Source organism: Rhizobium moroccans, assembly GCF_057559155.1.
The window spans coordinates 80,302-136,871 of the sequence record NZ_JBHFJG010000015.1 but is presented as its reverse complement, the minus strand read 5'-3'; the positions used below and the strand labels follow the sequence as shown (position 1 = coordinate 136,871).

At 61.7% G+C, this 56,570-nt stretch carries 55 protein-coding genes (2 of these 55 only partly in view); 9 read left to right on the top strand and 46 right to left on the bottom strand.

Annotation, left to right across the window (positions count from 1 at the left end; translation table 11 throughout):
• From ACE04I_RS11580 to ACE04I_RS11565, 4 genes are all read right to left on the bottom strand, one after another.
• Positions 1–858, bottom strand: partial view of an ABC transporter permease subunit gene (locus tag ACE04I_RS11580; RefSeq protein ID WP_046794278.1) — the 5' portion only. The gene continues 54 nt to the left of window position 1, outside the view; 858 of the gene's 912 nt are visible here — the first part of the coding sequence; the start codon lies at positions 856–858; its stop codon lies beyond the left edge, outside the window.
• Positions 859–868: 10 nt separating this feature from the next.
• On the bottom strand, positions 869–2,017 hold the full coding sequence (locus ACE04I_RS11575) for an ABC transporter ATP-binding protein (RefSeq protein WP_046794277.1): 1,149 nt from the start codon (positions 2,015–2,017) through the stop codon (positions 869–871).
• 76 nt (positions 2,018–2,093) lie between these two features.
• Positions 2,094–3,191, bottom strand: a complete 1,098-nt coding sequence (locus ACE04I_RS11570) for a polyamine ABC transporter substrate-binding protein (RefSeq protein ID WP_046794276.1) — start codon at positions 3,189–3,191, stop codon at positions 2,094–2,096.
• A 128-nt stretch (positions 3,192–3,319) separates the two neighbouring features.
• On the bottom strand, positions 3,320–4,735 hold the full coding sequence (locus ACE04I_RS11565) for a helix-turn-helix domain-containing protein (protein WP_046794275.1): 1,416 nt from the start codon (positions 4,733–4,735) through the stop codon (positions 3,320–3,322).
• Between the two features lie 207 nt (positions 4,736–4,942).
• On the opposite strand from ACE04I_RS11565, the gene aceA reads away from it, so the two are divergent.
• The 3 genes from aceA to ACE04I_RS11550 all read left to right on the top strand — a co-directional run bounded on the left by aceA (position 4,943) and on the right by ACE04I_RS11550 (position 6,771).
• Complete coding sequence (gene aceA, locus ACE04I_RS11560) at positions 4,943–6,232, top strand: isocitrate lyase (RefSeq protein WP_137326648.1); 1,290 nt, start codon at positions 4,943–4,945, stop codon at positions 6,230–6,232.
• A 183-nt stretch (positions 6,233–6,415) separates the two neighbouring features.
• On the top strand, positions 6,416–6,652 hold the full coding sequence (locus tag ACE04I_RS11555) for an SMc00767 family acetate metabolism repressor (RefSeq protein ID WP_046794273.1): 237 nt from the start codon (positions 6,416–6,418) through the stop codon (positions 6,650–6,652).
• Positions 6,649–6,771: a hypothetical protein gene (locus ACE04I_RS11550; RefSeq protein ID WP_280950052.1), complete on the top strand. Its 123-nt coding sequence runs from the start codon at positions 6,649–6,651 to the stop codon at positions 6,769–6,771. The genes ACE04I_RS11555 and ACE04I_RS11550 overlap by 4 nt, the downstream gene beginning before the upstream one ends.
• Positions 6,772–6,820: 49 nt before the next feature.
• Here ACE04I_RS11550 and ACE04I_RS11545 read toward each other — a convergent pair whose 3' ends face one another.
• The 4 genes from ACE04I_RS11545 to ACE04I_RS11530 all read right to left on the bottom strand — a co-directional run bounded on the left by ACE04I_RS11545 (position 6,821) and on the right by ACE04I_RS11530 (position 11,440).
• The gene (locus ACE04I_RS11545; protein ID WP_046794272.1) at positions 6,821–7,684 is read right to left on the bottom strand and encodes a LysR family transcriptional regulator; all 864 of its coding nucleotides are present in this window, start codon (positions 7,682–7,684) and stop codon (positions 6,821–6,823) included.
• 287 nt (positions 7,685–7,971) lie between these two features.
• The gene (locus ACE04I_RS11540; protein WP_046794271.1) at positions 7,972–9,816 is read right to left on the bottom strand and encodes a methyl-accepting chemotaxis protein; all 1,845 of its coding nucleotides are present in this window, start codon (positions 9,814–9,816) and stop codon (positions 7,972–7,974) included.
• 168 nt (positions 9,817–9,984) lie between these two features.
• Positions 9,985–10,116, bottom strand: coding sequence for a hypothetical protein (locus ACE04I_RS11535; protein WP_280950050.1), 132 nt, complete (start codon positions 10,114–10,116; stop codon positions 9,985–9,987).
• A 142-nt stretch (positions 10,117–10,258) separates the two neighbouring features.
• The gene (locus ACE04I_RS11530) at positions 10,259–11,440 is read right to left on the bottom strand and encodes a BaiN/RdsA family NAD(P)/FAD-dependent oxidoreductase (RefSeq protein ID WP_046794270.1); all 1,182 of its coding nucleotides are present in this window, start codon (positions 11,438–11,440) and stop codon (positions 10,259–10,261) included.
• A gap of 126 nt (positions 11,441–11,566) precedes the next feature.
• On the opposite strand from ACE04I_RS11530, the gene ACE04I_RS11525 reads away from it, so the two are divergent.
• The 6 genes from ACE04I_RS11525 (at position 11,567) to ACE04I_RS11500 (ending at position 19,167) form a co-directional block, all read left to right on the top strand.
• Complete coding sequence (locus ACE04I_RS11525; protein ID WP_046794269.1) at positions 11,567–13,006, top strand: glutamine synthetase family protein; 1,440 nt, start codon at positions 11,567–11,569, stop codon at positions 13,004–13,006.
• Between the two features lie 19 nt (positions 13,007–13,025).
• Complete coding sequence (locus ACE04I_RS11520; protein ID WP_082118319.1) at positions 13,026–14,315, top strand: NAD(P)/FAD-dependent oxidoreductase; 1,290 nt, start codon at positions 13,026–13,028, stop codon at positions 14,313–14,315.
• A 108-nt stretch (positions 14,316–14,423) separates the two neighbouring features.
• Positions 14,424–15,896 (top strand): glucose-6-phosphate dehydrogenase, encoded by a 1,473-nt coding sequence (zwf, locus tag ACE04I_RS11515; RefSeq protein ID WP_046794267.1) that lies wholly within the window; start codon positions 14,424–14,426, stop codon positions 15,894–15,896.
• A gap of 5 nt (positions 15,897–15,901) precedes the next feature.
• Complete coding sequence (gene pgl, locus ACE04I_RS11510) at positions 15,902–16,600, top strand: 6-phosphogluconolactonase (protein ID WP_046794266.1); 699 nt, start codon at positions 15,902–15,904, stop codon at positions 16,598–16,600.
• A gap of 99 nt (positions 16,601–16,699) precedes the next feature.
• Positions 16,700–18,517 carry a phosphogluconate dehydratase gene (edd, locus tag ACE04I_RS11505; RefSeq protein WP_046794265.1) on the top strand — a complete coding sequence of 606 codons (1,818 nt, stop codon included), beginning with the start codon at positions 16,700–16,702 and terminating at the stop codon, positions 18,515–18,517.
• 227 nt (positions 18,518–18,744) lie between these two features.
• Entirely contained in the window at positions 18,745–19,167 is a 423-nt protein-coding gene (locus ACE04I_RS11500; protein WP_046794264.1) for a type II toxin-antitoxin system VapC family toxin, read from the top strand.
• A gap of 33 nt (positions 19,168–19,200) precedes the next feature.
• On the opposite strand, the gene ACE04I_RS11495 is transcribed toward ACE04I_RS11500, so the two are convergent.
• The 38 genes from ACE04I_RS11495 to flgA form a co-directional block, all read right to left on the bottom strand.
• Positions 19,201–19,557: a hypothetical protein gene (locus tag ACE04I_RS11495; RefSeq protein WP_046794263.1), complete on the bottom strand. Its 357-nt coding sequence runs from the start codon at positions 19,555–19,557 to the stop codon at positions 19,201–19,203.
• Between the two features lie 211 nt (positions 19,558–19,768).
• Positions 19,769–20,857, bottom strand: a complete 1,089-nt coding sequence (locus ACE04I_RS11490) for an ABC transporter ATP-binding protein (protein WP_046794262.1) — start codon at positions 20,855–20,857, stop codon at positions 19,769–19,771.
• 18 nt (positions 20,858–20,875) lie between these two features.
• Positions 20,876–22,528 carry a beta-galactosidase BglA gene (gene bglA / locus ACE04I_RS11485; RefSeq protein WP_487207051.1) on the bottom strand — a complete coding sequence of 551 codons (1,653 nt, stop codon included), beginning with the start codon at positions 22,526–22,528 and terminating at the stop codon, positions 20,876–20,878.
• A gap of 35 nt (positions 22,529–22,563) precedes the next feature.
• A complete protein-coding gene (locus ACE04I_RS11480; RefSeq protein WP_487207050.1) occupies positions 22,564–23,724 on the bottom strand; it encodes a carbohydrate ABC transporter permease in 1,161 nt (386 codons plus the stop codon).
• A 1-nt stretch (position 23,725) separates the two neighbouring features.
• On the bottom strand, positions 23,726–24,739 hold the full coding sequence (locus tag ACE04I_RS11475; RefSeq protein WP_046794259.1) for a carbohydrate ABC transporter permease: 1,014 nt from the start codon (positions 24,737–24,739) through the stop codon (positions 23,726–23,728).
• A gap of 187 nt (positions 24,740–24,926) precedes the next feature.
• Positions 24,927–26,288: an ABC transporter substrate-binding protein gene (locus ACE04I_RS11470; RefSeq protein ID WP_487207049.1), complete on the bottom strand. Its 1,362-nt coding sequence runs from the start codon at positions 26,286–26,288 to the stop codon at positions 24,927–24,929.
• 145 nt (positions 26,289–26,433) lie between these two features.
• Positions 26,434–27,333, bottom strand: coding sequence for a bifunctional methylenetetrahydrofolate dehydrogenase/methenyltetrahydrofolate cyclohydrolase FolD (folD, locus tag ACE04I_RS11465; RefSeq protein WP_046794257.1), 900 nt, complete (start codon positions 27,331–27,333; stop codon positions 26,434–26,436).
• Positions 27,334–27,463: 130 nt separating this feature from the next.
• Complete coding sequence (locus tag ACE04I_RS11460; protein WP_487207048.1) at positions 27,464–29,164, bottom strand: GumC domain-containing protein; 1,701 nt, start codon at positions 29,162–29,164, stop codon at positions 27,464–27,466.
• Between the two features lie 89 nt (positions 29,165–29,253).
• Positions 29,254–29,904 carry a hypothetical protein gene (locus ACE04I_RS11455; protein WP_046794255.1) on the bottom strand — a complete coding sequence of 217 codons (651 nt, stop codon included), beginning with the start codon at positions 29,902–29,904 and terminating at the stop codon, positions 29,254–29,256.
• Between the two features lie 122 nt (positions 29,905–30,026).
• Positions 30,027–30,569 carry a hypothetical protein gene (locus ACE04I_RS11450; RefSeq protein ID WP_487207047.1) on the bottom strand — a complete coding sequence of 181 codons (543 nt, stop codon included), beginning with the start codon at positions 30,567–30,569 and terminating at the stop codon, positions 30,027–30,029.
• Complete coding sequence (locus tag ACE04I_RS11445) at positions 30,569–30,934, bottom strand: hypothetical protein (RefSeq protein WP_046794363.1); 366 nt, start codon at positions 30,932–30,934, stop codon at positions 30,569–30,571. Before ACE04I_RS11445 ends, ACE04I_RS11450 begins: the two co-directional genes overlap by 1 nt.
• A 25-nt stretch (positions 30,935–30,959) precedes the next feature.
• Complete coding sequence (locus tag ACE04I_RS11440) at positions 30,960–31,517, bottom strand: rod-binding protein (protein WP_046794362.1); 558 nt, start codon at positions 31,515–31,517, stop codon at positions 30,960–30,962.
• A gap of 123 nt (positions 31,518–31,640) precedes the next feature.
• Positions 31,641–32,060 (bottom strand): hypothetical protein, encoded by a 420-nt coding sequence (locus ACE04I_RS11435; protein WP_046794253.1) that lies wholly within the window; start codon positions 32,058–32,060, stop codon positions 31,641–31,643.
• A gap of 11 nt (positions 32,061–32,071) precedes the next feature.
• Positions 32,072–32,824, bottom strand: coding sequence for a flagellar biosynthetic protein FliR (gene fliR, locus ACE04I_RS11430; protein WP_046794252.1), 753 nt, complete (start codon positions 32,822–32,824; stop codon positions 32,072–32,074).
• Positions 32,821–34,908, bottom strand: a complete 2,088-nt coding sequence (gene flhA / locus ACE04I_RS11425; RefSeq protein ID WP_046794251.1) for a flagellar biosynthesis protein FlhA — start codon at positions 34,906–34,908, stop codon at positions 32,821–32,823. The genes fliR and flhA overlap by 4 nt, the downstream gene beginning before the upstream one ends.
• Positions 34,909–35,021: 113 nt before the next feature.
• On the bottom strand, positions 35,022–35,288 hold the full coding sequence (gene fliQ, locus ACE04I_RS11420; protein WP_046794250.1) for a flagellar biosynthesis protein FliQ: 267 nt from the start codon (positions 35,286–35,288) through the stop codon (positions 35,022–35,024).
• Positions 35,289–35,320: 32 nt separating this feature from the next.
• The gene (flgD, locus tag ACE04I_RS11415) at positions 35,321–35,809 is read right to left on the bottom strand and encodes a flagellar hook assembly protein FlgD (RefSeq protein ID WP_046794249.1); all 489 of its coding nucleotides are present in this window, start codon (positions 35,807–35,809) and stop codon (positions 35,321–35,323) included.
• Positions 35,800–36,249, bottom strand: coding sequence for a flagellar biosynthesis repressor FlbT (flbT, locus tag ACE04I_RS11410; RefSeq protein ID WP_046794248.1), 450 nt, complete (start codon positions 36,247–36,249; stop codon positions 35,800–35,802). Before flbT ends, flgD begins: the two co-directional genes overlap by 10 nt.
• Positions 36,246–36,593 (bottom strand): flagellar biosynthesis regulator FlaF, encoded by a 348-nt coding sequence (flaF, locus tag ACE04I_RS11405; protein WP_046794247.1) that lies wholly within the window; start codon positions 36,591–36,593, stop codon positions 36,246–36,248. Before flaF ends, flbT begins: the two co-directional genes overlap by 4 nt.
• A 38-nt stretch (positions 36,594–36,631) precedes the next feature.
• A complete protein-coding gene (locus ACE04I_RS11400; RefSeq protein WP_046794246.1) occupies positions 36,632–37,717 on the bottom strand; it encodes a flagellar hook-associated family protein in 1,086 nt (361 codons plus the stop codon).
• A gap of 3 nt (positions 37,718–37,720) precedes the next feature.
• The gene (gene flgK / locus ACE04I_RS11395; protein WP_046794245.1) at positions 37,721–39,214 is read right to left on the bottom strand and encodes a flagellar hook-associated protein FlgK; all 1,494 of its coding nucleotides are present in this window, start codon (positions 39,212–39,214) and stop codon (positions 37,721–37,723) included.
• A 31-nt stretch (positions 39,215–39,245) separates the two neighbouring features.
• Positions 39,246–40,457, bottom strand: coding sequence for a flagellar hook protein FlgE (locus tag ACE04I_RS11390; protein WP_137326649.1), 1,212 nt, complete (start codon positions 40,455–40,457; stop codon positions 39,246–39,248).
• A 112-nt stretch (positions 40,458–40,569) separates the two neighbouring features.
• Positions 40,570–41,241, bottom strand: coding sequence for a response regulator transcription factor (locus ACE04I_RS11385; protein WP_046797767.1), 672 nt, complete (start codon positions 41,239–41,241; stop codon positions 40,570–40,572).
• 281 nt (positions 41,242–41,522) lie between these two features.
• Complete coding sequence (locus ACE04I_RS11380; RefSeq protein ID WP_046797766.1) at positions 41,523–42,080, bottom strand: lytic transglycosylase domain-containing protein; 558 nt, start codon at positions 42,078–42,080, stop codon at positions 41,523–41,525.
• Entirely contained in the window at positions 42,028–43,464 is a 1,437-nt protein-coding gene (gene fliK / locus ACE04I_RS11375; protein WP_487207046.1) for a flagellar hook-length control protein FliK, read from the bottom strand. The genes ACE04I_RS11380 and fliK overlap by 53 nt, the downstream gene beginning before the upstream one ends.
• Positions 43,461–44,738 carry a chemotaxis protein MotC gene (gene motC / locus ACE04I_RS11370; protein WP_245282249.1) on the bottom strand — a complete coding sequence of 426 codons (1,278 nt, stop codon included), beginning with the start codon at positions 44,736–44,738 and terminating at the stop codon, positions 43,461–43,463. The genes fliK and motC overlap by 4 nt, the downstream gene beginning before the upstream one ends.
• The gene (locus ACE04I_RS11365) at positions 44,738–45,994 is read right to left on the bottom strand and encodes a MotB family protein (RefSeq protein WP_046797765.1); all 1,257 of its coding nucleotides are present in this window, start codon (positions 45,992–45,994) and stop codon (positions 44,738–44,740) included. Before ACE04I_RS11365 ends, motC begins: the two co-directional genes overlap by 1 nt.
• Complete coding sequence (locus ACE04I_RS11360; RefSeq protein WP_046797764.1) at positions 45,991–46,635, bottom strand: OmpH family outer membrane protein; 645 nt, start codon at positions 46,633–46,635, stop codon at positions 45,991–45,993. Before ACE04I_RS11360 ends, ACE04I_RS11365 begins: the two co-directional genes overlap by 4 nt.
• Positions 46,636–46,844: 209 nt before the next feature.
• Positions 46,845–47,852 carry a flagellin N-terminal helical domain-containing protein gene (locus ACE04I_RS11355; RefSeq protein WP_046797763.1) on the bottom strand — a complete coding sequence of 336 codons (1,008 nt, stop codon included), beginning with the start codon at positions 47,850–47,852 and terminating at the stop codon, positions 46,845–46,847.
• A 327-nt stretch (positions 47,853–48,179) separates the two neighbouring features.
• On the bottom strand, positions 48,180–49,499 hold the full coding sequence (locus tag ACE04I_RS11350; RefSeq protein WP_046797762.1) for a flagellin N-terminal helical domain-containing protein: 1,320 nt from the start codon (positions 49,497–49,499) through the stop codon (positions 48,180–48,182).
• Positions 49,500–49,774: 275 nt separating this feature from the next.
• Positions 49,775–50,959: a flagellin N-terminal helical domain-containing protein gene (locus ACE04I_RS11345; RefSeq protein WP_487207045.1), complete on the bottom strand. Its 1,185-nt coding sequence runs from the start codon at positions 50,957–50,959 to the stop codon at positions 49,775–49,777.
• A 323-nt stretch (positions 50,960–51,282) separates the two neighbouring features.
• Positions 51,283–52,302 (bottom strand): flagellin N-terminal helical domain-containing protein, encoded by a 1,020-nt coding sequence (locus ACE04I_RS11340; RefSeq protein WP_046797760.1) that lies wholly within the window; start codon positions 52,300–52,302, stop codon positions 51,283–51,285.
• A gap of 232 nt (positions 52,303–52,534) precedes the next feature.
• Positions 52,535–53,272, bottom strand: a complete 738-nt coding sequence (fliP, locus tag ACE04I_RS11335; protein WP_046797759.1) for a flagellar type III secretion system pore protein FliP — start codon at positions 53,270–53,272, stop codon at positions 52,535–52,537.
• A 133-nt stretch (positions 53,273–53,405) separates the two neighbouring features.
• Positions 53,406–53,918, bottom strand: a complete 513-nt coding sequence (locus tag ACE04I_RS11330; protein ID WP_046797758.1) for a flagellar basal body-associated FliL family protein — start codon at positions 53,916–53,918, stop codon at positions 53,406–53,408.
• 38 nt (positions 53,919–53,956) lie between these two features.
• Positions 53,957–54,676, bottom strand: coding sequence for a flagellar basal body L-ring protein FlgH (gene flgH / locus ACE04I_RS11325; RefSeq protein ID WP_046797757.1), 720 nt, complete (start codon positions 54,674–54,676; stop codon positions 53,957–53,959).
• On the bottom strand, positions 54,673–55,140 hold the full coding sequence (locus tag ACE04I_RS11320; protein ID WP_245282250.1) for a MotE family protein: 468 nt from the start codon (positions 55,138–55,140) through the stop codon (positions 54,673–54,675). The genes flgH and ACE04I_RS11320 overlap by 4 nt, the downstream gene beginning before the upstream one ends.
• Before the next feature lie 68 nt (positions 55,141–55,208).
• Positions 55,209–56,330 (bottom strand): flagellar basal body P-ring protein FlgI, encoded by a 1,122-nt coding sequence (locus ACE04I_RS11315; protein WP_046797756.1) that lies wholly within the window; start codon positions 56,328–56,330, stop codon positions 55,209–55,211.
• Positions 56,327–56,570 carry the 3' portion of a flagellar basal body P-ring formation chaperone FlgA gene (flgA, locus tag ACE04I_RS11310; protein ID WP_046797755.1) on the bottom strand. Its footprint extends 239 nt past the window's final position, so only the last 244 of its 483 coding nucleotides appear in the window; its start codon lies off the right edge, out of view; the stop codon is at positions 56,327–56,329. The genes ACE04I_RS11315 and flgA overlap by 4 nt, the downstream gene beginning before the upstream one ends.

The following is a 56,570-nucleotide window of genomic DNA, read 5'->3' as shown; positions in this document are numbered from 1 at the left end:
GAGGAGCAGGAGGACGGCGACCGCCGAGGCAAGCGGCCAGTCGCGGTTGCCGAAGAACTCCGTCCAGAGCGTCTTGCCGATCATCAGCGTATCGGCGCCTCCGAGCAGATCGGGGATGACGAATTCCCCCGTGATCGGGATGAAGCAGATCATCGAGCCCGCGATGACGCCTGGCAGCGAAAGAGGAAAGGTGATCTTCCAGAAGGCCTTGAGAGGCGGGCAGCCGAGGTCGTTCGCGGCCTCCAGGAGCGTATTGTCCATCTTCTCCAGCGCCGAATAGAGCGGCAGCACCATGAAGGGAAGATAGGAATAGACGATACCGATGAAGACGGCGATGTCGGTGCGGAAAATCTGCACCTGATCGTTCGGCCCGAGGAAGCCTACTGTCTGGAGCAGGAGCGTTAGGAGCCCGTCCGGCTTCAGGATGCCGATCCAGGCATACACGCGGATGAGGAACGAGGTCCAGAAGGGCAGGATCACCAGCATGACCAGCAGCGGCCGGATGGTCGTCGGCGCACGCGCCATGGCAAGCGCGATCGGATAGCCGATCAGGAGAAGCAGCAGCGTCGAGATCAGCGCGATTCTGAGGGACGAGAGATAGGACTGCACATAGAGCGGATCTTCCGTGAGGAAGAGATAGTTCTCCATGTCGAGATTGGAGAAGAAATCGCGGATCGCACCGAAGCCCTGAAAGACCGGCGTGTAGGGCGGCATCGCGATCGCGGTATCTGAGAGCGATATCTTGAGGATGATGAAGAAGGGCGCGGCGAAGAAGAGCAGCAGCCAGAGATAGGGAACCGCGACCACCAGCCAGCGGGCGGGTGACGCGTGGGTGGTGGTGGCGCTGGTCTCGGCCATGCGGGTTCCCCTATCGTGTCAGAACGATGCCGGCATCGCGCGGCCAGGTGAGCCAGACCATGTCGCCGAAGGTAACCGGCCGGTCGACCAGGCGCGAGACATTGGCCTGGGCGGCGCGAACAATGCGGTCATCGGCGAGCTTGACGAGGAAGACGGAGAAATCTCCGAGGTAACCGATGTCCCAGACCTCGCCGTATACCGCGTTCACAGAGGTCTCGGCCGGCGCATCGAGGGACATGCGCACCTTTTCCGGGCGGATCGCGAAGGCGACCTGATCGCCCTTCACCACCTGGCATTCCTGCTCGACGGCCACCGCGACGCCGCTGCTATCCAGCCGCACGACGCCGGGCGTATTTTCGGTCGCGACGACCGTTCCCTCAAGGATGTTGATGTCGCCGATGAAATCCGCGACATAGCGGCTGTTCGGCGCCTCATAGATTTCCGCGGGCGTCGCCACCTGCACGATGACGCCCTTGTCCATCACCGCGATGCGGTCCGAGACCGTCATCGCCTCCTCCTGGTCGTGGGTCACGATGAAGAAGGTGAGGCCGAGATTGGTCTGGATGTCCATCAGCTCGAATTGGGTTTCCTCGCGCAGCTTCTTGTCGAGCGCGCCGAGCGGTTCGTCGAGCAGCAGCACCTTCGGACGCTTGGCGAGCGAGCGGGCGAGCGCGACGCGCTGGCGCTGGCCGCCGGAAAGCTGGTTGGGCTTGCGCTTGGCGAAGGACTCGAGCTTGACGAGCTTGAGCATCTCCTCGACGCGGGCAGCGATCTCCCCTTTCGGGAGATTGTCCTGCTGGAGGCCGAAGGCGATGTTCTTCTCCACCGTCATATGCGGGAAGAGCGCATAGCTCTGGAACATCATGTTGGTGGGGCGGCGATAGGGCGGTACGCCGGAAATATCCTTGCCCTGCAGCAGGATGCGGCCCTCGGTCGGCTCCTCGAAGCCCGCCAGCATGCGCATCAGCGTGGTCTTGCCGCAGCCCGAAGGGCCGAGAAGCGAGAAAAACTCCCGCTCGTAGATGTCGAGGGTCAGATTGTCGACGGCGGTGAAGTCGCCGAAACGCTTGGTGATGTTCTCGAAACGGATGAAGGGAACCGCGGCAGGGTCCGTCCAAGGTGAGAATTTACGCTTTACCGGTCCGAGAGATTTCGCCATGCCCCACCCCAATTCGCCCCGTTAACACTCACGCCAAGCCGAAAAGGGCAGGCGCATCGCCTGCCCTTTTCTCAACTCAGCTACCGGTCTTGATCTTCGTCCAGACTCGGTTCAACACGCGCTGCTCTTTGGGCCCATAGGACGAAATGACGAAGAGTTTGGAAAGCACTTCGGCGGGAGGATAGACGGAGGGATTTTCCAGCACTTCCTTGTCGATGAACTGCTGGGAAGCGAGGTTTCCGTTCGCATACTGCACATAGTTCGACGACTTGGCGATGACTTCCGGCTTCATCATGTAGTTGATGAAGGCATGCGCCTCTTCGACATTCTTCGCATCCGCCGGGATCGCGAGATTGTCGAACCACATATAGGTGCCTTCCTTGGGGATCACATAGTTGACCTGCACGCCTTTGCCGGCTTCCTCAGCACGGTCTTTCGCCTGCAGCACGTCGCCCGACCAGCCGATGGTGATGCAGGTATCGCCATTGGCAAGTTCGTCGATATAGGCGGATGAGTTGAAAGAGCGGACGAAGGGGCGGATCTTCTGGTAAACCTCGCCGCCGGCCTCGAGATCGGCGGTCTCCTTGCTGTCGGGGTCCTTGCCAAGGTAATTCATGGCAATGGCGAAGGTCTCGTCGGAAGCATCCAGGATATTGATGCCGCATGCCTTCAGCTTTTCGGCGTTCTCCGGCTTGAAGATGATGTCCCAACTGTCGATCGGCACATCGCCGAGCGCGGCCTTCACCTTCTCGACATTGTAGCCGATGCCGGTCGTGCCCCACATGTAGTTCACGGCATATTCGTTGCCGGGATCGTACTTGGCGAGCCGCTCCGAAATTTCCGGCCAGAGATTGGAAAGGTTCGGCAGCTTCGACTTGTCGAGCTTCTGGAAAACGCCGGCCTGGATCTGGCGGGCAAGGAAAGGACCGGTCGGGACCACAACATCGTAACCCGAACCGCCGGCGAGCAGCTTGGTCTCGACGATTTCGTTGTTGTCGAACACGTCGTAGACGACCTTGATGCCGGTTTCCTTGGTGAAATCCGCTAGGACCGATTCATCGATATAGTCGGACCAGTTGAAGACATGCACCACCCGTTCCTGCGCCATGGCAGCGGTGGCGGCAATCGCCGACGCGGCAACGGCGGCGGCAAGACGGAGCAAATGGGTTTTCATGATCTCTCCTGTTCCAGTTTTTCCCGCGCAGGCGGGGGCGCCGCGCATGAATTCCCGCATGTTTTTCAACCAGAGTAAGAAGGAAATTTCCTCCCCACAAGAGGGGAAATGTGCGCCGCCACAAGGGACTACTGGAAATCGAACGCGCTAAGCCCCGTCACCATCTCGTCGAGCCCGAGCGGGCGGGTCAGCGGCGGTTCGGCGCGGGAGAGACAGCCCCGCCGTTCGCAGAGGCGGCAGGCCGTGCCGGCGAGCACTTTCGCCGATGCCGCCACCACATCCCCATAGACTGTTTCGCCGGCGCGGGGGAGGTCGCAGCCGATGAGGAGCGCCGTGCGCCGCACCCGCTCCCCGAAACCGGCCTGCGGCCCTTCCAGCGTGCGGGAAAGCGTCAGGAAGGCGTTGCCGTCCATCATCTCCACCGCATCGACCAGCACCTGCCCCGGCTGGGCGAAGGCCGTGTGGATGCCGAGCTTCGGACAGAGGCCGCCGAAGCGCGCCTGCGGAAAGCCTTGCGCGCCGGCACGGCGGATCGCGTTGCCGGCATGATCGAGTTCCAGCAGGAAGAAGGGGATGCCCGCGGCGCTGGCGCGACAGAGCGTGGTAAGGCGCGTCGCCGCCTGCTCGAACGAGACGTCGAAGCGTCCGCGAAGGACATCGATATCGTAGCGGGCCCGCTGCGCGGCGGCGAGGAACGGCGCATAGGGCATCATCAGCGCATGAGCCGCATAGCGGGCGAGTTCGAAACGGGCGATGCGCCGGGCCTCGCCGGTGGAAAGGACAAGCGCATCCAGCTCCGCCATGATCTCCGGCCCGAGCGCCAGAAGTGCTGCTTCCATGGCAAGCTCGCGAGTGCGGTCGAAGGGCGAAAGCCTTTCCGACAGGAAAAGCCGCATCGAATGGCGGTCATAGCGGCGGCGCAGATCCGGCATGACGTGATCCGGCAGCGTGCGAACCACGATGCCATGTTCCGCCTTCAGCCAGCCCTTGAGGGCGCCCGGCAGATCGTCGCCGCCGGCAAGTCTTTCGGCAAACGCTTCCGCGGCGTCTTCTATCCGGGAGAAGGAATTCGGCCGGCGCTCCAGTGTCTCCCGCACTTCGTCGATCGGCAGCCGCGCACCGGCGATCGACGTCTCATGACCTTCGCGCGCCAGAAGATCGGAAAGATCGGAAAGCCGCGCGGCCTGCTCCCGATAGGCGCGATAGAGCTTCATCATGCCGAGCGCGGCATTGGGGGCGGCTTCGGCCACTTCGATGATTTCCTGGTCGCCCGGAATTTCGCCGACCAGCAGCGGATCGGAAAAGACCTCGCGCAATTGGCTCGCCAAGCCTCCGCCCTCCCCCTGCAAGGCATCGAGATCGACCTTGTAGACGGTGGCAAGCTTCAGGAGGAGCTGAACCGTGAGCGGCCGCTGATTGCGCTCGATCAGATTGAGATAAGACGGCGAAATGCCGAGCGCCTCGGCCATTGCCGTCTGGGTCAATCCAAGGCCGATCCGGACGCGCCGGACGCGCGGCCCTGCGAAAATCTTCCGCTCCGCCATCTGTTACACCTTTTACAATTCGAAGGCCCCAACTAAGTTTTACTAGATTTACATCTTCACAGAACAGTTTGTGAAACGCAAGACAACATAACCTCTTTCATAGCGCTGTTTTCGCAACTTTTCTGGCGGTAATGCCTTCTCTTCTGTAAATTCGGTCACACGACCTCGCCATGGGATGCGTGGCAATTTTCAACGGGAGAGAGGATAATGACAGAATTTTACAAACTGGTTCCGAATGCAGCCGAGGGCCGCTTCGACGGCATCGAGCGCCCCTATGGCGCCGAGGACGTCCAGCGCCTGCGCGGCTCGATCGAAATCCGCTACTCGCTGGCGGAGATGGGTGCGAACCGGTTGTGGAAGCTCCTGCACGAGGAGGATTTCGTCAATGCGCTGGGCGCGCTCTCCGGCAACCAGGCCATGCAGATGGTCCGCGCCGGTCTGAAGGCGATCTATCTCTCCGGCTGGCAGGTCGCCGCCGACGCCAACACTGCTTCGGCCATGTATCCGGACCAGTCGCTCTATCCGGCCAATGCCGCGCCCGAGCTTGCCAAGCGCATCAACCGCACGCTGCAGCGCGCCGACCAGATCGAAACCGCCGAAGGCAAAGGGCTTTCGGTCGATACGTGGTTCGCGCCGATCGTGGCCGATGCGGAGGCCGGCTTTGGCGGGCCTCTCAACGCCTTCGAGATCATGAAGGCCTTCATCGAAGCAGGTGCCGCGGGCGTTCACTTCGAAGACCAGCTCGCCTCGGAGAAGAAGTGCGGCCATCTGGGCGGCAAGGTGCTGATCCCGACGGCGGCGCATATCCGCAATCTCACCGCCGCGCGGCTTGCCGCCGACGTCATGGGCGTGCCGACGCTGGTGATCGCCCGAACCGATGCGGAGGCGGCCAAGCTGCTGACCTCGGATATCGACGAGCGCGACCGGCCCTTCGTGGATTACGATGCCGGCCGCACGGTCGAGGGCTTCTATCATGTGCGGAACGGGCTTGAACCCTGCATCGCGCGGGCGATCGCCTACGCACCCTATTGCGACCTGATCTGGTGCGAGACCTCCAAGCCGGATCTGGAGCAGGCGAGGAGGTTCGCGGAAAGCGTGCACAAGGCGCATCCGGGCAAGCTCCTCGCCTATAACTGCTCGCCTTCGTTCAATTGGAAGAAGAACCTGGACGACGCGACGATCGCCAGGTTCCAGCGCGAGCTGGGCGCGATGGGCTACAAGTTCCAGTTCATCACGCTCGCGGGCTTCCACCAGTTGAACCACGGCATGTTCGAGCTCGCTCGCGGCTACAAGAGCCGGCAGATGGCCGCTTACTCGGAGCTGCAGGAAGCCGAATTCGCGGCAGAAGCGAACGGCTACACGGCGACCAAACACCAGCGCGAGGTGGGCACCGGCTATTTCGACGCCGTCTCCATGACGATCACCGGCGGGCTTTCGTCCACCACCGCCATGAAGGAGTCGACCGAGCACGACCAGTTCCGCCCGGCGGCGGAGTAACGAGCTACCCCTCCCCAACCCCTCCCCACAAGGGGGAGGGGCTACCAGCAGCGACCCTCCTACCCTTACTCACCCCATGAGTTTGAGGTGGAATACGAGACGCGCGGCATAGTCCCCCTCCCCCTTGTGGGGAGGGGCTGGGGAGGGGTCATTTTTCAAGAACCCCGAGAGAGGAGAAATGCCATGAACGTCCAGACCCGCGTCAAGGAACGCGCAGAAGAGCAATCCACCAGCATGACGGCCGATCAGCAGGCGGCGATCCGTTCGCTGGCCAACGACCTGCACCGGCTCAACCATTCCGTCATAAAGGCGGTCGAGGCGGGCGTTTCCGTGGAACTCGTCCGCTCCGCGCGCCATCATGGCGGAGACGGCCACTGGGGCGATCTCATGATCCCCGTTGTGATCGCAAGCAACAGATGATGGTGCTTACGACACTCGCCCTCGCGGCGATGCTGCTCAGCCTTGCAGGCCTGAGCCAGCGGGCAGGCAATCGCCAGGGCTACGTTCCGAGCCCTGTCATCGCGCGCCTCAAGCGCTGAACGAAGGCGCCCTTAACCGGGCGCCTTCCGCATGCGGGGAAACTCAAGGTTATGGCCGACGTCCGGCAAAGAGTTCCGCGTGCCCCCGGACCAGGCTTACCATGCGATCCACGACCGTGCGGATTTCGCGCCGGTGGCGATCGTCATTGTTCATCACGATCCACTGGCTGTGGCGCAGCTCGGCAATCTCCTCCCCTACCCGGACAAGCCGGATATCCTGATCGCCGACGAAACAGGGCAGCACGGCGGTGCCCGCGCCGGCAAGCGCCAGATCGCGCAGCGAACGCGGCCTGTTGACCGTCACGACGATCTGCCCGGCGCGCACCTCGTGCGGAAAGCGCAGATAGGCGGAGATGGCATCCTCTTCCGATACGGCGAGCCACTTTTCCGCCGTCGAGGGATGGGCCGAGCGGGCCCTGTAGGCCGCATAGGCCACCTCTCCCAGCCTGGTCGTCGCAAGGTTAGGCTCCTCCGGTTCGAAGGCACGGATGCCGATATCGCTTTCGCGATGGGTGAGCGCCGCGCGCCGCTCCGCGATGAAGAAATCCAGCCGGAAATCATCGCTTTCCGTGCGGATCGCCGAAAAATTGCGGTTGAACATCCAGGCAAGCCAGGTGCCGCAGGCAACCCGGACGAGGGCCGAACCGGAGCCCTGCCGCTTCCAGGCATCGATGCGTCGGGCGGCACCTTCCATTTCCAGTATCTGATCGAGGAGAAGCGAGCCCTCGCCGCTCAGCCTATAGCCCGTGCGGCTGCGGATGAAGAGCGGACGCCCGACCGCCTCTTCCAGTTCCAGCATGCGTCTTCCGATGGTGGCGGGGCTGAGCCCCGTCACCCCGGCAGCACCGGAAAGCCCGCCATGGCGCGCGACCTCGAGGAAAAGTTCGTAAGCGTCCCAGCCGATGTTTTTCATGGGTGAAAAACATAGCCCGATCCCGGCTGTTCAAGAAGCAGTTTTTTGCGCTTAATAGAGGAGATGGCTTTTCAAGCGAAGGAGTCATCAAATGTACGAGACAGTCGCAGCTATCGTCATGAAGCGGCAAATGAATTTGCCCGAGCATAACCGCCATGCGGAGGAACGCTTCTATCGTGACTTCGGTCAGCCGCTGCCGCGCTGGATCAGCCGGCTCGCAAAATGGCTGAGCCGCGAACGAGCGATGAAAATGGGCGGCCCGCAGACCGCCCATTGTGACGATGCCCTTATGCCGCCCGGGGACGCCGCTCCCGCTGGACCGCATCGTCGCCCCCAATGCGGAACTGCTCGACAAGCTGCCTGAGCACATCCGCCTCTTCGGCGAGGCGCCGGTTTGCCTCGCTGGTTTCGCTGACCATGGCGCCGTTCTGCTGGGTCATCTGGTCCATGCGATTGACGGAGGTGTTGATCTCCTGCAGCGCCGCGGATTGATCCTGGCTTGCGGTGGCGATCATTTCCACATGCTGGCTGACGCCCGCGATCTGCCGGCTGATCGCCGCCAGCACCTCGCCCGCCTGCTGCACGAGGCCAGCGCCTGCGCCGACTTCCCGGGTGGATTGGTTGATGAGCGCCTTGATCTCGTGGGCGGCGCCCGCCGAGCGCTGCGCGAGTTCCCGCACTTCCTGCGCCACCACCGCGAAGCCCTTGCCGGCTTCGCCCGCGCGCGCCGCCTCGATGCCCGCATTCAGCGCCAGGAGATTGGTCTGGAAGGCGATATCGTCGATCACCTCGATGATGAGTTCGATCTTCTTCGACGCCTCTTCGATGCGGCCCATGGCCTCGACGGCGTTCTTCACCACCGTTCCGGAACTGTCGGCGCTCTTGCGCGTCGTCGTCACCGCCTCGTTGGCTTCCCTCGCCCGCTCGGCGGTGGAGCGGACCGTCACGGTGATCTCGTCGACGGCGGCAGCGGTTTCCTCCAGCGAGGCGGCCTGGGCTTCGGTGCGCTTGGAAAGCTCCGCCGAGGAATGGCTGAGGCCGGCGCTGCTTTGCTGAATCGTGAACGTGCTTTCGCGGATGTGAGAGAGCGTGTCGCGCAGGCGGATGATCGAGCCGTTGAAATCGAGGCGGAGCTGTTCGAGCCGGCCGGAGAAACCGGTATCGATCACGGAGGAAAGATCGCCCTGGGCAAGCCGGGCAAGCGCCTTGCCGAGTTCGGTGACGGCCAGATCGATCTGAGCATCGACGCGCTGCTTTTCCACATCGTTGCGCTGCCGCTCGGCCTCCGCCCCGGCGCGCTCCTCGGCGCCGCGAGCCTCTATGACCTGCTTCTCGCGGGCATTGTCGCGGAATACTTCCAGTGCGCGGGCGATGTTGCCGAATTCCGTGCGGCTATCGAGGTAGGGAACCTCCGCATGATGATCGCCTTCGGCGATCTTGCGCACGGTGCCGGTCAGGATGCCGAGCGGACGTATCAGGGCACGCAGGGCAAGGAAGCTCAAAAGGCTGACCACCGCGAGCGCCACGAGCGAGGTGGCGAGCACGACATGGAAAAGCGACGTCATCTGCGCGAAATAGACCTCCATCGGAATGCCGATGAAGAGCAGCCCGGTGACGGCTTTGGAAGCATCCGTGATCGGGAAATAGCCGGTCATGAAATCCCGGCCGAAAAGAACGGCGGGCCCGAAATAGGCCTCGCCACGGGCAAGAAAGGGCTGCGCCGGATGATTGGCGGCAAGCTTGGTGCCGATCGCACGCTCGCCCTTTTCGGTTTTCACGTTCGTGGAGATGCGGACATATTCGCTGCCCTGCTTCTCGAAGACGGTCGCAACGCCGTCGATCGACTTGGCCGTGCGGTCCACGAGATCATGATCGGCCACCGAGCCCTGGCCCTGGATGGCGCGGACGAGTTCGGCGTCGCGGATTTCGACCCGCGCCCCCTCCACGTCGGTCTCATAGAGAAGCCCCATGGCGCGGGCGGCTTCCTTGGCGTCGCGCAGCGCCGTATTCATGATATCCGCGCGCAGATAAGCATAGGTAAGCCCGCCCACGGCAGAGACCGCGGCAAAGATCAGGAAAAGACAGAGAAAGACGATACGGGTGGCAATCGAAGACGGAAGAATTCCGCGCATGGGCCCAGCTTTCCAAAATAGATTGGCGTGGGACCTTTTTATTAGAACTATGTAAAAATTTACTGAATTGGCTTGTCGTCAGGTCTAGTGCTGCGGCCTGTTGCGTTAATCGCCGCTGTTTACTCCTCCTTTAAGGAGCAGTTTACACTCGCAATCCGTTCCGAGCTGTCAGAACAGAACCGGCAGGGCAAGCAATGCCGCTACTGCGCTAATAGTGATCGCAAGAAGGCGCAGGCGAGCGAAACGTTCGGCGTCGCGGGTTGTTGCGATGGCAATGGCACGAGCGCGTTTTTTCTGCATGGAAATAGCCTCGAAACACTTGTTGTTATTTTCTGCCGCAGGGCAGCAGACCGGCACTCACCCAAACAAATATGAGCAGGACTTTGCTTGGATTAAGGCAGGATCGCGCCGGCACATTAAAAAGTGCTGAATCAGCCGGCTCCTACAATGCTTCCCCGCATACATGGCCGGAGGCCCAGGCCCATTGGAAATTATAGCCGCCGAGCCAGCCGGTCACGTCCACGCATTCGCCGATGAAATAGAGGCCGGGTATGGCCTTGGCTTCCATCGTTCGTGAATCCAGCCCGGACGTATCGATGCCGCCGGAGGTGACCTCCGCGGTGCGGTATCCCTCGGACCCCGCCGGGCGGATCGTCCAGCTCTGGATGGAAGCGGCCAGCGCGTGGATCGCCTTGTCCGAAAGGTCGGCGAGATGGCTTGCTATGCCGCGCGTTTCGACGAAGAACTGGGCGAGCCGCTTCGGCAATGTCTCGGCAAGCACCGTCTGCGGCGCCTGCCTGCCGTTCTGTCCGCGCGCGGCCTTGAGCATGGCCGCCAAATCCATATCCGGCTCGACCACGAGGGTGATCTCGTCGCCCTCCCGCCAATAGGAGGATATCTGCAGGATCGACGGACCGCTCAAGCCGCGATGCGTGAAGAGCAGTGCTTCCCGGAAGGTGGTCTTGCCATGGCGAACCTCCGCCGGCACGGCAATACCCGAAAGGGGCGCCAGCTTTTCCAGGAGCCCCGGATCAAGGGTCAGCGGCACGAGGGCGGGGCGCGTTTCCGTCACCTTCAGCCCGAATTGCTCTGCGATGCGGTAGGCAAAGCCGGTGGCCCCCATCTTGGGGATCGACTTGCCACCCGTGGCGATGACCAGGGCCTGTGCTTCTATCGGACCGGAAGAGGTCGCAAGGCGAAACCCGTCGATTGCCTTTTCGACCGAGGTGATCTCGGTCTGCAATTCGAGTTCGGCCTTCACCCTGCGCATTTCCGCGAGCAGCATGCGGATGATGTCCTTGGCACTCTCGTCGCAGAAAAGTTGGCCGAGCGTCTTTTCATGCCATGCGATGCCATGCGCCTCGACCATGTCGAGGAAATCGCGGGGCGTGTAGCGGGCGAGCGCGGATTTTGCGAAATGCGGATTGCCGGAAAGGTAGTTCTTCGCCGTCGCATGGATGTTGGTGAAATTGCAGCGGCCGCCGCCGGAGATGCGGATCTTCTCGCCGGGCGCCTTCGCGTGGTCGAGAACCAGCACCGAACGGCCGCGCCCGCCCGCCCGGATCGCGCACATCATGCCGGCCGCGCCGGCACCCAGAACCACAACGTCGAATTTCCGCGCCACGCGCTGCCCCTTTCAATCGCCGCCAGCGGTGTTCGCGATCCTTACTTCAAAGTCAATGCCGCCCCCTCGCCAATCGCCAATGAGTGGTTATGATGGGATTCCCGATCAACCCCACTCCGGTGCGCCATGCCGCGAAAGAAACCCACCCCGACGTCCACCACAGGCAGCGTCCTCAAAGCTGCCACAACCCAGCCCACCCTCACCTCCCTGCGCGGCGTCTCCGACTGGCGCGAAGCGGCGGCATGGCTGAGGGCTCGCGGCATAGAGGACGTGGAGTGCATCACGCCGGACCTTGCAGGCGTGCCGCGCGGCAAGATGATGCCTTCGTCGAAGTTCACTTCGAACACCTCACTGGCGCTGCCTTCGGCGCTCTATCGCCATACGATATCGGGCGAATATCCGGAGGAAACCGCCAACTTCCGCTATGAGCCGCGCGACAGCGACCTCAAACTGATGCCGGATCTTTCGACGCTTTCAGTCGTGCCCTGGGAAACCGATCCGACGGCCCAGGTGATCTGCGACATCGTGGATACGACCGGCCAGGCCGTCGCCTATACGCCGCGCAATGTCCTGAAGAACATCGTCAACCTCTACAAGCAGCGCGGCTGGAAACCCGTCGTGGCGCCGGAAATCGAATTCTATCTCGTCGCCAAGAACGACGATCCGGATTATCCGCTGCGTCCGCCGAAAGGCCGCTCCGGCCGCTCCATCCTCGGCGGCCAGGGCTATTCGATCGCCGGCATCAACGAGTTCGACGAGCTGATCGACGACATCTATCATTTCTCCGAAAAGCAGGGATTAGAGATCGATACGCTGATCCACGAGGAAGGGCCTGCCCAGCTCGAGATCAACCTGCGCCACGGCGATCCGATCGAGCTTGCCGACCAGGTTTTCCTGTTCAAGCGCACCATCCGCGAGGCGGCGCTCAAACACGGCATCTACGCCACCTTCATGGCCAAGCCGATGCAGGGCCAGGCAGGCTCGGCGATGCATATCCACCAATCGGTGGTCGATATCGCGACCGGCAAGAACGTCTTCTCCAATCCCGACGGATCGCCCTCCAAGGAATTCTTCCACTTCATCGGCGGCATGCAGACCTATGTGCCGAAGGCGCTGGTGATGATGGCGCCCTATGTGAACTCCTATCGCCGCCTGACCCCCGACATGGCGGCGCCGGTCAACAATGCCTGGGGTTACGACAACCGCACCACCGCCTTCCGCGTGCCGGTTTCGGATGCCGCGGCGCGCCGGGTGGAGAACCGCTTGCCGAGCTCGGACGCCAATCCCTATCTGGCGCTTGCCGCCTCGCTCGGCTGCGGGCTGCTCGGCATCCTGCGCGCAATCGAGCCCGACCCGCCGACGGAGGATTCGGCGAACGAAGGCTCGATCGACCTGCCGCGCGGCCTGCTCGAGGCGGTGTCGCTGATGGAATCCGAACCCGCGCTGACGGACGTGTTCAGCCCCGAGTTCATCGGGCTCTATGCGGGCGTCAAGCGCGGTGAGTTCGAGACCTTCATGCAGGTGATCAGCCCATGGGAGCGGGAATTCCTGCTTCTGAACGTCTGAGTAACATGAGTACCGCATCGTGAATTCATGGCAGAGCCCCATAGCGCCCGGCATTTCCTGGTATCAGGCGACAATCGGTGAACGCCCCGTCTATCCCGCGCTCGACGGTTCCAGGACCGTCGACGTGGCGATCGTCGGCGGCGGCTTCACCGGCCTGCAGGCGGCCTACAACCTCGCCAAGGCTGGCGTTTCGGTCGCGCTGATCGAAGCCTGCCGGCTCGGCGACGGCGCTTCGGGGCGCAATGGCGGCCAGTTCGGCACGGGTCAGCGCTCGTGGCCGGAGGAGCTGGAGCGGAAGATCGGCTACGAACGCTCCAAGGCCTTGTTCGACATGGCCGAGGACGCCAAGCGCCATCTTCTCGACTTCGCGGCCGCTCACGGCATCGATATCGACTACATGCCGGGACAGATGAACGTCGCCCACAAGCCCGGCTACGAGAAGGAATATCAGGCCAATGCCGAGATCGCCGCGGAGCGTTACGACTATCCGCATCTTTCCTTCATGGACGCACGCGAGACGGCCGAACGGGTCGGCAGCAAAAGCTATTATTGCGGCGTGCGCGACACCGGCACCGGCCATATCCACCCGCTGAAACTCCTGGTCGGCCTCGCCCGCGTGGCGAAGGAGGCCGGCGCGCAGATCCACGAGATGACGCAGGCGACGGCGATCAGGCGTGCCTCGGGCAAGATCATGATCGATACGCCGAAAGGCACGCTCACGGCCGACCGGGCGCTGATCGCGACCAATGCCTATATCGGCAATCTGGAACCGGTGACGGCCGCGCATGTGATGCCGATCGGCTCCTTCATCGCCGCGACCGCGCCGCTCGACGATTTTCCGGAGGTGCTTTCAGGCGGCGAGGCGGTTGCCGATTCGCGCTTCGTGGTGCGCTATTTCCGCAAGTCGCGTGACAATCGCCTCCTCTTCGGAGGCCGCGAGGTCTACTCGTCACGCAATCCGCAGGACACCGCCGATGCCATCCGCCGCCAGATCGTCGAAACCTATCCGGCACTGAAAGACGTCGAAGTCACCCATGCTTGGGGCGGCAATGTGGGCATTACCATGCCGCGCCAGCCTTTCGTGCGGGAGGTCATGCCGGGCGTCACCTCGATCGGCGGCTATTCCGGGCATGGCGTCATGCTGTCAAACTATTGTGGCAAACTCTATGCTGATATGGTCGGCGGCAAGGCGACGGACCTCGATCTTCTCGAGGCGCTCGACGTTCCCGCCTTCCCCGGCGGGCGGCACCTGCGCACGCCGCTGCTATTCCTTGCCTTGACGTGGTTTGCCCTGCGCGACAGGCTGTGACAAGGCGCCGCGCCAACAAGTTATCCGCCATGCCCCAAATCGGGCTAGCCTTTTTAAATCGATTAGATTAAACAAGCCTCCAACCATACGAAGACGAAAGACCAGCGTATGAGCAGCCAGATCATTCCTGTTGAACCCTTTGATTGTGTCGTATTCGGCGGCACGGGCGACCTTGCCGAGCGCAAGCTCCTGCCGGCCCTCTATCACCGCCAGATCGAAGGCCAGTTCAGCGAGCCGACGCGCATCATCGGCGCCTCACGCAGCACGCTTTCCGACGACGAATATCGAAAGTTCGCGGACGATGCCCTGAAGGAGCATCTGAAGAAAGGCGAATACGACGAGGCGGAAGTCAAGAAATTCTGCCAGCGGCTTTTCTACGTTTCCGTCGATGCCAAGTCGGACCAGGGCTGGGATGCGCTGAAGAAGCTGCTGGACGACGGCAAGGATCGCATCCGCGCCTTCTATCTGGCCGTGGCTCCCGGCATTTTCGGGCCGATCTCGGAAAAGATCCGCGATCATAAACTGATCACCAAATCCACGCGGATCGTCGTGGAGAAGCCCATTGGCCGCGATCTCGCCTCGGCGCTGACACTCAACGACACAATCGGCAGCGTCTTCCGTGAAGAGCAGATCTTCCGCATCGACCACTATCTCGGCAAGGAGACGGTGCAGAACCTGATGGCGCTGCGCTTCGCCAATGCGCTCTACGAACCGCTTTGGAACGCCAATCATATCGACCACGTGCAGATCACGGTGGCAGAATCCGTCGGCCTGGAAGGCCGCGCGGGCTATTACGACACCGCCGGGGCGCTGCGCGACATGGTGCAGAACCATATCCTGCAGCTTCTCTGCCTGGTCGCCATGGAAGTGCCGGCCTCGATGGATTCCGAATCCGTCCGCGACGAGAAGCTGAAGGTGCTGCGCGCATTGAAGCCCATCACCGAAGCCAATGCCGAGCAGGTTACCGTTCGCGGCCAGTATCGTGCCGGCGCATCGGCCGGAGGTCCGGTCAAGGGCTATCTCGAAGAGCTTGAGGGCGGCGTCTCCAACACCGAGACCTTCGTCGCCATCAAAGCGGAGATCGGCAACTGGCGCTGGGCGGGCGTGCCCTTCTATATCCGCACCGGCAAGCGGCTTGCCAACCGCGTTTCGGAAATCGTCATCACCTTCAAGCCGATCCCGCACAACATCTTCGACCAGTCGGCTGGGCGCATCTCAGCCAACCAGCTCATCATCCGGCTGCAGCCGGACGAGGGCGTCAAGCAGTCGCTGATGATCAAGGACCCCGGTCCCGGCGGCATGCGCCTGCGCGAGGTTTCGCTCGATATGAGCTTTGCCGAATCCTTCTCGGTCCGCAATCCGGATGCCTATGAGCGGCTGCTGATGGACACGATCCGCTCGAACCAGACGCTTTTCATGCGCCGCGACGAGGTGGAAGCCGCATGGCGCTGGGTGGACCCGATCCTCAAGGGCTGGGAAGTGACCGGCCAGCAGGCGCAGGGCTATACCGCCGGCACCTGGGGACCGAGCCAGGCCATCGCACTGATCGAGCGCGACGGCCGCACCTGGCATGAGGGGTGACGGCGATGACGGCGAAGCTGCATTCTTTTTCCGACGCCGCGACGCTGGCCGAAGCGCTGGCGGAAGCGGTCTCCTCGCGGCTCGCCGCGGCCATCGCAGAGCGGGGCGGCGCATCGATCGCCGTCTCCGGCGGGTCGACGCCGAAGAAATTTTTCGAGGCGCTTTCGGCCCGCGATATGGACTGGTCCAAGGTCGCGGTCACGCTGGTGGACGAGCGCTTCGTGCCCGCCGACAATCCGCGCTCGAACCATCTTCTGGTCGCCACGCACCTCCTGATGGGCAAGGCGGCGGCCGCCCAATTCTTCCCGCTCTACTATGACCGCGCCTCGATCGGCGAGGCAGCGGCTGTCGCCACGGAAAAGGCTGCCGGCATCGGCAATCCCTTCGATGTCGCGATCCTCGGCATGGGAACGGACGGCCATACGGCCTCGTTCTTCCCGCATGGCAACAACCTGAAGAGAGCGCTCGATCCTTCCGGTCCGCGCGGCGTGCTGACCATGACGGCTGACGGCGCCGGCGAAGAGCGCCTGACATTCTCCTTCGCCAGCCTTTCGGATGCCCGCTTCCTGGTTCTGCATATCGAGGGCGAAGGGAAGAAAGAGGTCTTGGAGAAGGCGAAATCCGGCTCCGACGAGATGGAGATGCCGATCCGCGCCGTGCTCAATCGCGCAAGCTCGCCGGTCGATATCTATTGGGCGCCGTAAGGCGCCCCATGCCGGCTACCCGCCGGAAACATTGAGAGAACCCGATCCCGGCCGGCTTCGCGCCCCTCCCAAGCCGGGATGGACGAAGAGGACTAGACCATGGCCGCCCATTCCAGCATAGAGGCGATCACCGCCCGTATCGTCGAACGATCGAAGCCGCATCGCGAAGCCTATCTCGACCGCGTACGGCGCGCTTCCAGCAAAGGGCCGCACCGGGCGGTCCTCTCATGCGGCAACCTCGCGCATGGCTTCGCGGTCTGTTCCCCCGCCGAGAAGGAGGCGCTCGCGGGAGACGTCATTCCCAATCTCGGCATCATCACCGCCTATAACGACATGCTCTCGGCCCACCAGCCTTATGAAACCTATCCCGCGATCATCCGGGATGCGGCGCGGGAGGCCGGCGGCATCGCCCAGGTCGCCGGCGGCGTTCCGGCCATGTGCGACGGCGTGACCCAGGGCCAGCCGGGCATGGAGCTTTCGCTCTTCTCGCGCGATGCGATCGCCATGGCGGCGGGCATCGGGCTCTCGCACAACATGTTCGATGCCGCCCTCTTCCTCGGCATCTGCGACAAGATCGTGCCCGGCCTCGTGATCGCCGCGCTCAGCTTCGGCCATCTGCCGGCCGTCTTCATTCCGGCCGGTCCGATGACCACCGGCCTGCCCAACGACGAGAAATCGCGAATCCGCCAGCTTTACGCGGAAGGCAAGGTCGGCCGCGCCGAGCTTCTGGAGGCGGAATCGAAATCCTATCACGGTCCCGGCACCTGCACCTTCTACGGCACCGCCAATTCCAACCAGATGCTGATGGAGATCATGGGCTTCCATATGCCGGGCGCCTCCTTCGTCAATCCCGGCACGCCGCTGCGCGACGCGCTGACCCGCGAAGCGACCAAGCGGGCGCTCGCCATTACCGCACTCGGCAACGAATTCACGCCGGCCGGCGAGATGATCGACGAGCGCTCGATCGTCAACGGCGTGGTCGGCCTGCATGCCACCGGTGGCTCGACCAATCACACCATGCACCTGGTCGCCATGGCGCGAGCGGCCGGCATCCAGCTCACCTGGCAGGATATTTCCGAGCTTTCGGACATCATACCGCTGCTGGCCCGCGTCTATCCGAACGGGCTTTCCGACGTGAACCACTTCCATGCCGCAGGCGGCATCGGCTTCCTCATCAAGCAGCTCCTCAAGAAGGGTCTGCTCCACGATGACGTCCGCACCGTCTTCGGCCATGGACTGGAAGCCTATACCGTCGAAGCCAAGCTCGATGCGAACGGCTCCGTCATGCGTGAGCCGATCCCGGACGAGAGCGGCGATCCGAAGGTGCTCGCCCGTATCGAGGCCCCCTTCCAGCCGACCGGCGGTCTCAAGATGCTGACCGGCAATATCGGCCGGTCGGTCATCAAGATCTCCGCCGTCAAGCCGGAGCGCCACGTCATCCAGGCACCGGCCATCGTCTTTCATGACCAGCAGGAAATGCAGGACGCCTTCAAGCGCGGCGAGCTCAACCGCGATTTCATCGCCGTCGTGCGTTTCCAGGGACCGAAGGCGAACGGCATGCCGGAACTTCACCGCCTCACGCCGCCGCTCGGCGTGCTGCAGGACCGCGGCTTCAAGGTGGCGCTCGTCACCGACGGGCGCATGTCCGGCGCTTCGGGCAAGGTGCCGGCCGCGATCCACATCACGCCCGAGGCTGCGGACGGGGGCCCGATCGCCAGGATCAGGGACGGAGACATGATCCGCCTCGACGCGGTCGCCGGTACGCTGGAAGTGCTTGTCGACGCCGCCGAACTTGCCGCCCGCCCGCTTGCCGAAACCGATCTTTCGGAAAACGAGTTCGGCATGGGCCGCGAACTCTTCGCCAGCTTCCGGCGCAATGCGGGACCGGCCGACCAGGGCGCCAGCGTGTTTGCGTGAATGAGAACCACTCGCATTCACGCATAGAACAGGCTATAAGACCCTATGGCAAAGAGTTCAGCACAATCCGTGATAACCGTCCGTGACACGAAAACGGGGAAGCTGGTCACCGTACGTGGCGCTGGCTCGCTAAAGGGTATCGATCTGCCGATAAACAAAGGCGTCGACCTGACCAAACCGATTGCGCCCCAGGTTCTCAAAGAAGAACGGAAATAGGCTAACGGACCTTGGCGGGAGTTCTGCTCGATACCCACGCTCTCTATTGGCTGGTGAAAGGGGCAGACCTCTCAAACGAGGCCCTTGTCGCCATTGGTCAGGGCCAAGCTGCCGGAAACCTCTATGTTTCTCCCATCACCGCCTGGGAATTACCGCTGGCGGTGCGCAAACCCAACAATGCTCCGCAGCTCGGCGATGCGACGGTGTCAAAATGGTTCCGCGCCGCAATTCGGGAAACTACCGCGAAGGTTGCTCCGATAACCCACCGAATTGCGCTGGAAGCTGCGGAAGTTGTTGCTGTGACCGGCCACAAAGATCCCGGTGATTGCTATCTCATAGCAACGGCAAGAATTAAGAAAATCCCGCTTGTTACACGGGATAAGGCGATAGCCGAGTTGTGTGTCCCAGGATACCTCGAAATCATAGCCTGCTAGGTGGAGATTTCGAGCCGCCCTTTCAGGAGCCGCTCACCAGCTGCGAATATCCAGCGTCCGGTCGCGATGGCTGGGGTGCGTGCTGAACACGAAGATACGGTCCAGGTCCTTCTGGCTGAGAAGGCTTAGGAAACGCACATCGATCGTGTTGTTCATGTTGGCGCGCATCAGCAGACAGCCGATCTTGGAGATGCGGGCGTCCGGAATATCGAGATAGAACTGTTCCGGCAGCTTATACTGCGTCAGCAGGCCAAGAACGGCGCCGCTGCGGGAGATGCGCAGCACGTCGCATCGGCGTTGCGCCATGTTCAGCACGCCCTTTTCGGTATACTCGATGCGCGCCGCATTCATTGTGTCTTCCATCTTGAACCGGCTCTCCCGGTCGTACATGAAAGACTCTTCTCTATTTAGAAAATGATTTCCGCTACTTGCTGCCGCACCCACGACCTGTCTCCCTTTCCGTTGGGAGGACGCATCCACGTCGAGCCGCAACGGGTTATTTCCGCGCGGGGTCATTCCCTGATGTATTCGGCTTCATCGCCTTACGCAGAAAAAAGACTAGCCGATGAAGTTTAACAGAGCGTTTGAAAGACCTTAGCAATTAGCGGCGATAACTCTGGCCGGCTGTATCGAAGAGATGCAATTTCTTCGGATCGGCCGAGAAACGCATGGTCTCTCCCTTCTTCACGTCGAGAATGCCGGGGATCTTCGCGATAATCGGCTCCTCGCTCGTGAGACCTTCCACATAGAGCAAAGTCACCTCGCCCAACGCCTCGACGATCGAGACCTGGCCTGCGAAGAGGTAATCCTCGCCCGTTGCGATCGTCAGGTCCTCCGGGCGCACGCCGAAACTGGCGACGCTCCCCTTTTCCGAGGCGGCCGACGGCACCGGCACACGCACCGACTTGCCGCCCTTGAGCTCCACGACCGTCGCCTCACCCGTCTCGGTCACCGTCGCCGGAATGATGTTCATGGCCGGAGAGCCTATGAAGCGGGCGACGAAAAGGTTGTCCGGTCGCTCGTAAAGTTCCAGCGGCGCGCCGACCTGTTCGATGCGGCCGGCGGAAAGCACGACGATCCGGTCGGCCAGCGTCATCGCCTCCACCTGATCGTGCGTGACGTAGATCATCGTCGTATCCGGCATGGATTCGTTAAGCTTGGCGATCTCGATACGGGTGGCGACGCGCAGCGCCGCATCGAGATTGGAAAGCGGCTCATCGAAGAGAAAGACCTTCGGATCGCGGCAGATCGCCCGGCCGATCGCCACACGCTGCCGCTGACCGCCGGAAAGCGCCTTGGGCAAGCGCTCGAGATAAGGCGTGAGCTGCAGGATTTCCGCCGCCGCGCGGACCCGCCGTTCGATCTCGTCCCGGCTCTCACGCGCGATCCGCATGCCGAAGGCCATGTTGTCGTAGACCGTCATATGCGGATAGAGCGCATAGGACTGGAAGACCATGGCGATGCCACGCTTGGAAGGAGGCACGTCGTTGACGACCTGTTCGGCGATCCGCATCTCGCCGCCAGTGATGCTTTCCAGGCCGGCGATCATCCGGAGCAGCGTCGATTTTCCGCAGCCGGAAGGGCCGACGAAGACGACGAACTCTCCCTGTCGTATCTCCAGATCTATCCCGTGGATCACCTCCACCGAACCATATGCCTTCCGGATATCCTTCAGAACGACGCCGGCCATGTTGCCCCCTCTTCTTCTCTATGCGTGGCGGGCGAAGAACGCCCCCCAGGCGGGCAGTTCCACCCGATTGCCTTCCCAGCCGTTTTCGAAACCGTGGCCGGTCAGCACCTCCCAGTCGCCGATCGGCAGTTCTGTCGCGATCGGCACCGCGCTTACATTGAACATGCACAGCAGCACCTCATTGCCGTGCTGCCGCTTATAGGCAAGCAGCGAGCCATCCTGAGGCAGGAAGAGAATATCACCCTTGGCGAAAGCCGGATGCAGTTTGCGGAACGCCAGAAAGCGGCGATACTGCTCCAGCACCGAGGCCGGATCGCCGTATTGCGAGCTGACCGCCCGCATCTGGTGCTCTACCGGGATAGGCAGCCAGGGGCGTTCGGCCGTCGAAAAGCCCGCCTGCAGCGCCTGGGCATCCCACACCATCGGCGTGCGGCATCCGTCGCGCCCCTTGAACTCCGGCCAGAACTGAATGCCGTAGGGATCCTGAAGGTCCGCGTAGGCGATATCGGCTTCGGTCAGCCCCAGTTCCTCTCCCTGATAGATGCAGACGGAGCCGCGCTGGGTGAGCAGGATCGCCGAGAGCATCCTGGCATAGGCGTCGCGATCGAGAACCTCGCCCCCCCAGCGGCTCACATGGCGCACCACGTCGTGGTTGGAGAAGGCCCAGCAGGCCCAGCCATCGGGGGCGGCCGCGGAAAAGGCGTTCTGGACATTCCTCACGCGCTCCGGCGTGAGCGGATCGGGCGCCAGGAATTCGAAGGCATAGCACATCTGCATCTTGTCGTTGCCGGAGGTGTACTCGCCGACGATCTCGAGCCCGCGCTGGCTGTCGCCCACCTCACCGACGGCAGCGATCGCCGGAAACTCCTCCAGGACAGCGCGGAAACGCTTGAGGAATTCCAGGTTCTCCGGCCGGTTCTTGTCGTAGATATGCTCCTGGAAATTATAGGGATTGACGGCGGGGGCCGTGGCCGCATTCCGGCGCGAAGGCTCGAGCGAAGGGTTGTCCCGCAATTCCTTATCGTGGAAGTAGAAGTTGATCGTATCCAGCCGGAAGCCATCGACGCCGCGCCGCAGCCAGAAGCGCGTCATGTCGAGCAGCGCATCCTGCACTTCGGGATTATGGAGGTTGAGATCCGGCTGCGACATCAGGAAGTTGTGCATGTAATATTGCATGCGCGTCGGGTCCCAATGCCAGGCGGACCCGCCGAAGATCGACAGCCAGTTGTTGGGCGGAGTGCCGTCCGGCTTGGCATCCGACCAGACATACCAATCGGCCTTGGGATTGAAGCGGCTCGACCGGCTTTCGAGGAACCATGGATGCTGATCGGAACTATGGGATATCACCAGATCGACAGCCTTGAGGCCGAGCCGGTGCGCCTCGGCGATCAGGCCGTCGAAATCCGACAGCGTTCCGAACATCGGATCGACGCCGCAGTAATCGGCAACGTCGTAGCCGAAATCCTTCATCGGCGAGGGAAAGAACGGCGAAATCCAGATCGCGTCGGCACCGAGCGCCGCCACATGCGAGAGGCGCGCGGTAATGCCCTTGAGGTCACCGATGCCGTCACCGTTGGAATCCTGAAAGGAGCGGGGATAAATCTGATAGATGACGGCGCCGCGCCACCAATCCTTGTCGGGGGCCGCATTGTTCTCGGCGAAAATAGCCATTCCAAATCCTGTTTCTTGTCAGTTTTATCGCTGTTTCAGCCGCCTTTTACCGAGCCGGCCAGCAGGCCTCTGACGAGATACCGCTGGAGGAGGAAGAAGACGAGCAGAGGAACGACGATGGTGATAAAGGCGGATGCGGTCAGAATTTCCCATTTCCCCCCCTGGGAGCCCAGAAGCGCGTTCAAGGCTCCCGTCAGGACGAGCTGGTCCCGTCCGGTTCCGAGGAAAACCATGGCCACCAGAAGATCGTTCCATGTCCACAGGAACTGGAAGATCGCGAAAGAGGCAAGAGCGGGGAAGGAGAGCGGCAGGACTATCTTCAGGAAAATCTCGAAATCGCTTGCGCCGTCGACCCGGGCGGATTCGATGATCTCCTTCGGCAGGCCGGCGATATAGTTGCGCAGAAGATAGATCGCGAGCGGCATTCCGAAGGCCGAATGGGCAAGCCAGATGCCGGCATAGCTTCGCGAAGGCACGCCGAGCAGGCCGCCGATTTCGTTGTACATCCTCAGAAGCGGAATGAGCGACATCTGTAGCGGCACGACGATCAAGCCCACCACCATGGCGATGAGCAGCGCCCGGCCGGGAAACTCCATCCACGAGAGGGCGTAAGCCGCAAAGGCGGCGATCAGGATCGGGATGATGGTGGAGGGAATGGCGACCGTCAGCGAATTGACGAAGGCCTGGCCGATCCCTTGCGAGGTGAGGACAGTATTGTAGTTTTCCGTTGTGAAGGACGGCGGCGTGGCGACCTGGAGATAGACGCGGCGTCCCCTCTCCCCGTCGAAAGGGCCGGCCTTTGCATAGGTGTAGCTGCCGTCCTCGTTGATCGTCAACGTTTCGCCGTCGCCGAGATCGGTCGGCTGCCCAGCGGGATAGGCGGCCGGCTCCTGTACGCGCGTGCCGAAGGCCCGGACCGTACCGCCCTGCCCTTCCTCGAAGACCGAGCCGGAAATCACGTAATTGGCACCCTCCTGCCGTGCGGTCGAAGGGTCTGCGAGCCTTGCGGCGCTCGTCTGGGCGGCGCTGGTGAAGGCCGTCCACCAGCCGGACGAGGTGATCTGCGCCGGCTCCCGGAAGGATGTCATCAGGATGCCCAGGGTCGGGATCAGCCAGACGATGCAGATGAGAAGCACCGCGAAATGGACGACGAGGCGCGGAAGGCCGATGCGGCGCAAGCTTGCTGCGGCATTCATCTCAATGGTCTCCCGTTTCCCGGTTCGCCTGCCGGATGTTCCAGATCATGATCGGGGTCACGGCCGCCATGATGACGAGCGCGATCACGGCGCTTCGGCCGCTGTCGCCGCCGCCGCGGAACATCCAGTCGAACATGAGATTGGCGAGCACCATGGTGTTCCACTGGCCATTGGTCATGGTCAGTACGATATCGAAGACCTTCAGCACCAGGATGGTGATCGTCGTCCAGACGACCGCGATCGTGCCCCAGATCTGCGGTACCATGATCTTCCAGAAGATCTGCCAGCCGTTGGCGCCGTCGATCACCGCCGCCTCGATCGTCTCTTCCGGAATACCGCGCAGCGCGGCTGACAGGATCACCATCGCAAAGCCGGTCTGTATCCAGATCAGGATGACCATCAGGAAGAAGTTGTTCCAGAAGGGCAGCGATATCCAGACCTGCGGATCGCCGCCGAAGAACTGCACGATGGCGTTCAGGAGGCCGATCTGCGTCTCGTTGCCGCCGCGATATTCGTAGACGAACTTCCAGATCACCGAGGCGCCCACGAAGGAGATCGCCATCGGCATGAAGACGAGGCTCTTGGCGATATTGCCCCACCATATGCGATCGGTGAGAACCGCAATCACCAGGCCGAAGAAGGTGCAGGCAGCCGGCACCACGGCAAGCCAGAGGATATTGTTGAAGATCGACTGGCGGAACTGCGCATCCGAAACCGCCCAGCGGTAATTGGCCAACCCGACGAAGTTGACGCCGGAGCGATCGTAGAAGGAGAGCACAAAGGTCGCGAGCACCGGATAGACGAGGTAGACGACGAGAAGAATGAGTGCCGGCCCCATGAACAGCCAAGGCCGCACGACCGCGCGGCGATTGAGGTTTACCGAGGCGGCGCGGACATTGCCTTCGGGCACCGGAAAGATGACCTGCAGCAGCTTGTCCGAAAGCCAGTAATACAAGGCGCAGGCGAAAACGCCGACGATCACCGCCCCGAAGGCCGACACGATCTGCGATGCCATAAGTGCCCCTCTCGCTTAAGCCTGTTTCATACTGCCCCTCATCCGCCTTCCGGCACCTTCTCCCCACAAGCGGGGAGAAGGTATATGCCGCACCCTCCCGGTCCCCCTCGCCCCGTTTACGGGGAGAGGATCGCCGAGCGAAGCGGAGGCGGGGTGAGGGGCTGATTCATCGAGCGCCTGTCCGGACCTATTTCAGACCTTCCCAGGCCTTCTGGATATCACCGGCAGCCGTCTGAGCATCCTTGCCGCCGACATAATCGACCATGCCGGTCCAGAAGGCGCCCGCGCCGATCTTGCCCGGCATCAGGTCGGAGCCGTCAAAGCGGAAGGTCGTCGCCGTGATCAGAAGCTCGCCTTCCTTGCGCAACGTGTCGTTGCCATAGGCCTCGGGCTTTACACCCTTATACGGCGTCAGGAAACCGGACTGGGCCATCCAGACCTCGTGGGCGATCGGGGTCTTAAGGAACTCGATAAAGGCCTTGGCGGTCGGCGAATCCCTGGTGATCGCCACCAGCGTTCCGGCGCCGAGGACCGGTTTGCCGAGCTCCGGTTTCGAGGCATAGGTTGGCATGTAGAAGAAGTCGGCATCCGTACCGAGTTCCTTACCTTCCGGGAAGAACGACGGAATGAAGGATGCCTGGTGATGCAGGTAGCACTTCGGCGGAATATCAAAGAGACCCTTGGGACTGTCGCGGAAATCGGTCGAGGCTACGGCCGCGAGCCCGCCGCTGACATATTTCTCGTTCTTGGCGAATTTGCCGAATTCCTCGATCGCTCCGACAACCGCCGGATCATCGAACTTGATTTCATTGCTGACCCATTTGTCATAGGTCTCCGGGCTCTGGGTGCGGAGCATCATGTCCTCCACCCAGTCCGTCGCGGGCCACCCCGTTGCGCCGCCGGAGCCGAGGCCGATGCACCAAGGCACGCCGCCATCCTCCACGATCTGGTCGCTGAGCTTGATCAGGTCTTCCATGGTGGTCGGGACTTCATAGCCGGCTTCCTCGAAGTTCTCCGGCACGTACCAGACCAGCGACTTGACGTCCGCCTTGTATGGAAAGGCATAGAACGCTTCCTGACCGTCCTTGCCCTTGTAGGTGCCATACCCGATCCAGCTCTCGCCGGCCCCGTAATTCTCCTTCACCCAGGTGGCGGTCTCCTCGCCGAGCGGCGTCAGGAATCCCTTGGCCGACAGATCGGCGAGCAGGCCCGGTTGCGGCAGGATGGCGATGTTCGGCGGCGAACCGGCCTGCGTGTCGATGACGATCTGCTGTTCGTAGTTTTCCGAGGAGGAGTAGCGGGCATCGATGCCGGTCGCTGCGATGAAATAATTGAGGACGCTTGTAAAAAGCGCCTCATCCTCCCCGCGCCAAGGACCGAAAACCGTCAGCGGCTGTCCCTTGAGGTCCGAATGAGCGGCCTTGAAATCCTCATAGCTCTTCCAGTTGAAGCGGGAATCCTCGCCCGGCGGGAATTTCAATTCCTGCGCGCCTGCCGAGCCCGCGACAAGGGCTGCAAGAGCGGCGCCCATCAAAAGCGATAGCTTCATCACATTCTCCTCCCGTTTCGTTCCATTATGCATGGTCGAACTTCAGCCTGCCCGGAAACCCGAAGCATGGGAAGAGATTTAACGCGCCTCCGGGGGAGTCAATACCCCTCAAGACAAGGGGGATTTGGCGCGGCGCGCGGAAGGGTCAGAATTTTGGGATCGGGCGGCCCGCCGCACGATGGGCGGCAATCAGCGTATTCGCCATCAGCATGGCGATCGTCATAGGGCCGACACCGCCGGGAACGGGCGTGATCGCGCCGGCGATTTCCGCGCATTCCGCAAAGGCCACGTCTCCGACCAGTTTGTTCTTGCCCTCGCCCTTTTCAGGTGCGGGGACGCGGTTGATACCCACGTCGATGATGGTCGCGCCCGGCTTCACCCAATCGGCCTTCACCATGCCCGGACGACCGACGGCGGCGACCAGGATATCGGCATTGCGGCAGATGGCGGGCAAATCGCGGCTCTTCGAATGTGCCATGGTGACGGTGGCATTGGCGGAAAGCAGCAGAAGGCCCATCGGCTTGCCGAACAGGTTGGAGCGGCCGATCACCACCGCATTGAGGCCGGAAAGATCAGGCCCGTGTATCTTGTTGACGAGGATCATCGCGCCGGCCGGCGTGCAGGAGATGAGACCGCTTGCGAGATCGCCCGTCGCCAGCTTGCCGGCATTGACCACGTTCAGGCCGTCGACGTCCTTCTCCGGCGAGATCGACCCGATGACCGGCTCAGAATTCAGGTGCTTCGGCAATGGAAGCTGCACGAGGATGCCATGCACGGCAGGATCGGCATTCAGCTCGCGCACGAGCTTTTCCAGCTCTTCCTGCGTGGTCTCTTCCGGCAGGCTGTGCTGGATCGAGTTGAAACCACACTGCTTTGCCATCCGGCTCTTGGAATTGACGTAGGCGTGGCTTGCCGGATCATCGCCGACGATGACCACCGCAAGGCCCGGCTTGGTGCCAGTCAGGTTCTCGAGCGACGCTGCCGCCTCGCTTACCGCGGTGATTACGGATGCCGCCGCTTCTTTTCCATCGATCACGAATGCCACGTGCGTGTCTCCCGTTTTTCGCCGTCAATCTACAGAGCAGCCCAATCTACAAAGTGGCAAACTGCAGAATTTGCCCGTCAGCGCCCTATGCTGTCCTCGAGCGGAAAATGCAAGGATCTTGGTGTCGCAATCAGCGGCCGGAAGCGGCCCGCCGGGCGGTATAGGACTGTACCCGTTCGCGAAGCTCCGCCATATCGCGGCGCAATTCGAGCACCTCCTCCTGGCGGCCGGCGGCCCTGACCCTCTGTTCAGCGATTGCGGCGGCGACCAGCGGCGGCAGGTCCGCCTCGCGCTCGGGAATGCGGTTCGCCATCAGGATCGCGCGGATCCGATCGCCGAAGGGAGTATCGTTGGCAGCCACGTCATGCGACGGAGCAGGAGCTGCTTCCTCTTCCATTACGTCAGACGAAGCGATTTCCACGTCCAGCGGCGGCTCTTCCCTCGTCTCGCCGGCGTTCTCCACGGCAAGCAAGTCCTCGTTTTCCAAGAGAGCATCGATGTCGATTTCCTCGGGACGCCGGCGGGTGAAATAGGTGAGCGTGCTTCCGAGAGCAAAACCGGCAGCCCCGCCAATGCCGGCAAGCACCAGGGAAGAGGGACCGAGAGGCCGGGCATTCCCGGCATTCGCGGCCGATATGACCTGAGCCGCTGCCGGCGCGGGGGTGGAGGTCGCCTTGGAGCGCCGCATGGCTTCAAGATAACGGGAACGCGCTTCCTCCGCCTCGCCTTCCAAGGCCGCGAGCTTGGTTCCGGTTTCGACCATCTGCTTGTCGGGTGATGTCTTCCGCTGCCTGGCTTTAAGTTCCGCGAGCCGCTTTGCCGTCGCCGCTTCCTGATCCTTCAGGGAGGCTTTCAGCCGGTCCAGCGCCTTGCCGATATCCGAGCGCACGCTGTCGACAGCGGCCTGAGCGGCGAGCAGGCGCGGGTGACGCGGACCGAGCTCGGCCGAGAGCTGATCGACTGTAAGCTTCGCCTCGACGAGCCTTTGCCGCTGATAGTCGAGCGCGGTGAATTCGAGGCTGTTCGGCAGCGGATTGTCGAGGACATCGGCCAGCGTCATTTCCGATGCCTGGCCGAGTTTCCGCCTGAGGCCGGTCAGTTCCGCCTCGGTGCCGGAGACCTGCGCGGCCAGCGCCCTCTCCTCGCCATCCGCCCGGCGCAGTTGTGCGAGCCTCGTGCCATCGACGCCGGCAAGAAAACCGGAGAGATCAGCCTGGGCCTTCTCGAACGCCTGCCGGAGATTTTCCAGCGCCGGATCAGCGCGCCGAAGGCCGGTCGCCGCCGTTTCGTCGCGCAGCATGCCGCCCAGCGCATTGGCTATGCGGGCCGCCTCATCCGCCCGGTCCGCCGTGACCGAAATCGAGACCTCGCCGGTAGCGGGATCGTAGCGCACCGCGATCGCCTCCGCGAGCCGGCGGCGAATTCCGGCTTCAGCCTTGCCGACCGTCGTTTCCTGGCCCGAGACGATGTCGAGAACGAGCCTGAACACGCTCGTGCGATCAACCGCGAACTCGCTGCCGCGGCCGAGATCCAGCTCCCGGATGAGATGATCGAGATGGGCCTTCGAGCGCAGGTTCGCCGCCGCTTCGGCAATCGATTTGTCGTCCGCATCCGCGGCTTCGACCTTCAGCCGCGTCTCGGCCGCGAAGTCCCTCGGCCAAAAATCGTTGAAGAGGAGCGGCAGGACAGCCCCGATTGCCGTGAGCGCAGCAATCTTCAGGAAGGCACTTCGCAGACCCAACCACCGGCCCGATGAGCGCGTGACATCATGCGGGATCGGCAGCAGCCGTTCCCGGTCAGGAGTTTGCGTATGCTTCTCGGGGTCGTACATGGATCATGACCGCGCTAACCGACGGCGCAGGCCCGCGCCGCCATGATTAAGGCAGCCTAAATTTTCATGGCAAAGAAAAGGTTAATTCCTCAAGCCGCTGCGCTTGTTTCGAGGGGCGCGGTGGCCGCAGAGACCCTGAATGCCGGCCTCTCTGCCACGAAGCCGGCAAGCTTGGTGCCGGTCATCATGATGAGGCCGGTGTGCAGGGAGGAAAGCTGGGTTTCGATGCGCTGCTCCTCAGCCGGGTTGCTCGCCTGCACGAGGATCACATCGAAGACATCATTTCGATATTCGGCGATTTCCGAAGCGGCGATCGCCACGATTTCATGCCAGGGCGCATGGATGGAAAGCTCTTCGCGCAGCCGCCCGATGCCACTGGCCTCGTCTCCGACAAGCGCTACGCGGCGGCCCTCGGCGAGAAAGGTCAGAAACGCCGGTACGAACTGGTCCGCCCGGAAATGCGTAGGAGCGGAGCCTTTTCGGGTCAGGCACTCCCATGCCCTCAACGGCGCACCCGCTGCCGGCAGCAAGATCCGGTGCGAAAGGGAGTTACGATAGGCGGGGTCAACCAGTTGCCGCAGGGCGGCGCCCTCATCGAAAAACGAAACCGCCAGCCTTTGCCGGGAAGTCGCGAGGTGTCCCTCGAAGAAGGCGAGCGCGCCGTTCCAGTCCATCTCCAGCACGGGAAAACCGAAGATATGGCGCAGGGGCGCGAAAGACTGAACGAACATCGACCGCATCTACCACTCGGCACGAAGAAAGCTTGACCTGCTTTCTATCCGCATAGCGGTGAAGCCGCGTTTAAGCCTTTCGCTAAAATGCGAGCGGCCCGCCCGATTTTGCGCCACTTCGAGGCCGCAGTTCAATGTCCCGAGGCAGTTCCGGGATCGTCGACTTTCGCTCCCTCGATGATCTTTACGGGAGCCATGGGATTTCGCCCGCCGCGAGAGGCATTGTTCCGGATGTCCTCTTTCGACAGATAGTCGAGCTGTTCGACCAGAACCTCGGCCACCATTGTATCGCCGAGCTTCCGGTTCATGTCTTCCTTGATGCGGCTGCGGAAGGTCTCCAGGTCGAAGGCGCCGGGGTTTCCGAGATCGACCATCTTGTTGCCGACGAGCAGGGTGAAGAGCTGGTCGGTCATAAGCTCCGTCATCGGCAGCTGGACGGACTTGATCTTCTCCTTGTCCATCATGAAGGAGACGCGCCCAAGGAAGTAGCCGGTGATGGCGCCGTTATCGATCAGCGGAACGGTGATCGATTCGCCGCGCACCAGCTCCAGCATGTTCCTCCTGGCCGCCTCTTCATCGACCGGCGCGGGAGCGGCGGCCATCTGCACGGAAAAATACACCGCCCCCAGAGTGACGACGCAGACCCACAGACCGGTGAGAAGGAGCTTCAGCATCAGTTCTCGCTATAAAGGAATTGTTCCTGGGTGTAGGTGCCGTCGCCCTCCGCCTCGCGGGCGGCGTCCTTCAGGAGATCGGCCACCGAACGCACCGCATGCAGATGCGCCTCGACACGGCGGGCGTTCAGCGCCAGCTTGCTCTTGAGGTGGTGCATCTGGTCGATATGAGCGGCCGCGAACTCCTCGGGATCGGTGCTGCGGAACAGCATGGTAAGTTCGTAAAGGCAACGGCTCTTGTGCGCGTTGGAAACCTTGAGGTCGAACTCGGGATCGCTGCCGATCCTTTGATTCTCATTGTCGATGATCATTTCGAGCCGTCCGAGCACGGACTTGATGCGATAATCGTTCGAAACGGCTTCCATATGTTCTGTCCCGGTATGGTTCATATCAGGCCTCGCCCTTCTCTGTGGCTGAAACGCCAAGTACCTTTCGCTCGAAATCGGTGATCATGCTCATGGCACGGGTGCGGTCATGCTCATCCGTAGTGGCGTTCACCATGCCACCGCGCTCGGCGCGCGCCAGCGCCTGGGAATACATCTGCTCGGCAATGCCGATGCCGCCTCGCTTCGACATTTCCTCGGCGACCTGTTCGGCCATCATGCTCTTCCAGAATTCGCCGGCCGAACCCTTGCCATAAACCTCCGCGCTGTCTTCCGGCAGCATGGAGTTCACGAAGGTCTGCAGGATGCTGGCCTCGAACTTGCGATATTCTTCCGGCATTTCGGCGGTCTTCTTGGAGAGCGCGGCATTGCCGAGCCCCGCCTTCGTCGCCGGTGTGTCGAGAATATCGACGGCCGCGCCGAAGCCGGCGCCGGCTTCCGCCAGACTGGTTGCGGCAAAGGCCGCCTTGTTTGCCCTCAGCTTTGCCTGAGCCGCCTGGACTTCCGTCGGGTCCGCGGCACGGACGACATCCAGGACCAGATCGCTCGGAGGTGATATAGCCACTTCAGCTCCCTTCATCACGACTGCGAAACACCCGCCGCCACGGGTCCACACAGGATTGTCGATTTCCAACAGCGCGTTCCGAGAAAGAAACTACCCTTCGGGGAATCGCGTCAGATGACGGGACTATGACGTGCGAAGCTTGCTGGAGGCTGGCGCGGCCAAGGTCATTTCGAGGAGCTCGTATATGGCGTTGTCCTCTGCCTCGCGATCCTCGAGCACGCGTGCGGCCTTCATGTGGTCTTCCAGGCGGTCGGCCTTGGTGCGTTCTTTCAGCATCCTCGCCTCCTGGGCCTGCTGGATTCCCGCCAATTGCCGCTCCTTTACCGTCAGGCGGCCGAAGCGCTCCGCATATTCATGGGAAAACTGCCGATGGATCGGGTGCATGGAGCCGATCGCCTCGATCACCACATCCATCGATTCGGCTACTTCGACGCGGTGTCGGCTGGTCGCGGCAAGATCGTTCTCCGCCATCTTCTCGAGATGACGTTGCACCGCCACGAGGCGTTTCAGTTTCTCCGACCTGCGTCCCTGATCCGCCGCCATTCCGCTCTCCTTCAGAACGACAGGAAGATCGGGGCGAATCCGCCGGCGAACTGCCGGATCATCACCGCGATGGAGAGGTAGAGAAGAAAGATGCCGCCCACCAGCAGGAAGGGCGTGGAGATGAAGAAGACCGGGATCTGTGGCGCGAGCTTGTTGATGAGGCCGATCGCCACGTTGAACATCAGGCCGTAGATGAGAAAGGGGCTCGCCAATTGCAGCATCAGATAGGTGGAGGCCCTCAGCGTATCGGTCAGGGTGATCAGCATCCGCTGCGGATCGGCGATGGCGCCAACCGGGGTCGCTGCATAGGATTCGACCAGCGCGCGAAAGACCACATGGTGGAAATCCAGCATGAACAGCAGCAATAGCCCGCTGAAGGTCAGAAGCGTGGTGAGCTGGTTCTCGGAGGTATCTTCCAGCACGTCATGCCCGCCCGGCGCGGTGAACCCGATAGACATGGCGACGATCGTGCCGGCGAATTGCAGCCCCAGCGCATAGAGACGGGCGATCAGTCCGTAGACGGCGCCGATCAGCGTTTCGCTGGCGATCAGGCCGAGATAGGTGGCGGTCGGCTCGGAAGCCCGCGGATAGATGGTGTCCCATAGCACCGGCAGCACGGCCATGGAGATCGCGACGGCGAGGAAAAGACGGATATTGGTGGAGATACGCGCACTGCCGAACCCCGGCAGGACCATCACGCACGCTCCCATGCGGCAGAATGCCAGGAAAAGTGCAAGAATGGTCCCCTGGGGGTCGGTTATCACGAGATGGCGCCCAATATCTTGATTTCGAGCCCCTTGGCGAGTTCCACATGGGAGAGAACGGGCAGCGTGGCGAAGAGTCGCTCGATGATCATGCGCACATAGGAGCGTGTTTCCGGCGAGGTTACAAGAACGAAAGGCAGGCCGCGGTCCATGAATTCACGGATAACTTTCGTCGCCTGCTCGCTGAACTCCTCGAGGCTGCGGGGATCGATATCGAACTCCACCACCTCGCCCTTGGCATCGCGCTTGAGCGCCTGGTGGAACAGCATGTCCCACTTGGTGCCGAGGCGGAGCACGCGCAGCACACCGTTGTCAGCGAGATCGCCGCAGAGCTGCTGAGACATGCGCACGCGCACGTGCTCGACGATCTGCTCGGTCTTGCGCACATGCGGGGCGAGTTCGGCCACCGCTTCCAGGATGAGGTGAAGGTTGCGGATCGAGACGCGTTCCGCAAGCAGCAGCTTGAGCACGGCCTGCAGCCCGGAATAGGACATATGCGAGGAGCAGATCTCGTCGGCGAGCTTCTTGTATTCCGGATCGAGGCGATCGATGAGAACCTTCACGTCCTTGTAGGAGAGAAGCTGCGGAAGATTGTTGCGGATCACCTCCGAAACGTGGGTCAGCACCACGGAAACATTGTCGATCGGCTGGAAGCCTTCACGCTTCAGATCTTCGGCGAATGTCTCGAGGATCGAAACCGCCGGCATTCCGAAAGCGGGCTCGCGGATTTCGTCGCCAGGAATGCTCGGCTTGCGGCCCGCCCCGGTCACCACGAGCACTTCGCCGACGCGCAGCGCATTCGAGGCCACGGTCGTGCCGTGGATGCGGATCTGGTAGGACTTCTCCTGAATGGAGATGTCGTCGGAAACCTTGATCTCCGGCACTACGAAACCGTATTGGGCGGCGAACTTCTTGCGCATCTTGCCGACGCGGAAGGCGAGCTCCTGATGCGCGCCTAATAGGCGCGTGGAGACCTGCTTGCCGAGCGCCAGTTCGATCTCCGCCGTCTTGAGAACGGATTTGACCGAATCCTTTTCCGCTTCCTTGCTCTCGACGACCTTCTTTTCCTCGTCCTCGCGGCGGGCCTTGTTCTCGGCCTCGATGCGGCGCGGCACCAGCCAGGCGCCGAAGCCCATCACACCGCCGAGCGCCATGAACGGCAGCATGGGCAGACCCGGAACGACCGCCAGCAGGCCCATGAGCGCCGCTGCCATGGAAAGCGCACGCGGATAGCCGCTGAGCTGGTCGACGACCGCCTTGTCGGTCGAACCCGCGGTTCCTCCCCGGGTGACCAGAAGGCCGGCGGCGAGCGAAACGATGAGTGCGGGAACCTGCGAGACGATACCGTCACCAACCGACAGCTTGACGAAGACGTCGGCGGCTTCGCCGATCGGCATGCCATGGCGGAAATAGCCGATGATGATGCCGCCGAAGATGTTGATGGCGGTGATGAGGAGGCCGGCGATCGCATCGCCGCGCACGAATTTCGAGGCACCATCCATGGCGCCGAAGAAGGAGCTTTCCTCCTCGAGCTCGCGCCGGCGGCGCTGTGCCTCCTTCTCGTCGATGATGCCGGCGGAAAGGTCGGCGTCGATCGACATCTGCTTGCCTGGGATGGCATCGAGGGTGAAGCGGGCGCCGACTTCCGCGATACGCGTCGCGCCCTTGGTGATGACGATGAAGTTGACCGTGACGAGGATCAAAAAGACGATCACGCCGATCACGAAATCGCCGGACATCACGAGGCTCGAAAAGCCCGCGATCACGCCGCCCGCCGCATCGTGTCCCTCGTTGCCGTGGGAGAGGATCACGCGGGTCGTCGCGATGTTGAGCGACAGGCGCACCATCGTCGCGATCAGGAGGATGGTCGGAAAGGAGGAGAAATCCAGCGGGCGCTGTATCCACAGCGCCACCATCAGGATCAGCACCGAAAAGGCGATCGAGAAGGCCAGACCGACATCGATCAGAAATGTCGGGATCGGCAGGAAGAGGATGCAAAGGATCGCGATAATGCCGAGCGCGAAGCCTATGTCCCGGCCGCTCGGAGCGACCTTCGGAATGGAGAGTGCAGGTGGTTGCGCCATAGCGGTCCCGTCTCTTCATGAGAAGGTGGCAGACATGCTGCCGGTTCGTCTGCTTGACTAGCGGACGAAGCTTGCGCGAGGGTGGCAGGAGGAGGACGGAAGGAAAAAGCCGGCTAGAAGCCGGATTCGATGCGCGAAAAGACCAGATTGGCGAAGAGGTTGATCTGGGCGCCGATGAAGGGCGCCGAGATGCCGATGGTGATCATGATCGCCACGATCTTCGGCACGAAGGTCAGCGTCATTTCCTGGACCTGCGTGAGCGCCTGGAGAACCGCGATCACCACGCCGACAACCATGGCCACCAGAACTGCGGGGCCGGAGGCGATCAGGATGGTCCAGATCGCCGCTTGCATGATATCCAAGGCGTCGGCTTCGTTCATTGCCGTATTCCCGAGCCCGACTCATTCGGGCGTTACGTTTCGGCCTCTGTATCGCTATCCGAACCGCCGGTCGATCCCTCTTCTTTCGGAGGATCGACCTCGATCGGCTGGTTGGAGAAGACGACGCCCGCCTGCAGCAGGACCTTCTCCTTCTTGTCGGTGATGACGATGACGCCATCACTATAGACCTCGACTTCCTTGACCACGCCCATGATCTTGTCGTCGGCGCTCTTGACGTATTTGCCGACGAGATCGCTCGCGCGCGTGAGCGCTTCCGCCTGGAGCATGCTCTTCAGGTGCGAGTTGGTCTGGATCGTCTGCTCGACCTGAGAGAACGTCGCGAGCTGGGAAATCTGCTCCGTGGCGTCCATCGGCTCGGTCGGGTCCTGGTTCTTCATCTGCGCGATGAGGAGCTGCAGGAAGCTGTTATAGTTCAGGCTGGCGGCATTGGACGCCGAATTGGAGGCGCCCGCATTGGCCCAGGGATTCGAGGCTACCGCGCCGACCGTATCTACCGCCATGGCGCGATCTCCTTGCGGATCTGTTCGACCGTTGCCGGCGCCATCTCCTGGCTGTTGAGGATGCGATCCTCCGCCGCATAGAGCCCGCGGATCGCCTTCAGGGCATCGAAAGCCCGGCCGGACATGACGAGACCATCGACACGCTTCAATTCCGCCAGGATCTCCTCGTCGCGGAAGCAGGTCAGCAGCATGGCGACCGACTTGCGGAAAAGCGTCGTGGACTGTTCCTTGCCTTCCGGATTGATCAGGATCATCTGCGCGATGAAATAGAGCTGCCGCAGCGGGGTGGTCGCATCCTCCGGCTGGAGAACATGGTTTTCGAGCAGGAACGTGACGTCGTTCAGGAATTCCAGCGCAACCTTCCGATCGACGCGAAGTACGGCGCCGTTGATGAAGATCTTTTCGCCGGATTTCAGTGAGATGCGCAGCGTACTTTTCATTTCAATCCATCCTTGATGATGGTGGTCACGTCGATAATGCCTTGATAGTTCTCGGACTGGCGCGTCCTGATCTTCTCGCACTCTTTCAATATCCAGATCGCGATGGAGATCAGATTGGCCCGGAGCTCCACGTCGAGCTCGTTTTCCGGCTGCTTCAGGTCTTCGATGAACCTGATCCATACACGGCGCGTATAGAAGACCGCCTCGATGGTGTGCCGCGAATATTTCCCCTCGTCGCGCGCCGCCGTCAGAAGCTCGATCGAGCGCTCGAGGGTCTGCCGCTCACGCTCCTTGGCGTCCGCGACGCCATCCTCCATGATCTCGGCATATGAAAACTGGTACATTCACGTATCCTTCATTTTCATGAGGCTACCTTTTGACATCAAAGGTAGTTTACCAGGCTCAGACTCTGGAGCCTCCCTGTCAGCGTGTAAGAGGTCTCGAGAAGAAGCTTGAGCGCGTTGACGCGGACCGAAGCCTCCTCCACGTCTATGCCTTCCAGTTCGAGCAGATGGTTCTTGATGATCGTCTGCTGCGCCTTGAGCGACTCATCGGCCTTCTTGACCCGTTCGGCGGAGAGACCCAGCGAGCTGCGCTCGGCGGTGATGCCGGTTTCGCCGCGCCCGATCGCGTCTCGGGATTTTTGAACGACGGCTTCCTGCACGTTCGCGAAATCCCCGCCGAGGAACTCGATCGCTACGATCGAGCCGAACACGAAGCTGCGCATGCCATCGGTATTCGCATTGGTGGAGGTCTGCACGATCTCCCCCTGGCTGATGCGGCTCTTCATGTTCACGTCGCTGGCGTTCGACACGAAGGCCGTCCAGAAGTCGGTGCTTTCCAGCGGTGCTGGATGGGGAGGGCTGGTGATCGGCTCCTCTCCCATGAACTTCTTTTCCAGGTCGCCCAAGAAGGTTTCCATCTGGTCCTTCGTGAAGCCCGCATCGGTCGCAATGCCATTGGCCGCCTTGAACGCCTGGAGTTCGCGATCGACGGCCGCCTGGATCGGAGAATTCGCGGCGGAGTAATCCTCCAGCGGCTTCACATCGGTGTTCACGCCGGAGAATAGATATTCGCCCTTGACCGCCGAATTCGCAAAGCCCGTGAAGGCCGTGAGATTGGCCTCGATGGTCTGCTTGACGGCGTTCACCGTCTGGCTGCTATCGGTCAGCGCCAGAAGCCCAGCCAGCACGCTCTGGGCGGACTGCGCCATCTTGTCGAGCGCCTCGTCGGAGGATTCCAGGCGCTGCGTAGCGATGGCGTTGGTATCGATCAGGGATTGGATGCGAATGACGTCGCGGTTCAAATCCAGGCTGCGGGCGGTTGCCGAGCCGAGCGCGACGCCGATATCGTTGTGGACGCCGGTGGCCGCCTCGTTGGTGGCGGCGGTCAACTGCTGCTGCGCCTTGGCCATCGTGTGGCGCAGCGTCGTCTGCATGGACATTGAAGAGATGAAAGAGGTTTTCATGATTTATGCTGCCTCCATGAGGGCCCGCAACATTTCGTCGACGGCAGCCATGAGCTTGGCGGCAGCCTTGTAGGATTGCTCGATATCGAGCAGCAGGGACATTTCCTCGTCCAGGTTCACGCCGGTCTGGCTCGAATAGGCATCCATGGCGCGGCTGAGCATCGCGGTCTTCGTCTCGTCCGCGACCGTCGCGGAGCTGCGAAGCTGCTCGAGCCAGCCGACGGAATCGGCTGCAAAGGAGAAGAGGTCCTTGTTGCCGCCGATCCCCGTTGCCGGGTCGAAGGGGATAGCGCCGTCCATTGCCTTGTAATACTTGTCGAGCAGATCGGAGAAGCCGCTCGCGCCATCTCTGTTGACGATATAGGGATTTGGCGTGGCCGGATCGGTGTCGATATCGTTGATGCCGCCGTCGCGCAGCAGCGTCGGGTTGCCGGCCGGCGGGACGACCGCGGGATTGACGAATATCCGCGAGGCAAGGCCGGGGACAATCGCGCCGGAGGCGGGAATGGCGGTCTGCTGAACCCCGAAGCTGTCCTTGTAGGTGAAGAGGCCCGTGAGCGGCGTCAGGGTGCCGTCCGGTCCGGTTTCGGCGAAAGCGACGATCACGCCGCGCGCAATCTCGTCGAGCTGGGTCTGGAATTGCGGCGCGATCTCGTCGCGCAATTGCAGGAGCCCCTGGAGCGAGCCCTTGGCGCTGGTATCCGCACCGACGCCCGCCTTCATGGGCGCGCCGTCGATATAAATGCCGTTGCCGGTGGTCGCGGCATCATATGTATTTGTCGGAGTAAAGGTCACCGCGCGCGGCACGGTCTCGAACAGCGTGGTGCCTTCCGAGGTATAGAGCACCATGTCGTTGTTTTCGCGGACATAGCTGGTGACACCGACGATTTCGGAAATCTGCTTGAGGACAGTGTCGCGCTCGTCCAGCGCGTCATTGGGATCGCCGCCGACGGCAGTCGCGCTCTTGACCTTGTTGTTTGCCGCCTCGAACTGCTTCAGCAGGTTGTTCAGCGTATCGACGTCTTCCTTGATCTGCTCGTCCGCGCGCTTGCGGATGGCCTGCAGTTCCTTGGAAGTGGTGTTTAGCGTGTTGACGACATCCTGGGCGCTCGACACCACGGTGGTGCCCACCGTGGCATCATTGGGCGTGGCCGCATAGGCGTTGAGGTTGTTGAAGAGCGCCCTCAGCCGCACCTCCGGCGAGTTCTCGTAGTCGTTGCCGCCGAGCAGGCTCTTGATTTCCGTGAGGCCGGTCAGCACGGTGCGCTGGCCGGTCGCAAACGAGGTGCTTTCAATGGTCTGGCGCTGCAGGGAAAGGTTCTGCGCCCGCTCGATGCCGACGACGAGAGCGCCGGCACCACCGGTGACGTACACGGCAGAACGGCGAACATAGTTCGGGTTCTGGGCGTTCTGGATATTCTTCGCCACCACCGACGACTGTGTGCCGGTGTTGTTGAAGATCGACTGAGCCGTGGACATTGCGGACGAGAGTGACATTTCGACTGCCTCTACAAACCTCTAGGCTTCTTTATCTCTTCAGGTTGACCAGGACTTCCATGAGCTCGGAGCCTGTCTGGAAAACCTTCGAGTTCGCCGTGTAGTTACGCTGAGACTCGATCATGCTGGTGAGCTCCTCGGCGATATCGACGTTGGAATCTTCCAGCGCACCGGAGAGGACTTTGCCGTAGCTGCCATTGCCGGGATAACCCATGACGATGACGCCGGAATCGTTGCTCTGGCTGTAGACGTTGCCGGCCAGCGGCTTCAGCATGTCCGGGCTCTGAACATTCGCCATGGCGATGCGGTACTTGGGCACGAGATCGCCATTCGCATATTTGAGGAAGACGACGCCGTCCTCGCTGATCTGGTAATCGACCACGCCGCTTGCAGCTTTGCCATTGACGTTACCTTCGGCGCTGAAATCCCCGTTGAGCTGGGTCGTGCCGGAAATGTCGATCGCAAGCGAGCCGAGAGTGGCCCCACCGATCGTCAGGCCGGTCGTCGTCAGCGTGGCCGGATCGGGGGTCACAAGCTGGCCGCTCGCGTTGAAGGTGAGCGCAGTCGCCGGCATCAGATTGTGCACCGTGCCGTCCGGAGCCGTGTAATCGACCCTTACGCTCCAGGCATTGTCACCCGTTTTGCTGTATGTGTAGTCCAGCTTGCGGCTATTGCCCTGGCTATCGTAAGCCACGAGCGACGTGGACTTCGACCAGCCCGTCGCTTCGTTCGACGGCAGATTGACTTTCAGAGTTCCTGAGGTGGACGGCGTGGCGGCAAGCCCGCCGGCAGAAAGGTTGATCTCGGTCAATCCCTCGAAACCGTTGATGACGATCGTCGGATCTTCCGTGGAGGAATACTCGTAGCCCATCAGCTTGAAGCCGGCGGAATTGAGCAGCGAACCATCGTCCATCTTGACGAAGGAGCCGGCGCGGGTGAGGTATTCGACGCCATCCGACCCCTGCACGATGAAGAAGCCCTGACCGTTGATCGCGAGATCGGTCGCAGAGGTCGTGTAGCTGAACGTGCCCTGATCGGAGATCGAGTAGCGAACGGTCGTGTTGACGCCGCCGGAATTGTAGGAGCCTTGGGAGGACGGCAGAACGAGGGAGGAAAACTGGGTGGACGCGCGCTTGTAGCCCGCCGTGCTGGCGTTTGCGATATTGTCGCCGACCGTGCTCAAGCGGTTGGCCTGCGCGTTCATGCCGGAGACACCGGTTCTCATCGTTCCGTAAAGGCTCATGTCCAAATCCTCGTTATGCCCATGTTCGGGAGGCTATGCGGCGGGCCTTGCGTGAGGCTGTCTGATTTCCGCTTCCTTCGGCGGAAACCGAAGAAAAATACCCTGCTGAAAATCAGCTCCAGTCGATGCAGTAGCCAAGGAAGCGCTTGGAATCGACCGGGTCGAAACCGAGCTTCTTGCGCAGCTTCTTGCGCAGCTTGCTGATGTGGCTTTCGACGACGTTCTCTTCGACTTCCTCGTCGAAGATGCCGTAGATCGCATTGAAAATCTGGGTCTTGGAAACGCGGCGGCCGCGGTTGGCGACCAGATATTCCAGGATGCGGCGCTCCCGGCGCGGCAGCGGGAAGACATCGCCATTGATTTCCGGATCGCGGCCGTCGGAGAAGACCCGGACGGGACCGACATCGGTGTAGTTGGTGATCGCCTTGATGCGCCGGCGGATCGCCGCGGCGCGGGCCAAAATCTCGCGCGGATGGACCGGTTTGCGGACCACGTCGTCCACGCCGCTATCAAAGAAGGCGAGCGTGGCTTCCAGCGAAGGCTGATCGCTGACGGCGATCACCGGCGCCGTAGAACGGTCGCGGATGGCCCTCGGCAGGTCAAGCGACCGATCGCCCTGGCCGATCAGGAACGCCTCGACGGCGGCGATATCAGTATCGGCCGCCGTGTTCACCCATTCGCCGAAATCCTTTGGATCGAACCCCGTCGAGGGAATGCCCTCGCGTCCGAAAAGAGAAGTATATCCGTCCTTAACAAGCTCGCGCTCATCAACCACTACGATCATTCGCCCGCCTCCGAATCACTTGTGGTGCCTTGGTGGTCTATGGGTACGAATCGGAGGAATCCCAGACAAGCTGTGGGAAGTTAACTAAACAAATTAATAGTTGATTAACCATTTGGGAGCGATTTGCACTAGATGTAGTATGCCCTCCCAAAATGGGCACAATTATTTCGTGGAAAAATTAAGAATCCGCGCGAAAGGGCTTGCGCATCTGAATCTTGCCCCAAACTTGCCGCAATGCCGCATCGCGAGTCTCGCATATTGCGACTTCAATTTAAAGTTGCTCAACTGTTACAAAAATGCGACGCGTTCGGCGTCCACTTTCCGTAGCCCGTCGCGACCAGATTGCTGATCACGCGGCACACATATTTCTTCTGCGCGGGGTCATTGTTCGGTCCGGCGTGGTAACGTGCCACTGCCATCGTCCAGGTTTCATGCCTGTCATGGAGGTTACGGAGGAACTTCGCCGCATATTCCACATTGCGTCTCGGGTCGAACATCTCCGCGGCGGACGAGAAATTTTCGCCGTGGAAATGATGGTTGATCTGCATGCAGCCGATGTCGATGAGCTTCCTGCCATCGCGCCGCGCCGTCTCGAAAGTCACCATGGCCTCCTGCCGCGAGGGCGGGAAATAGGCCTTGCCTTCGACATTCATCGCGAAGGGCGAAAGATTCCCCTTCCGTCCCGTTTCGGTGAGGCCGACGGAATAGAGGATGCCTTCCGGCACTCCGTATTTTGCCGCAGCGGCCTGGATCTCGCGCTCGCAGGCCCCCGGTGACGCCATGGCCTCAGAGGTAAAGCTGGCCAGGGCGAGCGCTGCCAGGGATACCAGCCGCCGCATTCTCCGAGACCACTTCATTCCCATTCCCCGTCGTTTCGCGTGCGCCGCGCTCGTTTGCCGGACCCTGTCCCCTGCCCTGCGCATCCTGCTGGCGCTCGCCGTTTGCCGTCATCGACTGGCCCGCCTGTCCGCCGCTCTGCTGGCCCTTGTTCGCATCCGTATCGGCGGTGGAAACAACGCTGACCGTCACCTGATCGACGGCAAAGCCCTGGGCGCGCAGGGCATCCAGGATGCCGCCGCTGTCCTCGCTGAGCTGGCGATATGCGGCGCGCGTCTCCACCGTCAGATGCACGCTCAGCTCATCTCCCGCCAGTCGCAGGGTGGCCGTAACCGCACCCAGCTCATGCGGGTTCATCTGAAGCTTCAGCGTGTTCACCACGCCGCCGGTGCTGCCGTGGCCCGCCACATCGGAGAGACCCGAACTCGGCTGCATGGCGCTTACCCATTCCGGATCACCGGAAAGGGCCGAGGTCAGCAGCGCGCTGTTGGAATTCGGCGCAAGCCCGAGGAACCGGCGGGAATCCAGAACGGTGATGTTTTCGGCCGAAGCTCCGGTCGAGTTCTTGAATTCTATCGCGGCCTTTTCGCCTCGCCCGCCCGCTACCGACATGTCGACGGTCTGTCCGCCTCGCGCGTTCGAGAAGCGGAACAGCCGGTCTCGATCGACGCCGGCCTGATCGGAAGAGGGCATGGAAAGCAGCTCGGAAGTCTCGGCCTGGGCTTTCTCCCGCCGCGGGCCTACAACACCGGCAGCTCCATCCTCCATGGCAATCGAGCCGCGCCGCGTCGTGGTCGCATTCGCCGTTCCACCCGGCCTGGACATGCCAAGGCCCGCCGCCTCGGCCGCCATCAGATGTTCCCCGCCTGCAAGCAGCGAAAGCATGTCAGCGAGAACCGCTGTGGGCGGAATATCGGTCTCTGGTTTTTCCGGCGCCGCCGCTTCGGAAGTCGCGTCCTCATCCGCCTCAGCCTTCTGCCGCGACGACTTCGCGCTCTGCGGCCCTTGTGCCACCGAAGGCAGGGAGAACCCGTTGCCCACGGATTTTCTGGCCGCCTCGCCTTCTTCGGCGTTTCCAACGGGGGTTCCGCGCAACGCATTCTCGCCGGCTGCCGATTGCCGTCGCAGCGTATCCGGTCTCAGGTCGATCAGTGGCCTCATTCTGCCATCCTCCCCTTGGCCGGCTGCGCCCAACCGCTCCTCGACGGAAGCCGGCCTGCCCTCGCCCGTTCCGGCATCATTCCGCTGCTGCGGGTCCTTGCGCTCGAGATTGGAAAGGGTGAGCGAGAAATCGGAACCGCCCTCCGTGTTGCGGCCACCCTTTTCGGGTTTCGCAGCCGAAGTGCCATCGAGGGGGCTCGTCCGGCCCGCATTGTCCGTAATCATGGGTCCTCCTCCTTCAGCAAATCATCGATAGCGCTCAATTTCGAGCGGCCGCTGTCGACGAACGTCTGAAATTCCGGATCGATTTCTACAGCGCGGCCATCCGGAGAAACCTCGCCGGAGGCGGCGGGCCCGGCCACTTCATCTCCGGGCAGCGCGGCTGATATTCCCGCGTCATCTGTGCCGTTCATGTTGACCGGGATGGCTTGCCCGAGGCTTGCCTGCGTGGGCGGGTTCAGCATCTGCTCGGCAATCGTCCGTGCCGCCTCGCGCAGCGCCCTGTCGCGCGGCGACAAATCCTCCTGCGGAATGTCGGCAATGGACCGCATGGCTTCCGCGACATCGCCCGTCGGGATATTCGCCAATCCGCCATAGAGGCGCGCCAAGGCCTCCGATCCCCCGGTGGGGGCACCGGCGAGAGCCTCCGCCCTCTCCGAAGCTAGACGCGCAAGATCGCTCCTTGCCGCGATCGCGGCTGCACGTGCGATCCGCAGGAAGACTTCGCGCCGGCGGTCGGCATCCATGAAGGCAACCGTCGCGTCCAAGTCCTCTTCATGGATCTGCCCGTAATGCTTGACGACGAGGTCGACGAACAGATCGACGAACTGGCTCGCATAGGGCGAATGCACGAAGCGCCTGGCGTATTTCCTGGAATAGGCCACGCCCTGGTCGACCAGGCCGGCATCCAGGGAGATCGCCACCGAGCGCCTGAGCGCGGCTTCCTCGACAATGGTTCCGGGCGCCGTCAACCGCGCCCAGTCATAGAACGCCAGGGCTTCCTTGGGGTCATTCGCGACCGAGACATTGCCGCTGACAAGCGCCAGATACGGGCCGATCTTCTGATCCCGGTATTCCGTGGCCATGGCGCCCATGCTCTTGGCGACGAGGGTTCCCTTGCCGCTCAGATATTTCCGCAGCGCATCCGCCACGCGGCTGTCGAAATTTCCGGCGACGTCGCGCGAGGCGAGATATTCCAGCGTGGCGGGGTTTCCGCCGCTCATGGCATAGATCAGCGCGGCATCGACATTGCGCGGGTCATCGAAGACGGAAGGATCGGCCGTCCTCAACCGCTCGTCCATCTTGGCGAGGAGGAACCGCTGCATCTCGCCCGCGGAATGATCGCCGAGCACCACGGAATCCTGCACGAACTGCAGCGAACGCAATATCGAATGCGGCGCGAGGTCGCCATGATCCTGGGCGAACACCGGACGTGTCAGGGCCGTGCCCAGAAGCAGGGTCGCGATGGCCAGGATGCGAAGCGGCGCTGATGCCATCATCACCCCTCGCCCGCCTGTATGAGTATCTCGATGCGCCGGTTGGCGGCGGCAAGAGGATCATCCGTAACCTGCAGCCGCCTGTCGGCAAAGCCGGAGACCTGCTTGACGCGATCTTCCGCGAGCCCGCCATTCACGAGCATGTAATAGGCACTGTGGGCGCGCGCCATGGAAAGGCGCCAGTTGTCGTTTTCCGTGCCCTTGAACTGCCGCCCGTCGGTGTGTCCACGCACGACGATATCGCCCCCGCGATCTTTAAGAATCTGCCCGATCCTCTCCATCGCCAGCACCATTTCCCTGCGAGGCACCGCCGAGCCGATGTTGAACATGGGGGCGTCCGTCTGCTCCGAAATGGAGACGAGAAGACCCCCCTCGGTCGGCGTCACGATCAGGCTTTCAGCGAGCTTGCCCGCGACACCGGAAATCTGCCGCTCGATTTCCTCGCGCAGCTCTTCGGCCTGCTTCTGCGCCGCACCGCCTTGCGTTTCGACCGGCTTGTCCGACTTTTTGTCCCCGGCATTCTCCTTCACGTCCGCGCCTGGCTGTTGCGCCGGCGCCGAGGCATCGATGCGGGCGCCGTCCGGCTGAGACTGTGGAGCCGCAAAGGCCGTCTGCATTTCGGTGGGCGTCGGGCGCTCGGTCTGCGGGAAGGTCTCCGATCGCTCCGGTCCGGTGGCGCGCGTTACCTGCACCTGTCTCGTCCAGAAGTCCGGATCGAACGGATCGCGATAGGCTTCGCCGCCTTCCGCACCCGTTGCCGGGCCGGAATCGGCGGCACCGCCTTCGCCCTTGGCGCTGACATTCGCCTGCTGGCCGACTTCCTGGGCTATTTCGGCAAGAACCGAATAAGGATTCTCGAAGAAATCCGCCTCCGAATAATTGGGCTCGTCACCCGAGGTGGATGTCATGTCCTCACCGGTCGCCGCCGCCGAGCCGATGACATCTCCGTCGTCCTTGATCCGCGAACGCTCGTCGGTTTCGCGGCCTTCCGCCCGGTCCACCGGCTTTTCCAGCCCCTTTTCGGCGGGCGTTTCATCCGAAAGCTTGATCGGATTGAAGTAGCTCGCCATCGAGGCCTTAGTCTCCTCGTTAGCGGCGTTGACCAGCCACATGACGAGAAAGAAGGCCATCATGGCGGTCATGAAATCAGCATAAGCGATCTTCCAGGCACCGCCATGATGCCCCTCATCGCTGCTTTTCTGGCGTTTGACGATGATGACCGCGTTCTTGCCGTGGTGGTGATTTTCGCCTTCGCTCATCCCAGCACTTTCCTCAAGCTCGCCGCCCAGGCCGACATCCGGGTCACGAGAACCGTTTCGCCGATATCGACCGCGATATCGAGATCGGGAGCTTCGACGTGGCGCAGGAGCGGCGTTTCGCCGCCGAGCGCCGATTGCAGTTTTTCGTACATGTGCGCCGGTCCCCTGACAGTCAGGGTGCCGACATCGCCTTCCAGAACAGCCGCACGAATGAGGCCCGCCATATCAGCGACCGCCTTGGCAGCCAGCACTTCCTCCAGAAGCGGCGCCAAAATCTTCGCGGTCTGGTCGCTCACCGCCTCGGCGGTGGCGGTTGCGACCTCCTGGAACCTGGCCTCGATCATCGCAACGGCTTGAACCTCGTACCGCTCCCGGAGCGCATCCAGTTCCGCGGCATGAGCGGCGAGAAGCTCTCCGCGCTCCTCCGCCCATTGCCGCTGCAATTCCTCCGATGCCGCCGCATGCCCCTTAGCATAGGCTTCCGCTCGCTCGGCCTCGATATCCATCGGCTCGTCGACCATCGCCGGAAAGTCTTCGATCCCGCCCTGAAAGCCGGCGCCGAAATCGTCGCCGAGGACCGGCGGGACAGCCGGCTGCGGCTCGCCGAAATCCTTCAAGTAGCGCGCTATCGAAGCGGTCATCGCAAATTCCCTGCCTGCTTCATCCTGCAGAATTCATCACGGGCCGCCGAAACAGCTGGCGGACAGTGGCAGACGGTAGGCAGTCAAACTTGTGCGAGGATGATGACGATGCCGCACCGCAACCCGCCAGCCGCTGTTTCCGCGCTCAAGCGGAGGAGGACGGTCCGCCATCCTCATTCTCCGTTCAGCCCGATCGGAACCGGCTACTGCTACTGGCGGAAGAGCTGGAGAATGTTCTCCGCATTGGTGTTGGCGATCGAGAGCGACTGGATGCCGAGCTGCTGCTGCGTCTGCAGCGCCTTGAGCCTGGTCGATTCCTCGTTCATATCGGCATCCACCAGGCGGCCCACGCCCTTGTCGATGACATCGATCAGCGAGGCGATGAAATCTTCCTGCAGATCGATGCGGCTCTGGATGGAGCCGAGACTGGAGGCCGCGCTCGTCATTGCCAGAAGCTGCCCGTCGACGAAGCGCGCCATCATATCGAGCACGGCTTCGTCTGTGGGCGCGGAGCCCGCCTGCTCTCCATTCATGGTCGTCGCGACATTCGAAAGTTTGGTAATGTCGAGCGTGAAAACGGAGAAGCCCAAAGTCGCGGTCGAGGTTGGCGTGAGCTTTGCTTCTTTGTCAAGAATACCGAGCTTTCCGCCGCTCAGATCAAAAAGAACGGTTTTGCTATCCAGGGAATAATCGACCGTCTGGACGGTCACTTCGCCCGTCGCCGTTCGCGTGAAGGAGGCAACGACCTGCTTGATAACCGGCGCTTCGATTACTCCCGTGGCGGGCGGCGTTGCAGGGATGCTGATCTTGTCCTGCAGCCAGTTCTCGCCCGAAAAGGTCGCGGATTCCGCAATGCTCTTCAATTGCTCCTGGAGCTGGGCGATCTCTTCCTGAATCTTTCCGCGGTTGGCGCCGACACCGTAGGCGGCAACGAGCTTGGTCTTGATCTCGGTGACCGTCTCGATCGCGCTTTCCATTGCGGCATAGGCGGTATCGACCTTGGCGGCGCCGAGGCCGAGCGCATCCTGCACCGTCGAAAGCGCCGAGTTGTCGGACCGCATGGTGGTCGCAATCGACCAATAGGCCGCGTTATCGGCCGCCGTTTCCACCCGAAGGCCGGAGGAAACTCGAGCCTGGGTGGTCTCCATATTGCGGTCGATGGCGCGCAGCGTCTGCAACGCGGCCATGGCCGCGGCATTGGTAAGGATACTCGTCATGGCAGTCGCCCCTGGTCGGAAACTCGAGAAAATCCGGAGTCGGTTACCGGCAACGACGAGGGGCATCATGCTTACCTGCCCTTCACTCAAACGGTCGGGCGGCCTGTCGTTCTTAACAAATCGTTAAGAGCGCAGTTAACAAAGGGTAACCGCCAATTGCAAGACACCAAACGAAGGGCCGCGACGCCCCCGCAGGTTTCGCGCAAGCCTCGCCGAAACGGAAAAACCGCGCCTCCTTGGAGACGCGGTCTTCTTTCGGGAAATTCATGTCGTGCCGAAGCGGGACGAAACCGCCCTAGGCCAAGCCAGCCCTGACCCGGGCGCCGCTTACTGGCGGAAGAGCGACAGAATGTTCTCCGAATTGGTGTTGGCGATGGAGAGCGACTGGATCGCGAGCTGCTGCTGGGTTTGCAGCGCCTTGAGACGGGTCGATTCCTCGTTCATGTCGGCATCGACCAGGCGGCCGATACCGCTGTCGATCGAGTCGGTCAGCTTGGAGACGAAGTCTTCCTGCAGACCGATACGCATGGAAACCGAACCAAGGCCAGCGGTTGCACTCGTGATTGCCTGCAGCTGCGTTTCCACAAACTGGATCATCGCGTCGAGACCTTCGCTCTCGGTGAGACCGTTCAGCGTCAGGTGTTTGGTTATGTCGAGGTCAGAAACCGAGTAAGTCAGAGGCGTGGCGAGCTGACCGCTGGCTCCGGTTTCCAAATAAACATTCACGCCATCGGCCGTCCTGCCGATCGCGGAAGTACCCGTCGCTTGTGCAGCGGTTTGCGCAGCTGTTGCACCGCCGTTGTCAGCCGTCGCTGCTGTAACTTTGACGTATTGATCATCCCCTATCTTAAAGTACACGCCATTTGTATTCGCAGCCGTAGTGGAGTTGGCAACGGTCACCAAACCAGTCGTAGCGTCCGCATTAAAAGTGACAGGGGTGCCCGCAGTTTGCTCGGGCAATGCTCGAAGCTGCGCCTCCGTGAACACCTTGGCCACCTGCACCTTCGTCACCGGAGGAGCGCCTGTGGTAATCTCGAACGCCTTGGTCACGCCGGTGTCGGAATAGTATGCCACTTGATCGAGAATGCCCGCATTACCGGCAGTATCGAAAAGTACCGTGCTGCGGTTCAGGGGAATGTCTATCGTCTTGACCGCAACGCTCCCACTCGCGTCACGTGTGAAAGAGCCGACCACTTGCTTGATGACATCGGTCAGGTTGCCTGCGCCATCGCTGATCGCCGCTTGCAGCCAGTTCTCACCGGAGAAAGAAGCGGATTCCGCGATGCTCCTCAACTGATCCTGAAGCTGGACAATCTCTTCCTGAATTTTTGCCTTGTCTACGCCGGCTTCACGGGATGCGACGAGCTTGTTCTTGATCTCGGTTACCACATCGACCGCGCTTTCCATCGCGGCGTAGGCCGTATCCACCTTGGCAGCGCCGAGACCGAGGGCATCCTGAACAGAAGAGAGCGCGCCGTTATCAGAACGCATGGTAGTTGCGATCGACCAATAGGCGGCGTTGTCAGCGGCGGTGCCGACCCGCAGGCCGGAGGAAACCCTGGCTTGGGTCTCTTCCATCTTGGAATCGATCGCGCGGAGGGTCTGGAGGGCAGCCATGGCTGCGGTATTCGTCAGAATGCTGGTCATCACGTGCCCCTAGCTTGGCTGAACTGAAGAGGGACATTCCGGAATTCGCCGGAGAGGATGGCGCGGCCTGATGCCTGTTAACCTTTGCTTCGTCTTGGTTAACCCATCCTTTCGATGACCCCTTCTAGGGTAAGGATGGTTAACAAAGGTTAAACGGCGGTTTACCGAAATTAACAGTGAGTGAACATTTCTCTCGCCTCGCGGAGCCGCATCGGAAAACGCAAAAACCGCGCCCGAAGGCGCGGTTCGATTTTCTGCGGAAAGATCCGTTCCGATTAACGGAAGAGCGTGAGAATGTTTTCCGAAGAGGTGTTGGCGATCGAGAGAGCCTGGATGCCGAGCTGCTGCTGCGTCTGCAGGGCCTTCAGGCGGGTGGACTCTTCGTTCATGTCGGCGTCGACGAGGCGGCCGATGCCGCTATCAAGGGAATCCGTCAACTTGGCGACGAAATCTTCCTGCAGGTCAAGACGCATGGCAACGGAGCCAAGGTCTGCTGCCGCGCTGATGGCCGCCTCAAGCTGAGCATCGACATGAGAGATGAGCTTGTCGAGAACAGCTTCATCGGAAGCGCCGGCCATGCTGAACGCGGTTCTTGCAGCATCAAGCTTTGTAATGTCGAGATCGAGGATCGAGGTGCCGCCGGCATAGACACCAGCAGTCGTGACCAATGGAGTAGGAGCGCCCGCAAGGGCTGTTCCCGCTGCGGTAGTGACCTGAAGCCACTTACCCTCGTCAACCTGCTTGTAATAATCGACACCATCGCTCCAAACGCCGTTGGCGCCTTCGGAAAAAGTTGCGCCCAAGCTCGTTGTGGCGGTGTAGAAGGCGCCGTCGGTCCACTGGGCAACGTTAGCTTTCAAGGCTGCGGAATCAAGGATGCCTTTGCCATTGCCACTCGAGTCGATCAGAACGTTCGAGCTGTTCAGGGCGATATTGATCGTCTGAACCTTGACATTTCCGGCGCTGTCGCGCGTGAACGACCCGACAATCTGCTTATTAACGGTTACATCGGTGGCGAGGTTGCCTGCAGTTGCAGAGGCCTGGCCGATGGCGCCTTTCAGCCAGTTCTCGCCCGAGAAGGAAGCCGAGTCGGTGATCGACTTCAACTGATCCTGCAGCTGATCGATTTCTTCCTGAATCTTCGCCCGGTCGACGCCAGCTTCACGGGAAGCAACCAGCTTATTCTTGATTTCCTTTACGACGTCGATCGCGCTTTCCATACCGGCATAGGCGGTATCGACCTTGGCGGAACCGAGGCCAAGTGCATCCTGAACAGCGGAGAGAGCGCCATTATCCGAACGCATGGTGGTCGCGATCGACCAGTAGGCGGCGTTGTCCGACGCTGAGCCGACACGCAGGCCGGAGGAGACGCGGCCCTGGGTCTGCTCCATGCTCTGGCCGATGGTGCGGAGCGTCTGGAGTGCGGACTGCGCTGCGATATTGGTGAGAATGCTCGTCATGGTAGATTTGCCCCTTAGTGGCTGATTAAGAAGGGACATTCCGGTATTCACCGGCGAACGGCGGTCAGCGTCATGCTTGCCAACCTATTAATAAACAAGGTTAACTCGCCGTTTCGATGGGCTTTACGTAACCTTGCCTTGGTTAATGAAGAGCTAAACGGAAACGAAAATCGGCACAGCCTTGAATTTTATTTTGCAGCCATCGCGTGCACGCGCGCGTAACCGAAAAAGCTTAAGAAATGACAAAAGCCGCACCCGTTTCCGGATGCGGCTCGATAAGCTTGGAAACGGTTCGCAGCCAAGGCCGCGAACCGGACTTCCTATTAACGGAAGAGCGACAGGATGTTCTGCGAGTCGCTGTTTGCGATCGACAGAGCCTGGATGGCGAGCTGCTGCTGAGTCTGCAGAGCCTTCAGCTTGGTCGACTCTTCGTTCATGTCGGCGTCGACGAGACGACCAATGCCACGTTCCATCGTATCGGAGAGCTTGCTAGCGAAGTCTTCCTGCATCGAGATGCGCTTCGAGATGGAACCAAGCTCGGAAGCTGCGCTTCCCATTGCTTCCAGCTGCGTATCGACGTGCTTGAGGAGTGCTTCAAGAGCGTCCTTATCCGTTGCATCCGCTGCAACAAGCGCGTCAGCATCTACAGCAGCGGTCGTACCGCCCTTGTAAATGGACAAGTCCGTGATATCGAGATTCGATACCGACGACTTAAGAACGGTAGCCTTTGCAGCCTTGTCGAGAAGACCGCCGGCACCGGCAGTGCCATCAGCAGTTAGACCCGAGTCAAAGAGAACGTTGGATGTGCTTAACTTGTAGTCGATCGTGGAAACGGAAACACCGCTGGAAGTGCGCGTGAAGGAGCCAACCACCTGCTTATTAGTTGCGGCAATTTCCGCAGCATCAGTCAGCGCCGCACCGTTAAGTGTGACCTTACCCTGCAGCCAATTTTCGCCACTAAAGCTGGCAGAATCGGCAATCGATTTAAGCTGCTCCTGCAGCTGCGTAACTTCCTCCTGGATTTTGGCCTTGTCAGCCGTCGGCTCCATTGCGGTGATCAGCTTGTTCTTGATTTCTTTTACGACATCAATTGCCGATTCCATACCGGCATAAGCCGTATCGACCTTCGCGGCGCCGAGGCCGAGAGCGTCCTGAACGGAAGAAAGAGCAGCGTTGTCGGAACGCATCGTGGTCGCGATCGACCAGTAGGCGGCGTTATCCGATGCCGCGCCGACCTTGAGGCCGGTGGAGATACGGTCCTGGGTGGTCGCCATGTCGTTGGAAATGGTGCGCAGCGTCTGGAGAGCTGCCATAGAAGCGGCATTGGTGAGAATGCTAGCCATGATTTTGTTGTCCCTTTGAACGAGATACTGGATGGGGACATACCGGACTGAATGAAAATTACCGGTCACGACAGCCCGGCTTCATGCCATTCGGTGCCGCATCTTGGCTACCAACCCCGTCGTGTGAGGGAGAAACTGGCAGCCAATTCTTGCCAACTTCTTTAAATCCGAGCAGGGCTCAGGTGATGACTAAAGCTATGGTGAACGCCCGGTAAGCAGGCATGGTTAACGGTTAGCTGAACGACCGCACCAGGCTGCCGACGAGCAGGTTCCAGCCGTCGATCAGCACGAAGAAAAGTATCTTGAAAGGCAACGAGATCGAGGTCGGCGGCAGCATCATCATGCCCATGGCCATGGTGATGGCGGCGACGATCAGATCGATGACGAGGAAGGGCAGGATGATCAGGAAACCTATCTCGAAGCCGCGCCGGATTTCCGAGAGCATGAAGGCCGGAACCAGCACGCGGTAATCGACGGCTTCCGGCGTTCCGACGCTCTGGCCGCGCTCGCGAGCAAGTTCCACGAAAAGCGCAAGATCCTTGTCCCGCGTGTTGGCGCTCATGAAGGTTCGGAAGGGTTCGGCGATCCGCTGCACGGCCTCCGCCTCCTGGATCTGGTTCTGCAGCAGCGGCTGCACGCCCTCGTCCCAGGCCCGGTCGAAGGTCGGCGCCATGACGTAAAAGGTCATGAACAGCGCCATCGAGATCAGGATCATGTTGGAAGGAGCGCTCGCGAGCCCCATTCCCGTGCGCAGGATCGAAAAGGCGATCACGAAGCGCGGAAAGCTCGTCACCATCACCAGAATGCCGGGAGCGACGGAAAGCACCGTCAGGAGCCCGAAGGTGCGGATGATCCAGGCCGCGGCGGACCCGTCGATCGGCAAATTGAGGAGGTCGGCCGGCGATTGCTGCGCAAACGCGAACCCGGGGACCGCCAAAAAGGCGGCAATCAGAGAAATCAGCCGAATCATGCGGTCACGAAGGTCCTGGACACCCTTCCTCGATAGACACCGCCGGGAAGCGTGGTCAACCGAATAAGGCCTCTGCGCGGAGGTCTTGAACAGGAAGATGCCGGCCTTCTGCCTGCGGTTGAGGACGGACCGGTCACTCTATTACGAAGGTCCGGAAAAGAACCTTCGTGATCTTGCCCTGCGAGCGCAGATCGACTCGCTCCTGGATGTCGTCCTTGAGGTATTGGAAGCCCCGCGGACCCTCTATCTGCTGCAGGGAAACGGTGCGCAGATAAGCCAGAATATCCTGGTGAATGACTTCCGCGAGCGCGGCCTCCGGCGGTCCCTTGAAGGCCAACGCCACTTCAAGCCTGATCCAGTTTTCGGCAGGATAGGCCAGGTTGGTGGTGATCGGATCGAGCGCGACAATGCCGTTCGCCTCGGCCGAGAGGTGCGGGATGCCGGCATTGCCCTCGGCAGCCTGCCCCCCCGCAGCGGTCTGGGGAGAAGGTGCTGCAGCTTCTGGCAGCGCCGGCGCGATCAGGCCCCCGACCAGCCAGCCCCCGCCAGCGCCTACAAGGGTCAGGACCGCCAGGCCGGCGATCATCATGACGAGCGGGCTCCTGCCCGTCTCGTTCGAACCGCCGGATATCGCTTCTTCCGCCATGGTCTTCAACCTTCAAACCGCTGCAATGCGCCTTCCGTTCAGAACGGCGAGAACAGGTCCACGACCTGCTGGCCGACCGGCGGCTGCTGAATCTCCGTCAGGCGTCCGCGGCCGCCATAGGAGATGCGGGCCTCGGCGATCTTGTCGTAGGAGATCATGTTGTCCGCATTGACATCCTGCGGCCGCACGATGCCGGCGACGTTGAGAATACGGATTTCATGGTTCACGCGCACTTCCTGCGAACCGCTGATGAGCAGGTTGCCGTTTTCCAGGATGCCGGTGACCACCGCCGCGACCAGGAGCTTCAGCCGCTCGGCGCGCTCGGTTGAACCCTTGCCGTGGGAATCCGAGCTGGAATCCGTGCCGAGATCACCCGTCGTGCCCGCTTCCGGCGTCCAGCCGAACAGGTTGCTGACATTCGCTCCCCAGCCGAGGCTGGTGGCGTTGGTCCGCTTGCGCTCCGTCTCGTTGTCGAAGGACGCGCGGTCGTTGATCTGGATATCCACCGTCAGGATATCGCCGACATTCAGCGCGCGGGCATCCTTGAAGAGCGCCGCCTGGCTGTCGCTCCAGAGCGAATAGCCGCTCGCGAGCTGGCGCGGCTGCTTCGGGTAGGAAGCCATCTGCGGCGTCTGGGCGTATTGCAGGCCGCTGCCGATCGGGCTCATCGCGGGGGCATTGCCGATCTCCCGCATGGTCTGGCTCTGGCAGCCGGCAAGCAGGAGTACAGCCATAAGGGCGGGAACGCGCTTCGTCATGAGGGTTCTTTCGAAGTATTGGGGTCTGAAGCGCTGGAGATGATCGTCGCGATCATGCCAGCCTTGTGCGGGTCCATTTCGCTAAGGACGAGCCCGGACTGGCGCGCGGGAAGCTTCATTATGATCGCCGCGGCGACCTCGACATTCATCTGCTCGAGCTGCGGTGCGGCGGCATCGGCCTTCATCGTCTTGAAGATATCGACGAGACCGGACTCCGCTTGCCTCAGGAAGTCGTTGCGCCGTTTCAGCCAATCCTCGTATTCGGTACGCCGGTTCTCGAGCGTGGCTATGCGCGCATCCACATCCGCCTGCAGCTTTTCAAGCTCCTGCTTCTGCATCAGGTAGCGCTGATCGCGCGCCGCATCCGCGATGTTGGTGCAGAATTTCTGGATCTCGTCGGCAGTCGAGAGTTCCGAGACGACCGCCGGCTGCTGCGCGTTGACCTGCGGCACCAGCATCAGCATCGCGCCGAGAAGAAGGAGCCGCTGCGCGGCCCTCCTGGAGACGGAAACGGTCAGAAGAGGCGTGTCGGTCATTGCAGCACGAGCTCCGCGTGAAGGGCGCCGGCGGACTTGATGCCCTGCAGGATGGCGATGATGCCGTCGGGCTTGACGCCGATATTGTTGAGGCCGGAGACCAGCGTTCGAAGATCGGGCCCTTCCAGGATCGCAACCTGGCCGCCGTCCTTCATCGCCATGATATCCGTCTGCGGCTGCATTGCCGTCTGTCCGCGCGAGAAGGGCTCGGGCTGGATCACCTGCGGCGTCTCGGTCACCTGAACCGTCAGCGTGCCGTAGCTGACGGCGACGCGGGCAACGCGGACGTCCGCCCCGATGACGATGGTGCCGGTGCGCTCGTTGATGACCACCCTGGCCGGGCTGTCGGTCTCGACCACGAGGTTCTCGATCTCCGCCATCAGCCGCGTCAGGTCGGCGATCTTCGGCTTCTGCACGATCACTTCCTGATTGTCGCGCGGCTCGGCGATCGGCCCGCCATAGCGGCGGCTGGCAAAGGCATTGACGGTATCGGCCACCCGGACGGCGGTCGAGAAATCCGGATTGCGGAGCTGCAGGACCAGATTGACCGAGTCCTTGAAGCTCGACGGCAGCTCGCGCTCGATGATGGCGCCATTGGGAACGCGGCCCGCGGTAGTGATACCTTCCGTCAGCGTCGCGGCGTCCCCTTGGGCGGTAAAGCCAGAGACGATGACGGCCCCTTGAGCCACCGCGTAGATCAACCCGTCCGCGCCGGAAAGCGAGGTCATGATGAGCGTGCCGCCGCGCAGCGACGTGGCATCGCCGAGCGAGCTCACCGTCACATCGATACGGCTGCCGGGACTGGCGAAGGGCGGAAGGTTCGCCGTCACCATGACAGCCGCCGTGTTCTTGGCGTTCGATTGCCCGCCCTGCGTGGAGATGCCGAGGTTCTGAAGCATCGCCCGCATGGATTGTTCGGTGAAGGGCGAGGAGCGCAGGCTGTCGCCGGACCCCTGCAGGCCGACGACCAGGCCGTAGCCGATCAACTGATTGTCCCGGCCCGATTGCAGCGAAGCGATATCCTTGATGCGTGCCGATTGTGCCTGCACGGGCTCCGCCTGGACGCCGAGAAGCGCTCCAAGAACGGCGAGTGCAGCAAGGAAGCGGGAAGATCTCATTTCGCCATCACCTGTATCGTGCCGTCGGCCATTACCGTGCCGCTTACCGTGATGCCGGAATCGGTGTTGCGCACCCGGATCACATCCCCGACCGCGCCATCCTCCAGCGGCGAACCGCCGGCGGAAATCGCAAGCTGGCCGATCGCGAAGGTCAGCCGCACGGCGGAACCGCGGGTTACCGCATAGGGCGCGCGCAGCGCCGAAACGAGGACGATGCGGCCGGGCAGCAGCGTGCGTTTG

Bases quoted from the DNA above. Each gene is read 5' to 3' on its own strand.
- ACE04I_RS11575 (WP_046794277.1), bottom strand. From the start codon at position 2,017: ATGGCGAAATCTCTCGGACCGGTAAAGCGTAAATTCTCACCTTGGACG.
- ACE04I_RS11570 (WP_046794276.1), bottom strand. From the start codon at position 3,191: ATGAAAACCCATTTGCTCCGTCTTGCCGCCGCCGTTGCCGCGTCGGCG.
- ACE04I_RS11565 (WP_046794275.1), bottom strand. From the start codon at position 4,735: ATGGCGGAGCGGAAGATTTTCGCAGGGCCGCGCGTCCGGCGCGTCCGG.
- aceA (WP_137326648.1), top strand. From the start codon at position 4,943: ATGACAGAATTTTACAAACTGGTTCCGAATGCAGCCGAGGGCCGCTTC.
- ACE04I_RS11555 (WP_046794273.1), top strand. From the start codon at position 6,416: ATGAACGTCCAGACCCGCGTCAAGGAACGCGCAGAAGAGCAATCCACC.
- ACE04I_RS11550 (WP_280950052.1), top strand. From the start codon at position 6,649: ATGATGGTGCTTACGACACTCGCCCTCGCGGCGATGCTGCTCAGCCTT.
- ACE04I_RS11545 (WP_046794272.1), bottom strand. From the start codon at position 7,684: ATGAAAAACATCGGCTGGGACGCTTACGAACTTTTCCTCGAGGTCGCG.
- ACE04I_RS11540 (WP_046794271.1), bottom strand. From the start codon at position 9,816: ATGCGCGGAATTCTTCCGTCTTCGATTGCCACCCGTATCGTCTTTCTC.
- ACE04I_RS11535 (WP_280950050.1), bottom strand. From the start codon at position 10,116: ATGCAGAAAAAACGCGCTCGTGCCATTGCCATCGCAACAACCCGCGAC.
- ACE04I_RS11525 (WP_046794269.1), top strand. From the start codon at position 11,567: ATGCCGCGAAAGAAACCCACCCCGACGTCCACCACAGGCAGCGTCCTC.
- zwf (WP_046794267.1), top strand. From the start codon at position 14,424: ATGAGCAGCCAGATCATTCCTGTTGAACCCTTTGATTGTGTCGTATTC.
- pgl (WP_046794266.1), top strand. From the start codon at position 15,902: ATGACGGCGAAGCTGCATTCTTTTTCCGACGCCGCGACGCTGGCCGAA.
- edd (WP_046794265.1), top strand. From the start codon at position 16,700: ATGGCCGCCCATTCCAGCATAGAGGCGATCACCGCCCGTATCGTCGAA.
- ACE04I_RS11495 (WP_046794263.1), bottom strand. From the start codon at position 19,557: ATGTACGACCGGGAGAGCCGGTTCAAGATGGAAGACACAATGAATGCG.
- ACE04I_RS11490 (WP_046794262.1), bottom strand. From the start codon at position 20,857: ATGGCCGGCGTCGTTCTGAAGGATATCCGGAAGGCATATGGTTCGGTG.
- bglA (WP_487207051.1), bottom strand. From the start codon at position 22,528: ATGGCTATTTTCGCCGAGAACAATGCGGCCCCCGACAAGGATTGGTGG.
- ACE04I_RS11480 (WP_487207050.1), bottom strand. From the start codon at position 23,724: ATGAATGCCGCAGCAAGCTTGCGCCGCATCGGCCTTCCGCGCCTCGTC.
- ACE04I_RS11475 (WP_046794259.1), bottom strand. From the start codon at position 24,739: ATGGCATCGCAGATCGTGTCGGCCTTCGGGGCGGTGATCGTCGGCGTT.
- ACE04I_RS11470 (WP_487207049.1), bottom strand. From the start codon at position 26,288: ATGAAGCTATCGCTTTTGATGGGCGCCGCTCTTGCAGCCCTTGTCGCG.
- ACE04I_RS11460 (WP_487207048.1), bottom strand. From the start codon at position 29,164: ATGTACGACCCCGAGAAGCATACGCAAACTCCTGACCGGGAACGGCTG.
- ACE04I_RS11455 (WP_046794255.1), bottom strand. From the start codon at position 29,904: ATGCGGTCGATGTTCGTTCAGTCTTTCGCGCCCCTGCGCCATATCTTC.
- ACE04I_RS11450 (WP_487207047.1), bottom strand. From the start codon at position 30,569: ATGCTGAAGCTCCTTCTCACCGGTCTGTGGGTCTGCGTCGTCACTCTG.
- ACE04I_RS11445 (WP_046794363.1), bottom strand. From the start codon at position 30,934: ATGGAAGCCGTTTCGAACGATTATCGCATCAAGTCCGTGCTCGGACGG.
- ACE04I_RS11435 (WP_046794253.1), bottom strand. From the start codon at position 32,060: ATGGCGGCGGATCAGGGACGCAGGTCGGAGAAACTGAAACGCCTCGTG.
- flhA (WP_046794251.1), bottom strand. From the start codon at position 34,908: ATGGCGCAACCACCTGCACTCTCCATTCCGAAGGTCGCTCCGAGCGGC.
- fliQ (WP_046794250.1), bottom strand. From the start codon at position 35,288: ATGAACGAAGCCGACGCCTTGGATATCATGCAAGCGGCGATCTGGACC.
- flgD (WP_046794249.1), bottom strand. From the start codon at position 35,809: ATGGCGGTAGATACGGTCGGCGCGGTAGCCTCGAATCCCTGGGCCAAT.
- flbT (WP_046794248.1), bottom strand. From the start codon at position 36,249: ATGAAAAGTACGCTGCGCATCTCACTGAAATCCGGCGAAAAGATCTTC.
- flaF (WP_046794247.1), bottom strand. From the start codon at position 36,593: ATGTACCAGTTTTCATATGCCGAGATCATGGAGGATGGCGTCGCGGAC.
- ACE04I_RS11400 (WP_046794246.1), bottom strand. From the start codon at position 37,717: ATGAAAACCTCTTTCATCTCTTCAATGTCCATGCAGACGACGCTGCGC.
- flgK (WP_046794245.1), bottom strand. From the start codon at position 39,214: ATGTCACTCTCGTCCGCAATGTCCACGGCTCAGTCGATCTTCAACAAC.
- ACE04I_RS11390 (WP_137326649.1), bottom strand. From the start codon at position 40,457: ATGAGCCTTTACGGAACGATGAGAACCGGTGTCTCCGGCATGAACGCG.
- ACE04I_RS11385 (WP_046797767.1), bottom strand. From the start codon at position 41,241: ATGATCGTAGTGGTTGATGAGCGCGAGCTTGTTAAGGACGGATATACT.
- ACE04I_RS11380 (WP_046797766.1), bottom strand. From the start codon at position 42,080: ATGCGGCGGCTGGTATCCCTGGCAGCGCTCGCCCTGGCCAGCTTTACC.
- fliK (WP_487207046.1), bottom strand. From the start codon at position 43,464: ATGATTACGGACAATGCGGGCCGGACGAGCCCCCTCGATGGCACTTCG.
- motC (WP_245282249.1), bottom strand. From the start codon at position 44,738: ATGATGGCATCAGCGCCGCTTCGCATCCTGGCCATCGCGACCCTGCTT.
- ACE04I_RS11365 (WP_046797765.1), bottom strand. From the start codon at position 45,994: ATGAGCGAAGGCGAAAATCACCACCACGGCAAGAACGCGGTCATCATC.
- ACE04I_RS11360 (WP_046797764.1), bottom strand. From the start codon at position 46,635: ATGACCGCTTCGATAGCGCGCTACTTGAAGGATTTCGGCGAGCCGCAG.
- ACE04I_RS11355 (WP_046797763.1), bottom strand. From the start codon at position 47,852: ATGACGAGTATCCTTACCAATGCCGCGGCCATGGCCGCGTTGCAGACG.
- ACE04I_RS11350 (WP_046797762.1), bottom strand. From the start codon at position 49,499: ATGACCAGCATTCTGACGAATACCGCAGCCATGGCTGCCCTCCAGACC.
- ACE04I_RS11345 (WP_487207045.1), bottom strand. From the start codon at position 50,959: ATGACGAGCATTCTCACCAATATCGCAGCGCAGTCCGCACTCCAGACG.
- ACE04I_RS11340 (WP_046797760.1), bottom strand. From the start codon at position 52,302: ATGGCTAGCATTCTCACCAATGCCGCTTCTATGGCAGCTCTCCAGACG.
- fliP (WP_046797759.1), bottom strand. From the start codon at position 53,272: ATGATTCGGCTGATTTCTCTGATTGCCGCCTTTTTGGCGGTCCCCGGG.
- ACE04I_RS11330 (WP_046797758.1), bottom strand. From the start codon at position 53,918: ATGGCGGAAGAAGCGATATCCGGCGGTTCGAACGAGACGGGCAGGAGC.
- flgH (WP_046797757.1), bottom strand. From the start codon at position 54,676: ATGACGAAGCGCGTTCCCGCCCTTATGGCTGTACTCCTGCTTGCCGGC.
- ACE04I_RS11320 (WP_245282250.1), bottom strand. From the start codon at position 55,140: ATGCTGATGCTGGTGCCGCAGGTCAACGCGCAGCAGCCGGCGGTCGTC.
- ACE04I_RS11315 (WP_046797756.1), bottom strand. From the start codon at position 56,330: ATGAGATCTTCCCGCTTCCTTGCTGCACTCGCCGTTCTTGGAGCGCTT.